This is a genomic window from Cryobacterium luteum (assembly GCF_900110125.1).
GTDB lineage: Bacteria > Actinomycetota > Actinomycetes > Actinomycetales > Microbacteriaceae > Cryobacterium > Cryobacterium luteum.
Genome location: NZ_FOCN01000008.1, coordinates 1 through 57671 on the forward strand (window position 1 = coordinate 1; position 57671 = coordinate 57671).

The following is a 57671-nucleotide window of genomic DNA, read 5'->3' on the forward strand; positions in this document are numbered from 1 at the left end:
ATCGGCCAAAGCGGCCGCCTCACGGCGGGGAGTGCCAGCCGCGCGGAGCTCACGGAACATCTCACGCCCAGGGTGCGGTTTCGGCCCTCGAATCCCAACGCTGCGCGCCCAACGGTAGCCAGTGCCGCGGTTGATGCCCAGCTCAGCCGAGGCAGAAGTCACGTCACCAAGTCGCTCCAGCAGAGCCAGAAAAGACGCCTTGTCCGCGCACGGATTCTGTTCGTCGGTCGAGGGCTCATTGGTCGGGTTTAACGTGGTCATACAAACTCCCAAGAGTCTGGGTGTTGCAACGACCAGTAGAACCCAAGGCGATACTGGCCCTATTTTCGGTCGGCGTTAACACCGTTCTGCTCCTACCCGGAATCGCTTACAGCGATCCTGCACAGCAAGAAAGTCCAGGATCATCTAGCCAGAAAGACCGCGAAAACCGACAGGCCGCGCCTCGCCCCCTCGATGGGCCATCACGTACGACGTGTATTTCTCGTTTCTACGCCCGTGGATGACTACAGAAAAAGTCCCAGAAGAGCTGGAACGACTAGAAACAGGTGCGTTGGCACCCCAGCTCACCGGCAGCAGCCGAACAGCTATACATCTCCCCGGGGCTGCGCCCCCGGAGGCATAGAAGCGCGCAACCAGGTTCGGCGCAGGCGCCAAACCTGTAGTCCCAAAAGACCCCCATCAGACAGCAAGGATCACGCTAAATTCCGAACTGCGCCAAGTCATAAAGCGCGACTTGGCTTAGTTCCCAATTTCATTTGACAGAGAACCGAACTAAACGAACGATCACAGCAAATTGCGAAAGCGACGACGCCACCGGGGACGGATCCTGGGGGCATGTTTTGTTGCGAGCTATGTTGCGAGCGTTATTACTCAGCGCACAGACGGAGAAGCTTCGCTCGCGCTGACAACTGTTGCCTGGTCTGTCACTGAGTTGTTACTGGAGCGGATGCTGGGCTGTTGCCCGAAGACTCCATCGTGAAACCACAACTGTGACGAAATAACGGTGTCGACTGTGTCTATGGAATCGAAACCGAGACACCGACCATGATGGCCGCTGCGCTGCCACTCGTGCTGCTACACGTGCGCAGCTGAAGCTGCAATGAAGCAACTGATGCGACATCAAGACGTGCCCTCAAGCTGCCACAGCTGCGCTGCGTCAGACGCTGCTGTGGAACAACAAAAGGCGCGTCCCCGCGCCTACGGCAGGGTGAAACGAGATCTGACTCAGAGCGGCCAAGCCGCCTCGACGCTGCTGCGCAGCACGCTGTTACCCTGGTGCCAAGGCCCCAGAAATGATAGCAACAGCAGAACCCTGCCTTCCCAACGGAAATGGATGCCAACGTTAACAACCCCTAGTGCTGTTGACTGCGTCAACGGGGTTGTTAACAATCTGACTGAATCATCCATTTCCGCTGATACATCAGCACAAACGCATACGATCCTCCGCTGAAGCTCCGGATGCGTGAGATAGAGAGAAAGGGCATAAGGGGGGATGGCACCAAGCGTCGTTTTTCAATCCGCTGCGCTACTTGAAAATCTAGCTTTGTGGTCGGCATAGCCGACATCGACTGCGTCCTCCGCTGCGCTCTGTCCTTGCCCTTCGTCGCTGCGCTCCTCGGGTCCTTACTGCGCCATTACCCCTCTGTTCGCTGACGCTCACCTGGGTAATGTCTTGCCCTCTCAACACCCCTGCTGGGGTGTTGTCGGGTGCCCAACTGCTGACGCCGTTCCTCCGCTTCGCTCCCCCACGGACGCAACCTGACACCACCAGTGAAACCACCGTCTTCCAGACGGTGACCCTGAAGAAGTGAAGGTACTTTTCAAGCTCAAAGTAGAAGCTAGCGGTGCGGACATGTCAACCCGCTGCCCGGCGATCTAGGGGCAGCCGAAGTACGAGACTTGGCCTCGAAAAACTCCGAAGGCCGAGCAGGCAACCATATTGCTCTGTCTCAGAGGCAAAGCACGAGCTAGCATCGTCGTTCGTCGTAAACCGCCGAAGGACCGCGTAAGGAACGGCTGAAATCTCATCAGGAAGACGGGCGAATCATTCTCTGAATGATTTGCGCAGGGTTTTGCCGCGATTGCCAGTCGGGATCATCGATGAGGACTTGTCTCAGGTCATTGGTGGAAATGTCCTGGAGCGTCACCACACCAGCGGCGCGTGCCACCCAAGCACTTCGAAAACTTAGATGAGTTTCAACGTGTCAGGCATGGTGTCCAGCCTCTAGGGTTTGAGTCAAATTCTGCTCACAAGACCGACGCGTGCCAGAACGCCTTAGCGATTCCGGAACACCGATTCGCAGGCCACGTCGAAAGAGAGGGTCCTCTGCGTAACACCCGTGAACACCTGCGCCACTGCCCTAGGCAGCCTCAGTCCCGCGGCTGGCTGGCTTTTCTCGAGAGCGGGACAACTCCTAATGCGTGTGGTTGCGGATCGGGTCGACCGTCGCGTCGCGTGACTGAGTCTCAAGTGCGGGGACGATGGTCGAAGGTCAATAAGCTGGAGCCATCCCATATCGACGGTACCTGCGCAATGCCGCTCCAAGAAAGTAGGAATCGCCTAGTGAAGCTGAACCTCAAGGCGGTCGAAGAACGCGTCGCCCCGATAGGCGGTCGAGAGTCCTACGACCGTGAGTTCATTTTCGAGTTGCTCCTCGCCTACGGCCGTTCGCAGGGCAATATCACCCGACTCCGAAACGGCTCCATAAACGTCGCCGAGGACAAGGCGCACGACGTGGCTCAGAAGAACGTGGTCTACTTCCGTGAGACCACCGGTGACCCGCTCGCTGTCATCGACAGCCTGCGGACCTCACCGACCGTGGTCCGGCACAACACTCGGTTCGTGATCGTCACCGACTACAGCGAGCTGCTTGCCGTCGACACCAAGACAGGTGAGAACCTGATGATCCCAATCCGGGACATCGGCAAGCACTTCACGTTTTTCCTCCCCTGGGCTGGCATGGAAAAGGCCCAGTACGTCGCAGAAGCTCACGCCGACGTCAAGGCTGCCGAGCGAATGGGCAAACTTTTTGACGAGCTACTCGCGGCTAACCCGGAGTTGCTGGATCTGCCGCACGGCCGGCATGCCCTGAACGTCTTCTTCATTCGGCTCCTGTTCTGCTTCTTTGCAGAGGACACCCGCATCTTCGCAGAGAACCAATTCACGAACGCCATTGCATCACACACCCAGCCCGACGGCACCGACGTCGCCGAGTTCATGACAAAGCTCTTCACTGCGCTGGACACAGAGCGGGCGAGCGACAAGCCCACCTATCTTGCCGCGTTTCCTTACGTCAACGGGCGGCTGTTCACCGTGAAGCCCACGGATGTGGTGCCTCTTTTCACCAAGAAAGCTCGAGACCTCTTGATCGAGTCCGGCACGCTCATTTGGCGGGAGATCAACCCCGATATCTTCGGCTCGATGTTCCAAGCAATCGTCACCCCGGGCAAGCGCTCCGATCTTGGGCAGCACTACACCTCGGTGCCGAACATCCTCAAAACCATCGAACCTCTTTTTCTCGACTCGTTGAAAGAGGAGTTTGACACCGCTTTCAACTCGCCGCGGAGGCTTGAAGAGCTCCTTGAGCGCATGGGGCAGATCAAAGTCTTCGATCCGGCTTGTGGATCAGGGAACTTCCTAGTTATCGCGTACAAGGAACTGCGGCGTCTCGAGCACGCAATTCTGGAACGCCTCACCGACATCGATCCCAAGCATCAGGTGCTGTTTGCCGACTCCAAGATCAACGTCGAGAACTTCTTCGGAATCGAGATCGACGACTTCGCCGTCGAGGTTGCGATCCTCTCTCTGTGGATCGCCAAGCACCAGATGAACCGTGAGTTCTTCGAAAAGTTCAAAGTCGACCTGCCCCTCATCCCACTCAGGGAGACCGGCCAGATCCACCAGGGCAACGCCATCACCGCGGACTGGTCCAATGTTTGCTCGAACGACGGCTCCGAGGAAATATACCTTCTCGGAAATCCGCCCTATTTGGGTAGTCGAAATCAATCCGCTGGGCACAAGAAGGACCTCTCGACTATCACAACGAAGTATAAGAGCCTTGACTACGTTTCCGCTTGGGTAATTAAGGGAGCGGACTATATCCGAGGCACGGCCTCTGAGATGGCTTTGGTGACCACAAATTCGATTACGCAGGGTGAACAGGTAGGTCTACTTTGGCCGAGTGTGCTAGGTCACGACTTGGAAATCGGATACGCCTACACTTCATTTACCTGGTCGAATCGGGCCCGTGGTTCGGCTGGTGTGACGTGTGTCGTTTTTTCGATCCGGGCGCGCAGCACACGTGACAAGTACATCTACACCGACGAACTTCGGCATGAGGCCGGTCGCATCAACCCGTACTTGGCAGATGCTCCGGACATCTGGCTCGGCCGCCGGAGCTCCCCCCTGAGTAAGCACCTTCCTCACCTCGGTTATGGATCGATGCCCAATGACGGCGGGAACCTAATCCTGAGTGACTCCGAAAAGCAGGTGCTCCTCGAACGCCACCCACAGGCTTCCGATTACGTGAAGGGATATTGCGGAGCAGATGAGTTGATCAAAGGGAAGACGCGATGGTGTCTGAGTATTTCGGAGGAAAGTCTTTCTGATGCACGCAAGATACCCGAAATCGAAGCTCGCCTTCAAGGTGTTCGCAATCATCGCTTGAAGAGCACCGAGAAATCCACGAAGGCCCTGGCTGAGTTTCCAAACAGATTCTACTTCTTTGCTCACAAGGACTCTGACTCGATCCTTCTTCCCAGCATTTCATCTGAGCGCAGGGAGTACCTCCCTATCGGTTATGTCGGTCCCGAAATTATCGGCTCCAATAAGGTCTTGGTAATGCACCAGACTCAGCTCTGGGCATTCGCCCTAGTCACCTCGCTAATGCATATGGCTTGGGTCAATGCCGTATCAGGACGGATGCGTTCAGACTTCCAGTACTCGAACACAATCGTCTACAACAACTTCCCGGTTCCTTCCATGGGCGATGCGACAAGGGAACGTCTCACGACTGCTGCGCTGCGAGTATTAGACGTGCGGGAATACCACTGCGAAAAAACTCTGGCTGAGCTGTACGACCCGGACCTGATGCCCTCGGATTTGCGCGCTGCTCACGCCGACGTGGACACACTGGTCGACTCCATTTATTCCAAGCGCGCGTACGAGACAGACGAGCAGCGGTTGTCTGACCTCTTCAGCCTGTACGAAAAGATGACGGCAGATGAAGCATTAAACGGGGGAAAGAAAAAGTGAGCAATTCACTCAATGTTGTGGACGTGACCTATGCCCGCACCGGCGCGTCAGTGAACACCGACGCGATGGGGATGCGGGAGATGCAGCAGCGCGTCTTCGCCAAGCGCGACGCTCAGCACCTCCTAATCAAGGCCCCGCCTGCGTCGGGCAAGTCGCGCGCGCTAATGTTCGTTGCGCTCGACAAGCTCTACAACCAAGGCCGCAAGAAGGTGATCGTGGCCGTCCCCGAACGCTCGATCGGTCCATCGTTCGCAGCGACGAATCTGACCGATCGCGGGTTCTTCGCTGATTGGGAGATCAAGCCCGAGCACAATCTCTGCACACCGGGCTCCTCCGCGGGCAAGGTCAATGCGTTCATCAAGTTCCTTGAGAGCCCGGACGCGACGCTGGTTTGCACACACGCCACGTTGCGGTTTGCCTTCGAGAGACTCGCCCCCGATGCGTTCAACGGCACCGTGCTCGCGATCGACGAATTCCACCACGTCTCTGCCGACATAGAGGCCAACCGGCTGGGAGCCCTCCTGCACGACGTCATGAGCGGCTCCGACGTGCACATCGTCGCAATGACCGGCTCCTACTTCCGCGGTGACTCGGTGCCCGTTCTGACCGCGGACGACGAGGCTCAGTTCACTCCGGTTACGTTCAACTATTACGACCAGCTCAACGGGTATGAACACCTCAAATCTTTGGGAATAGGTCACCATTTCTATCAAGGTCGCTACACCGATGCCATCGGCGAAGTCCTCGATCTCGACAAGAAGACCATCTTGCACATCCCGAACGTGAACTCGGGTGAGTCCACTAAAGACAAAATCGAAGAAGTCGGATTCATTATCGATTCGATCGGTGACGTGATCGAGACCGAAGACACGGGCATTATTCGCATCCGCCGCAAGGACACCGGTGAGGTCCTGCGGGTCGCGGACCTAGTTGACGACGCGGACCAGAAGAAGCGCGCGGAGACCCAGCATTACCTCTCAACCGTCGCTTCCAAGGAACGTGACGGAGTTGACATCATCATCGCGCTCGGCATGGCGAAGGAAGGTTTTGACTGGCCCTTCGCCGAGCACGCGCTAACCGTCGGCTACCGCGCCTCTCTGACGGAGGTAATCCAGATCATCGGCCGTGTCACCCGGGACAGCCCGGGCAAGGAGCACGCTCAGTTCACTAACCTCATCGCCCAACCCGACGCGGCAACGGATGACGTGAAGTACTCGGTCAACAACATCCTTAAAGCGATCACGGCCTCGCTTCTGATGGAACAAGTTCTGGCCCCAAACTTTACGTTCAAGACCAAGACCGGCAACGACGACGCTCCCAAACCCGGTGAGCTGCGGATCAAGGGTTTCAAGGAACCCTCGACCGACCGGGTGAAGCAGATCGTGAAGACCGACCTCAACGACCTCAAGGCCACCATCCTCCAGGACGACACCTTCGCGAAGGCCGCTGCAGGCAGCCTCGACCCCGAGGTTACCAACAAGGTCCTGATTCCGAAGATCATCCGCGACCGGTACCCGGATCTCAACGAAGCGCAGGTTGAGGAAGTGCGGCAGCAGGTCGTCGTGGACTCTGTGATTAAGAACGGCGAAATTCGCGAGGTCGGCGACAAGCGTTTCATCAAGATGGCCGAGAAGTTCGTCAACATCGACGAAATCGACATCAATCTTATTGACTCGGTAAACCCGTTCCAACGGGCCTTCGAGGTCATGAGCAAATCAGTGACCCCGAGTGTGCTGCGCATCATCTCCGACGCCATCACGGCTACTCGCATCGAGATCAGCGAAGACGAGGCGCGCGTATTGTGGCCGAAGATTCAGATCTGGGTGAAGGTGAATAGCCGCAAGCCTGACGTGCGCAGTGATAACCCGACGGAGAAACGCTACGCCGAAGCGATCCTTTTCCTTCAGAGGCTGAAGCAGCGCCATCTGGCTGCGCAACGAGCGATGTTGGTGGGTAACGAGGCATGACCGCAGCCGAGAACGGAAACAACAACAGTCAGCCACCAGTGACGGACACCAATGGGACCGATATGCAGTGGCTTATTGACTCTGACGTCGACGGACTCTTGGATGTAGAGGAGAAGCCGAAAAAGATCACGCCCAATGACCGCCTAGAGAAAGCATTCCTCGAGATAATCGAGTTCCGTCGCACCCACGACCGAGTGCCCAGGTCGACGACACGAGAGATCGCTGAACGCAAGTTAGGCGCTCGGCTGGATGGCATTCTTGCTGACGAAGCCAAATCCACCGCGCTGAAGCGCTTGGACGAGTTCGGACTCTTGGAAGTTGCTGAGACACCCGCTTCGATCGACGACCTGCTCAACAGCGACGACTTCGACTTGCTCGGGGACGATGGGTCTGGGCTTTTAGACACTTCCGGATTACCGGCACGGGCCCGCCGCGTTGCACCCGATGATGTGGCGACGAGAGTCAAGTCCGAAGATTTTAAGCAGTATGAACACCTCTTCGTTCAGAAGCACGCGGAACTTAGGGACGGCGGATCTAGGCTCGTGAGATTTGCTGTGGCCGGTGGCCAACAGGCGATCCAGCAGGGAAAGTTTTTCGTGCTTTCCGGGATCATGCTCTTCGTAGCGGAGATAACGGATCCTGAGGCAGCCCCAGGGGTGCGGACCCGATACAAGCCACGCACAAAGACGATTTTCGAGAACGGCACGGAATCGCGTCTCTTTCGGCGTTCCTTAGCCGGACAACTCCTTGAGCAGGACGGGTACGCAGTCGTGAGCGCGGGCCCAGTAGAGATCTTCCCCGATGACGAAGCCACTGGATACATCTATGTTTTGAAATCGATGAGCACCGATCCTCAGATTTCACACCGAGAGAATCTTTACAAGATCGGCTTTACCCGCGGTTCGGTCACGAAACGAATTGCAAATGCTGAAAAGGAGCCTACCTATTTGATGGCTCCGGTTGAGGTTGTCTCCACGTACCAAACGTACAATCTCAAGGTGTCTGCGCTTGAAGACCTTCTGCATCGGGTCTTTGCGAAAGTGCGGCTCGATATCAAGCAGATTGACGGAGGAGGACGCCGTATCGACCCTTCGGAATGGTTCGTCGCGCCGGTGAACGTCATTGACCAGGCAATCAACTTGATAATGTCCGGCGACATTATCGACTACGTGTACGACGCTGAGACCCAACGGCTTCTGGAGCGTGACTGATGGGTGTCGAGATGGGGCTGTGGCGCGCGGACGGCGACATGCTGACCCGCATCACTGCAACAGTCATCGGCCTCGAAGCCCAACTGGAGTCATACATTGAGTCAGACCCGTCGATGCTGGGCGAGATGCTTCTGATCGTTGGTCGACAGGTCACGACAGCACACGGCGGTTACATTGACCTGCTCGCCATCGACGAAACCGCAGCAGTACATGTAATCGAACTCAAGCGGGACAAGACACCCCGCGACGTCACCGCACAGACTCTCGACTACGGCTCGTGGGTCGCGACGCTGGGCCGCGCCGAGATCATAGGAATCTTCGCCAGCTACCGCCCCGGTGTCGCGCTGGAAGAAGCCTTCGAAGAACAGTTCGGTGGAACGCTGCCGGACATGATCAACGCGAACCAAGTCTTCACCATCGTTGCTGCTTCCGTCGATACCGCTACCGAACGCATCGTGCGGTTCCTCAACGAGGACTTCGGGATCCCGATCAACGTCGTCTTCTTCCGCCACTTCCACGACAACGGGGCTGCTTACCTCGCACGAACATGGCTCGTCGAGCATGATGCGCAGTCGGTCGCGACTCCTTCGACCACAGGCAAGACGAAGACTCGCGAGCCCTGGAACGGGCAAGACTGGTACGTCTCCTTTGGCGAGTCGCCCGCTGGCAGACACTGGGCTGATGGCATGAAGTACGGTTTCGTCTCCGGCGGTGGCGACAAGTGGTTTTCTCGGACGCTAAAGAACCTCACCGCAGGATCACGCGTCTTTGTCTGCATCCCGAAGACTGGATATGTCGGCGTCGGCACTGTCCTCGACGAGGCTAAGCGGTTTGACGAGAGTACGGTCCTGCACAACGGCAGTGCGACGGCGTTGAACGCGCTCCCTTTGGAGGGAACATATCGCCACGAGGGTGACGAGGATGATGACAACGCCGAATGGGCCGTGCCGGTCGAGTGGACCCACGCCATCCCCCGTGAGCAGGGCTTCTGGAAGCCAGGCATGTTCGCTAACCAGAACATCGCGGCGAAGCTGCGCAATCAGTTCACTATTGACCAGGTCTCCGAGGCATTCGGTCTCGATGACTGAATCACCCGTCGCGGGCGTTCTGATTCCTTGCTTACAGACGGCATATGGACTTCACCCTTAACTCAAACGGAGCTCGACGCAATGCCATCTTCGAATCGCCCGGTTCCGGCTGATATTTCTTCCATCAGTTCGTCCATTCAGGCACGCCACCTTCAGTTTCCGATGGCTCATGCGATCACAGCTGCACCGGGCGATTCTGCTAATGACGTAGGTGCATTGCTTGCAGCATGGCAGTTCGACGCGTGCCCTGTCCTGGAGGATGGCCATGTTGTCGGCATCTTCCAGCGGGAGGAGGGACCTCTCAGCACGACAGTTCAGGATTCCATGTGTAATATCACGGCCCGAAACCTTACCGCCGCGGACACGCCACTCGAATCGCTCGTGGAAGACCTCGGCACGCACGCGCTGATTTTTGTCCTTGAAGGGCGCAAGATTACGGGATTCGTCACGCCCGCTGACCTCGGCTCTGCTGCAGCGCGTACCTACTTCTACCTGAAACTCTCAGCGCTCGAAGTAGCCGCAGCCGATTACCTTCGCCAACGCTACCCTCACCAGGAGGATGCACTCTCAGCGTTGTCGAATGGGCGCAGATCAAAGGCGCAGGAACTAGTCGCCTCGTTACTGGCCGACGATGCCTTCATTGACATCGTCGCGTCGCTCAGTCTTCAAGACCTCGTTAGCGTACTCGGCAAAGACGAACCATTTCGCGCTCGCATAAGGGAATCTGGCATCGGATGGGATTCACTCAGCCATGGTCTTACTGGTTTCCGCAATGACATCATGCATCCTTCCCGGCCGTTTGGCGGCGCCACCCGAAAGGGTGCGCAAGGTCTCAGCAAGAAATTGCGCGGTCTGACTACTCTCACAGAGGCGCTCATTTCGCTGAGACAACTAAACGTGCTTCTGCCGTGACGAGCTGGCAACATTCAGCAACAGCTACGATTTCATCGCGGTTCCCTGATTAAAGCGGTTCGGTGGAGCGATGACCGCTTGGAGCGACGTAATCGGCTCTGCTCATCGAATACGGCACGAAACCTGCCGTGTAGCACGAGCCGCAATGTGTCCGTGAGCAAGAGACCGCGCGCCGGCATCGTGTCTTCGAAATCTCCGTTCACCAAACGGTCGGATGATGAACACACGCGAGGTAGTCCTGAACCCGCCTGAAAACCGCGCAATTCGTTCAGAAACCCGTTCAGCAACCGGTATGTGTAAGCCACATAAGTGAACACGATCAATGAACAGGGAGATCCAGATGGCGCTAGTGGGTCTCGCGAGAGTGAGCACGACGAATCAGTAAAATGCCCGCCAAAACGACGCACTGTATCCGATCTGCGTGAAAGTCTTCGAAGAGAAGGTCAGCGGCAAACTTGCTGTGGCCGACCGACCGGGACTGCGCGAAGCGCTCTACTACTTGCGAGTCGGAGACTTACTCACTGTGCAAGAGGTCGATCGGCTCGGACGCAATCTTCTGGAGGGCTTGGTCGTTCTCACCGAGCTTTTCAGGCGAGGCATCGCCGTCAAGGTGCTTGAAGGCATCGCTGCAGATGAGCACACCGCGCGTAGCCTCATCCGGGACTTGTCACCCGCACTGGCCGGAGATCGCCGACGCGACATTGTCCGCAAAACCAAGAATGGCTTCGTTCGTGGTCAATAGCCAAGGAATCAGGGTGTCGATGATTTGCCCGGTCCACGGTGTGCATGCTGTCATCGACCATTTCGAGGGCAACCGCTGACATCGGGCGAGATCAGGTGGTGGGTGTTTGAGCCGAAGAGGGCCATCGAATGAGACGACCCCCAAAGGCTGCGACGGAGCTCACTCTCGAACTTTGATGCGGCGACGGGGGAACGGCACGCAGCCCCCCGACCCGAGCTCGCCCGGTCTCCCGCAGAGTCCTTCGAATCAGGCCACGTAGTGAAGCGCGGTATCGTTTGACGCATGAGCACTCACAACGAAGCCACCGAGTCCAACCAGGCGACTGATTACTATGAATTTGGAGGCGGATGGGTACACGAGTCGAAGCATGGCGACGACGTGGTGAAGAAGCAGTACACCGCCGATCCCCGCATCAGCAGTAGTCACGCACGGCTCGACCACTCGACTCGCATCTTCCCAAATGGGTCATGGCAAACAACGTGGTACGACGCCGATGGCGTGGCAACAGTTGACACGATCGAATCCTAGTTTCGCAGCCTTCACGTCGTCCGCGTGCACGCTGCCGCCGTTTAGGCTGCGAGGAACGGCTGTCCAGAGGAGCGATTGAGCCGCCGCGATCATCCGTAAGTGGGAACAACGCCGCGAGAAATGCACGGCTTCGATGAGAATGGACCGAGGCTCGCCGCAGGTTACCGAACTCGAAGGAATGTCAATCGTCATCACTCGAGAATCTCGCCTTTCCAATTGTCAGATTGGTCGCGCTTGCCGTGCGGTCTTGCTCCGTCGTGCCATTTGGCCCTGTAGCGGCTAGTGACCATGGCTGATTTGTTCATTGGACTCCTGATGCCCGATGAGTGGGCGGCGCTCAGGAATTGGCTAGCAACCATCGTCGGGCGTGTCGCACTACTAATCGCGCCTAATACCTCCCGTTGCAACGTGCGAATCAAACGCGAGGAGAAAGCGAGGCCACTTTACTCGCGGATCGATGAGGGGAACCTTCACGAGGCTGGCGAGGACTTCCACATGGGCAGCGCTGGCAGCCTCCATTGCGTTGCAATATCGACGACGCGCACGCCTGGACACGGCCGGTGGTTTGCACTCTCGCCCTACATCCAAGTAGTCGGTGCTATCCACAATGGGAGCAGAGAGCTCATCGGCCCCGTCAAAGCCCAGATAGTAAACGGCAGCGATAACTCGATTCGAGATAAATATTCAATTCAGCTTGATGCGGTTGAGCCCGAGTCCAACAAATACTTCGAATTCACGTGGCGCAACGAGTTCCACCCGGGTGCCTCTGGTCTAGGGACTACGGGAGTATCCACAATGCCCGCGGGCAGTGGTAGCGCCGGCACCTAACTGAGCTGATAGAGCCGGTGCACGACGCCCCTGAGAATGCCGCGCACAGATCAGCAGAGCGGGCAAGATGGGCGCGCAATGCACGCGCGATGGGATTGGAGCCGAGCCCTGAGCCCGAGATACCTCTGCGAGTTAGGTCGCACCGATTCTGGTGAGAACGGCGGGGGAAGTATCCTCTCCCCTGTTTTCTGCCGGCTATGCCATGGCTACACCCAGGGTCACGGAGACATACAACGAGATAGTGTCGGGACCATCCCGAGGAATCTACTTCCTCGATCCGCTCCGAGATAACGGCCGCTCAGGCCAGCGAGGACTGTGCCCCCATGGGTTTTGCGAGACGGCTCATCGGCGGCCGCTACGATTCCGTCGCGGCGGCAAGTAAGCAACCTCGCGACAACCGCTCCGACAGAAAAGAACAAGCTCAAGTTCACATTTCAATGTCGATATCGACCCCCAATGATCAGCTCTTGGTCCAGCTCACAGGTACGACTACCTTTGCTAAAGGAGCAGTAGCCGCCCTGGCTCGTCGGCACGGGATAGTGGACAGCGGGTACCTCGAAACTGTTGGCAGCCTTCAGCGCGAGCCGGAGAACGTCGCAGACCCCGAAGCGGTTGTGATTCTCGTCGGCGGGGAAAGAATTGGCTACTTGCCCGGCTACATCGCTCGCACGCAGGACGCGACAGCGAAGGGCGCACGAGCCATTCGTGTCCAGGTCTTCTACGAAATGCTCCCCCGGGGCCTGCGCGCAGAGGCTTGGGCCTGGCTGGGCGAAGGTCCCCCCAGTGTCACTGGTCTGAGACCAATCGACCGCCGATGTCTTCCAAAGCCAAGGCTGCAGCACAACACGACAGTACCAGCGAGATGGTGCAGGATGCCCTCGCTGGAGGAGGGCCCCGTGCGATTTCTTTCGAGGCCGGAATGGTCAATGGCATCCACTACCTCGAACTCGTTGAGCCCATCAAACAACTCAAGCGTGACGGTCGGCTGGTCGAAGCGCTTGCCCTCTGCACCGCCGCGATCGAAGGCGCCGAGAACGGACGTGAAGGCCGTGAGCCCGCCCCTTGGTACACCGAACAGGCCGCAATCATTCACCGCAAGCTCGGGCACCGCGACGAGGAGGCTGCCGTCCTGCGCCGCTGGCTCAAGGTTTGCCCGCCGGAGCGCAGAGAAGGCAGCCAAATCAAGGCGCGACTTGACAAAATGGTTGACTGAGCGTCGGTGACCCTCGAATCATGCGCCGTTGTAGAAATCTTAAATGCTTTACACACATGACTTGATGCACCGTGGTGATCGCAAGATGTCGCCGAGGTGCCCCAATGCGTCAAGCCGATAGGTCCAGCTGGGCACACCTGCATGGGTGCTGGTCCGACTCGTGCCGGAGCTCTTCGAGACGACCTTAGTGACCAGGATTCCAATCTCGTGCCCGAGTCGCGTCCGCACACCGTCGTAAACCCGAATCCAGATACTGGCGACTATCTCACGGGGAGCGTCCAGCGGCAGTCCGGAAGGTCTCCTCCCTACTGGCCGGCCACAGAGGCTGGTGTCTCAAGGCGGTATCCGCCTCCGGAGAGTCGGTTCACGAGAACCACAAGGTCGTAGGCGAGGTCAAGAACCGGCGGATGGGCATGATCAGGCGTGTTGTCATTTTCGAGTTTGGCGAGCAGGACAGGCAGCAGCGCCTCGGCGAGTTCGACTTTGCTGACGCGCTGCTGGATGCGATCGAAGACCACTTTGATGTCGAGTTTACGATCGCGTACGTACTCAATATCCGAGGGCAATCGAATCGACCAGCTTCCCTCGTCGCGAGCGGTATCCGGGCTTGCGCGCAGCACGGAGGTGATTGCAATCTCCAGCTCGTGGTTCGTAAAATTCGCGAGTTCGTACTTGTGGTCGCCCCAGGTGTGCAGCTGCACGAGTATCTCGAGCTCGTGATCGGTGAGTGTGCCACCCTGCTCAGCGACTTCTTGACGCACGATCTCGCGGAGCTCGCGTAAACGACGATCGCGCGCGTTTTTTGTGCCCCAGATCGGCCCCTCTCCATCCATGGCGACCACCAGCGCTGTAGGTCCGGCTTCAATAAGGTGGCTGTCGCCACGGACTCGTCCTAAGCGCGGCGCGACATAGCGAGCAAGTTGTTTAGGCGTATCGCTCGACGTGCGCTGATTCACGACTCGTACCTGTCGCGGCTTACTCATACCGAGTGCATCCAGTAGAGCCGGTACGTGAACCATCTCAGTCTCACCTTCGAGCACGAGCACTACACATGGCTCCGGCGATAGCCCGACCCGCGCCAAGCTTCGGTGAATACCGTCGCTATCCCGCTGCAGACCGATGCGTTCCTGTAGCGGATGCCAGATGTGCGGATCACGCGTGTTTGGGAGGGGATCGAGCGCGCCGATGGCCGCGAGTTCTTCGTGCGCGCGCAGAAGCACCTCAGCTGCGATACGCTGCCAGATCGCCTCGAGGGCACCGCCGCGCAGACGGAACCAGCCGTTCGCATCCGAATGCCTCAGGAGATCCCACCACTGGCGCATGGGGTCGTACGTGTGCGCACGCGAAAGCAAGAACTCGGCCGCTGGACGCAGACGTTCGATTGGAAAGTCCGCCGCGACGAGCCTCGTCGCGGCGTCGAGTTCATGGCCAGCAGCAGCGAGCGTCTCTCGTTCGGCGCCGTCTCGGTAAGTGACCCGGCCGACAACATTCGGGAAGAACCGCGTCGATAGCGCGGCCAAGGCCACGTGTTCGTGCCGCTGTTGCGCTGCGAAAGCGCGGCACCACGCCTCGTCGTCCGGAACGATGCGCAGGTTCTCGCGCTGTCCGAGTGCGTCGCGTAGCCCCAACAGTTGCCATTCACTGTAGAAGAACCCATCCCACCAACCTTCCCCAGCATCATCCGGACGACGATGCGGCCAAAGCGCGGGATCCTCACTGGAGGGATCCCGAATCATACCCTCACGTGCATATCTCGCGATTCTGCTGTTATCACTGGCCTGGGGTGCCGCGAGATCTTCAACGTTCACGTCATCGTCCGCCCGATATAGGGGGACGAGTAGCCCCAGCCGGTGGAGTTCTTCAAGGTCTTCTATGGAGACGTGCTGATCCCACTTCGATCTGGCTTCGTCCCGAAACTGCCTGGACGACAGAAGTGGTACCTGCGAATATGCGAACGGTAAATCGAGCAGCGGCAACGTCGAAGGAATCACCTTAGCGTCGGTATCGCCGGTCACTTTGTGTCGACCGTTGGGATCGGTTCTATGCGCCACTGCCGTACGGGCATCCCGCTAACGAAGCGCCACTCCGGGCGGCACTTGTCGCAGCTTATCCATAAGTCGTGCTCTTGGAACCCTGGCGCGTCTTCGTGCTCTTCGACAATTCGTCCGTCGCCGCAGGGGCAGATGTACTCATAGTGTTCTGCGTCCCCGGAGCGACCGCTGAACCCCGCGACGTGGGGTTGTCCGCCATCGATCTTCTCAGTTCGAATACCAGCGGAGGTCGGCGGACCCAGCGTGACATTTGCCGCTGCGTCCGTCTCATCATCGAACGCGAGTCGATCATCACCTTTGATCTTTGAAGCCGAAAGAGGTCGTCGCGCGTCCAACGTCGTATACCGGATCCGCTTCCCGACCTTCGCCGCGACGAGCGCAACCTCCGCGGGGAGCGTCTTGAGCCGAGCGACCGCACTGGGACCATTCCGGTATTGCACGGCCAAGAACCAGCCATCGGTCGCACCATCCGACTTCAGATAGCTGGGAAGTTGGTCCTGCAGCCCGTTCCAAAATTTGCCGTTGTGGAGCTTCTTTACCTCGATCAGCAGTCTGGCGGAGGTGCCAGATGACGCCTTGAAATCAACAGGCCCTCGTCCGAGCTCGACCTCTCGGTCGAGCTCGACATCGAACTGGCGCAGATACTGCTGGGCGACACCGAGGAACAGGAGTTGAACTGCTGCTTCGGGCTTCTCCGACCCATCGTCATTCCAAAGGAGGCTCCAACCACGCTGCTCTTCGATAAAGATTCGGAAGCAGTCGATCACTTCTGCAACCAGTTCCAGTAGATCATCGTGAGTAGTCACGGAGCGCGGGGGCAGGGGGTGCTCGGCTGCGAACTGGACGGGTTCGCGATCCCACTGGACCACGCCCAGAGGATCGGCGCCGAAGTTGTAGCCAGCGAGATCCTTGCGGCTTGTTTGCGCCCGGGCCCACTCACGGACGCGCTCAGGGTAACGGCGTGCCCATGAAACGATGCTCGCCTTAGTGACAGCCTGACCAACTTTCAGGTTCAGCGAAAGACGAATGTCGTCGTTAACGTGAGCGTCGAACCAATCGTCCGCGTTAAGCGTCGGCAGGCCGTTGAGGATCATCTCGGGTACCAGGATGATCGCACGGCCGGTTAGCGGATTCGTCGGCAGTTGGACTTCCTCGTCGTGCCATCGGGCAACGTCCAGTGTGACCCGTGCGTGACGCACCTTGTGCGCTGAGAGCGGCACACCATGCCGCCTGGCAACAGCTTGTGTGTACGCAATCAGGCGCGCCTTTATGACGTTGGCCGTGGCATCCGAAATTCTGTCTGCACCGATTCCTTCGTTCAGGATTCCGATCTCTTCGATGTGCTCGGGATGGTCCAGTCCGTGAGCGAGGGCGACGGCGATACCGTCGGCCATCCGTTCGGCAAAACGATCACCAGACCCGGACCCACGCGTGCCCGAAGCGGTATAGCCGAGGCCTAGTTCGTAGGGTTCAGGAAATGTGAGCAGGCGACGTGCGGCCTTTCCCGAGACTGAGGCAGGTCCGGTCGCCTTCGCGACCAGTCCGTAGCAATGAACGAAATGTGCAACGAGTTCGTTATGGGCCTCCGCCCACTCGCCACCTGCCTCGAGTAGCAGAACTGGATCGATGAAGAGCTTCGTGTCGATCGTCAGGTGCGAATCGAACCAATCATCAGCGTCGCTTCGCACGACACCGAATGCCTCTGAGAACCTCACCCGCGCGCTCCAATTGGCACGCGCGACGCGGCGATTTCATACAAGCCAACCGGCAGCCCCGAGCCTGAAAGGAACGTCTCGTTGTCTACGCCGGCCTCGCTGAGTACTTCCTTGGCGCGAGGCAGCATTGAAGGCATCTCCAGAGATGACATGCGTCCCGGCTCGGCCCGACGCCACCCGTTCTGCGACATCCTAACCATCGCGTTCCGGTAGGACACATCGCCCATGATGCCGAGCGAGCGGGCACGATAGAGCAGCGCCGCGAGGCTGACACCCCAGTGTTCTTTGAGCTCGGCGAGCTGCGCCCACGCCTTTCCAGCGGTGGAGTTCGGCAGGAACGGCGCGATCTCGTCAGCAGGCATCAAGAATTCAGCGGCGAAACGGTTAGCTTGTTCTTCCGCGACTTTTCCACCGGGTTCGGCGTCGTGGTGCATGATCAGGTGGCCGAGCTCATGGGCCACGTCGAAGCGTTGGCGGTAGTAGTCGTCCTTCACCGGGTTCAGGATGATGATCGGCCTGGTAGACGTGTGGAGTGAGAACGCATCGATTGCTGCAACCCCAGGTTCGCTGAAGACCACAACCACACCGCGGCGTTCAACGAGGCGCACGACATGCTGGATTGGTCCCGGTGGGACTGCAAAGAAGCCACGAGCCCCCCGCGCTGCGTCCTCGGGCGTCATGCTGCGCTCGTCGGTATCTACAGGGAGATCTGGGAGTAGAACTTGCGGGAACTCCACCACGTTCTCGAGCATCCCCGCGATCTCAGCGACAAACCGTCCGTAGGCCTCAGCTTCGTCTTGCGCGATCTGCGGTGTCGATCGCAGTGACCTGAAATGCGGCTTGTTGACCTTGGGTGGCGCCCCTCCCCCGAAGAACTGCGGCTCGACCCGGAGCGCGAGCGCAAGCTTCGCGACAGTCGCACGGTTCGGCTGCTTGACGCCACTTTCCCATGCGGTTACAGAAGCGGGAGACATTTCAATAAGCCCGGCAAGGTGCGATTTCTTTAGACCAGCGAGCTGCCTCGCCATGGTGAGCCGCTCACCGTTGAAGAACGAAGCTGCGGCGGCGAGCGTCTGGGACGGGCGACGCTGATCAACCATTCGCGCTGCCAGCCCCTTCTTCCCTGCGGCGCGTCTTGATTCGCACCGGCACATCTTCGACATTGGTCGACGCTCCGTCACCCGGGAGCGCAGGCGGAACAGCCGTGCCAGTAGCGCTGATGCGAGTGCCGCCAGACAGGAGCAGATGCTTCCAATGCCAGCATGAGCCCTGCGGATACTCGGCGTTCTTGCTCTGCCCGATGTAGAGCTCGTACTGCTTGGTCATCGGATTGAACGCGTGTGCAGCGATAAGAGTCACACCGTCGAAGTCATGGTCTTCCGGGATACCCAGAATCGACTCCAGCCCGAACTCCGCGTCCACGAAAAGCGCCCCTTCGCTGGCGAAGTTCTGTGAGGCGACCCGACGTTTAACGTCGCTGCGACGCACCCACTTGATTTCATCGATCTGGCCAAATGTGTACGACTGCAACAGAACTCGGTAGCCCTTGATCGCCCAACCCGGCGACTGCTGGTAGTCGCGGCGGACGATCGCGTCGCTCTCGAGTGAGGGCATCGACCGAAACACGTCGGGCGTGATGCCGCGCTTCATGACGTCGGAACCCATGCCGTCGACCCCATCTCCCAGCACGAAACGCCCGTTCGCGGTCGCACGATCCATGAGATCCCGGAAGTGCTTGAAATTGAGATAGCCGACAACGCCCTGGTCGTGCCCAGCGTCCTCGTCGTAAATTTGGTCAGTCGCCGCAAATGCGGCCGGCGCCGCCCAGGTTAAGCCATCGAGCAGGCCGGAGTCGCGGAGGCTAGCAATGGCGTCGTCTTCTGCAGTCATACCTTCACTATACATTATGACCAGTGCATTGTGTCGTAAATTTCACTCTCAATATGTCTTGTGCGCATTATCGACACTCAGCTAAATAGCGCGCAGACTCGCGCAGAGCGGATTCAAAGACGGTTCACGCAGTGCAGGCCCGTCCGTATATATCGCTTTCGCTCCTGACTGAGATGCGGGCCACCTCGATGACCGTCGCCTCGCCCGCTCGGACGGCAGGAGCGTGCTGAAAAGTTTCCTGAACGTCTAACGTCGTATAGCGCCATACTGCATTCGCGGAATCTTGCATTATTGTCATGATCCGAAGCGCATGACCTAGGGACTGCAGTCGATGCTCGTGACTCCTAGTCACATACCCGAGACCGGTTGGACCCCGACAGACGAACAACTTGCTCGAGTTTGCTCACTCCTAATGCAACCCATCCCTGTTTGACGCAGTATCTCCGGAAACCGCCGTGAGGTGGCTGAGGGAGCTGGTCTTCATCGCGGAGTCGAGGGTGGGGCTGACCGAGCTTGTGTCGCCGATGGCCAACCCGGGAAGCAGGTCTCCCCCGTCACCGCTGAGGTTCGTCGCCGCCGTTGTAAAGCGGGCGCGAAGGTCATTGGCCCAGTGCAGCCACCATGGCGGTGGAGTGACACTGTTTGCTTCGGTGTTGGGGGCTGGGCCGGTGGCGAACAGGAGGGCCACCGTGGCATCACCGGGTTCGGTCATTCGCAGGGTACCGCGCACGGCCAGGGTGGTGCCGATCTCCGGTTCGGTGCCGTCTCCGGCTGCTTCCGCGAAGACCACGATCGGGCTCGAGACGCGGGTCGTCTCCCCGCGGCTGTCGATCTCGGTCAGCGTGGCCCGATAGCGCACCCGCCCCGAGGTGCCGCTGCCGATGAACGCTTTCGCGGCGACCGGAACCGACCATACGGTGACGGTGGCCGTGACCGTTGCGTGGGCTGCGGCGGCAGTTCGCACCTCGGGCGGCAGCCGTACCGGCGCCCAGACACCGACGGCGGTGGCTGCGAGTGCTGCGCCGGCGCAGCAGAGCACGATACTGCCGCCCAGTTTCTGCCAGCGCGCGGCGGGCGGCGCCGTCGGCCACTGCCGGCGCCGCGGCATCCGGCGTACGACCAGCAGCGCGGTACACGCTCCGGCGACCAGCCACAGGGTCACGGCAACCATACCGGCGCCCGCGGGCACTGCGATGAGCACGCCGGCGGTCAGCCAGACGGCCAGTGCCGGGAGCATTAACCGCAGGTCGAGGTTCATATGGTGATGAGGTCTTTGAGCGCCTCGAAGGTTTTGTCGCCGATGCCGGCGACGTCACGCAGTCCGTCGACGCTGGTGAACCGGCCGTTGGTCGTGCGAAAGTCGACGATGCGCTGCGCCATGGTCGGGCCGATGCGGGGCAGGGAATCCAGATCGGCCACCGTGGCGGAGTTGAGGTTGACCTTGGCAGCTGGGGCGTTCGCGCCCCCGGAACCGGAACCGGCAGCCGGGATTGCCGGTGGCACTTCACCCTGACGGGGAACATAGAATTGCTCGCCGTCACTGAGGATGCGGGCCAGGTTCACCCCCGCGGGATCGGCCTCAACGGTCAATCCTCCGGCGGCCGCAATAGCATCCATCACCCGGGCGCCGTCGCGCAACTCGAACAGTCCGGGCCGGGTGACCGCTCCCAGCACGTGCACGAAGATAATCACGCCCACGTCAGCGTCTGGCGCTGCGCCAGCCCCCGCGTCGAACGAGTCGGCCGTCGAACTGCCGGAGGGAATGGAGACGGTTGCTGAACCCACCGTGCGTTGCCCGGCCTGCTGGCCGATGGCGGATACGATGACGGCCACGACGAGGGCCAGCAGCAGCAACACGACGGCCGCGCCGACGCCGACCCGGAGGCGCGGGCGACCCCGGGCGGCGGGCGCGAGACGCTCCAAATCGAGCGGGGATCGGTCGGGCTGCATGTTCGCAGGCTAGAGCGTGCGGGGCATCCACTGGCCGGCGGCCGAACTATTTGTGCACAGCCCGGTCGGGGAAACCTTTGTGGAGGAGGTCCCCGACCCTTCCGCGCTGGGCGTTAGCCTCGGGTGACGAACGAGACGAGCTTGGGTACGCGCACGATCACCTTGATGATTTCGCGCTCACCGATCGAGCGGATGACCGCGGACGAGTCCCGCGCCAGCTTTTCGAGGTCTTCGCTGGAGATCTTGGGCGAGACGTCGAGCAGGGTGCGCATCTTGCCGTCGACCTGCACGACCGCGGTGACTGACTCCTGCACGAGCAGGGTCTGCTCGGCCTTGCGCCACGGCACGAGGGCGATGCACGGCTCGTAGCCGAGATGCTCCCACATGTCTTCGGCCGCATAGGGGGCGAAAAGGTTCAGCGCCATGGCGGTGGCCTCGGCGGCTTCGCGCACGGCGGCATCCGCTGGCCCGGCACCGGTGTCGATCACCTTGCGGGTGGCGTTGACCAGTTCCATCAGACGTGCGACGACGACGTTGAACTTGAACGATTCCACCAGGCCGGGCGCGTCAGCCAGGAAGCGGTGAGTGACGCGGCGCAGGGTGACGTCGCCGGTCTTCCACTCAACGTCGGGCGCGCTCGTGACGTCACGGGCGACCCGCCAGGCGCGGGCCAGGAATTTGGCCGAGCCAACGGGCGAGACGTCGGCCCAGTCGATGTCGTCCTCCGGAGGGCCGGCGAACGCCATCGTGAGGCGCACCGCGTCGACACCGTACTGTGCGATCTCCTCGGTGAAGTAGACCAGGTTTCCCTTGCTCTTGCTCATCTTGGCGCCGTCGAGAATGACCATGCCCTGGTTCAGCAGCGCGGTGAAGGGCTCGGTGAAGCTCACGTAGCCCTCGTCGAACAGGAACTTCGTGATGAAGCGCGCGTAAAGCAGGTGCAGGATGGCATGCTCGACACCGCCGACGTACTGGTCGACCGGCGCCCACTTCTCGGCTTCCTTCGGGTCGAAGGCCTTGGTGTCATCGTTCGGGTTGAGGAACCGCAGAAAGTACCAGGAGCTGTCGACGAAGGTGTCCAGGGTGTCAGCGTCGCGGGTCGCCGGAGTGCCGTCGATCGGGTTCGGCACGTTCACCCAGTCGGCGGCGCCGCCCAGTGGCGACGTGCCCCGGGGTTTCAGATCGAGGCCCTCGGCCGGCGGCAACAGCACCGGCAGCTGGTCTTCCGGCACCGGGATCTCGGCACCGTCGGCGCCGTGGATGATCGGGATCGGAGCACCCCAGTAGCGCTGACGGGAGACGAGCCAGTCGCGCAGGCGGTAGTTTTTCGCGGCCCGGCCGAGCCCGTCGGCGGCCAACTTCTCGATGATGCGCTTGATGGCGGTGATCTTACTCAGCCCGTTCAGCGCACCGGAGTTGATCAGGCGGCCTTCGCCAGCCAGGGCGATGCCGGTGCTCAGCGGGTCGAGCTCGGGCAGTTCTTCGGTGCCGTCGAGCATGCCCGGCGTGATCACCGGGATCATGCCGGTGGCCGGGGAGTTCGTGTCGACGACAACGCGCACGGGCAGGTCGAAGGCGCGGGCGAAGTCGAGGTCGCGCTGGTCGTGGGCCGGAACGGCCATGATCGCGCCGGTGCCGTAGTCGGCGAGCACGTAGTCGGCCGCCCAGATGGGCAGGCGTTCGCCGTTGACCGGGTTGATCGCGTAGCGCCCGAGGAACACGCCGGTCTTGGGCCGATCGGTGGCCTGACGCTCGATCTCGGTGCTGCGTTGCACCTGCACGAGGTAGTCCCCGAACGCGGCCTGAACGTCGGCGCTGGAGCCGGCGACCAGTTCGGCGGCGAGGTCGGAGTCCGGCGCGACGACCATGAACGTGGCACCGAACAGGGTGTCCGGCCGGGTCGTGAACACGGTGACGCGTTCCGTGCGACCTTCGATTTGAAAGTCGACGTCCGCTCCGATGGAGCGCCCGATCCAGTTGCGCTGCATGTTGAGCACCTTGGCCGGCCAGGTACCTTCGAGCTGGTTGAGGTCGTCGAGCAGGCGGTCGGCGTAGTCGGTGATCTTGAAATACCACTGGGTGAGTTTCTTCTTCACCACGACGGCGCCACTGCGATCGCTCGTGCCGTCGGCCAGCACCTGCTCGTTGGCGAGCACGGTCTGGTCGATCGGGTCCCAGTTCACCCAGCTGTCCTTGCGGTAGGCGAGGCCCTTCTTGTGCAACTGCAGGAACAGCCACTGGGTCCACTTGTAATATTCGGGGTCGCTCGTGTGCAGTTCGCGGTCCCAGTCGAAGCTGGTCGCGTAGAGCTTCATACTCTTCTTCTGCTGCGCAATGTTGTCGTAGGTCCAGCCGCGCGGGTCGATGCCCCGCTTGATGGCGGCGTTCTCGGCTGGCAGCCCGAAGGAGTCCCAGCCGATGGGGTGCAGCACATTGAACCCCTGGTGGCGCCAGTAGCGTGCCACGACATCGCCGAGGGCGTACACCTCGGCGTGCCCCATGTGCAGGTCGCCGGACGGGTAGGGGAACATGTCGAGCACATACTTGCGGGGGCGGGTGTCACCCTCGGCGCTGGTCTTGAACGGAGCGAGCTCGTCCCAGATGGGTTGCCACTTCGCCTGGATCGCCGAGAAGTCGTACACTTCTTCGTCGCTCTCGTCGCGCGCGTCAATGCGTACGCTTTCGTGCTCGTGTGCCACGTGACTCTCATTCATTGCGGGGATGGTTCGAGTGCACGGCGGTGCATGCGCTCGGGCGCACGCACGACAAAGCGCACGGGCACACCCCTTAGATTACTCGGACGCGGCGACACCGAGGGCCGCCAGCAGTGCGGCCGCCTTGATTCGGGTCTCTTCGATCTCTTCGGCGGCGGTGGAGAGGGCGGTGATTCCGCCGCCGGTGCCGATGCTCGCGCCGGCGGGATCGAGCACGATGCTGCGAATGACAATGGCCAGATCAATGCTGCCACCAAGCCCGATATACCCGAAGGAACCGGCATAGATGCCCCGCGGGCCCCCCTCGAGCGCGTCGAGAATAGTCATCGCGCTTCGTTTCGGAGCGCCCGTCATGGAGCCGGCCGGAAAACACGCCTCGATGGCGTCCAGCCCGGTGACCCCCGGTGACAGTTGAGCCTCGATGGTGCTGACCAGCTGGTGCACGTGCGGGTAGCTCTCCACCGCGAGCAGCGTTGACACCGCGACCGTGCCAAGCTCGGCGATGCGTCCGAGGTCGTTGCGCATAAGGTCGACGATCATCAGGTTTTCGGCGCGTTCCTTGTCGCTCGCGGCAAGTTCACGTTTAAGCCGGTCGTCTTCGCTCGGCTCGGTCGAGCGCGGGCGGGTGCCCTTGATCGGCTTGGTGCGGATGCGCCGGTCCCGCCCGACGTGAAGAAACTGTTCGGGGCTCGCGCTGAGCAGCGCCAGATCGCCGAATCGCAGCAGACCGCCGTGGTGGCTCGGACTGCCGGAGCGCAAGACGCCGTAGGTGTCGACCGGATGCCACCGCCCAGGTACCCGAATCTCGTTGGTCAGGCACAGCTGGTAGGCATCGCCGTCGCGGATGGCGGCCAGACAGGTCTCGATCAGGGCGGTATAGTCGCTGGGCTGGTGACGCCAGCGCGGAACAGCGGATGCCGCCGGCGCGGTTGCACGGGTCGGCGCGGTCGCCGCCGGAATCGTCGCCAGGGCAGCAAGCGTCTGGCCGAACCAGTCGGCGACCGCGGTTGCGCACCCGGCGTTCGGGCGGGCCACGAGGGTCACCGTGCGTTCATGATGGTCGAACCGGATGAGGCGGTCGATTTCGAGCAATGCCGCATCGGGGTAGCGCGACGGGTGCGCTGGCGTGCCGACGGTGGCTGAGCCGAGTTCGTAGCCGAGCCAGCCGACCCAGCCGAGCTCGAACCCGTCGCTCGCGCTCGGCGCGTCGTCACACCCGGCCAGATCGCGACGCAGGAACTCGAAAATTGTCTCGTGCGTGACGTCCGGCGGCGCAGCATCCGCTGGGTGGAGGTACCGGCTGGTGACCGTTCCGGCTCCGACCGACGCCGTGACGAAACGGGAACGGGGCGAGGCGGCCCCGAGGTAGCTGACGCCGGTGCGTGTTCCCGGGCCGGCATCGAGCCAGAAGGCATACCCCTCGTCGGCGTAGAGCGCCGCGAATACGGCCGCGGGGTCCCACCAGCCGGCCAGGAGCTTGCTCTGCACGGTCACCTGACCAGCCTAGCTTTGCCGCGCGGGCACGACGGCGACGGCGGTGGTCGGGCGACCTTGTCGAATCACGCCGTGCACGTAGGCTGGGAGAAATGAATGACATCCTCACTTGGATTCTGGACACCGTCTCCGGCGTCGACCCGGTCCTTCGAACGCTGCTTGCCTTTCTGGGCATGCTGCTGGAGACCTCGGTGCTCGTCGGTCTGGTCGTCCCCGGCGACACCATCGTGATCGTGGCCAGCACGGCGGTCACCGGCCCGGTCGAATTCGTCACCCTCGTCGTGGCCGTCATCGTCGGCGCCCTGGCTGGGGAGAGCATCGGTTTCGCCCTCGGGCACCACTTCGGCCCGTTCATTCGGGGCAGCAGACTCGGTCGACGCATCGGCGAACGCAACTGGATTCGGGCCGAGAACTACCTGGATCGGCGCGGCGGTGTGGCCGTCTTCATCTCCCGGTTTCTTCCTGTTTTGCACTCGCTCATTCCGGTGACCGTCGGCGCGAGTCGCATGCGGTACCGCACCTTCATGGCCTGGACGGTCCCCGCCTGCGTCCTTTGGTCGCTCACCTACGTGAGCGTCGGATCGGCGGCGGCCGGCGGCTACCGCGAGTTGAGCGGGCAGCTGCACTTCGCCGGCTACCTGTTCGTCGGCGTCATCGCCCTGTTCGTGCTGCTCGTCTATCTGATCAAGAAGTGGCTGCACCGCCTTGAATCGCGCCACATGGACTGAGCGCTGCGGCTGCTCACCCGCGGAACGGCATGGTCACGCGGCTGGTGATGAGGTCGTCGGGCACGGGGGTATGCGAGATGAGCAGCACCGCGCGGTGGGCGTCGGCCGCCGCGGTGAGGATGTCGCGCACGAGGGCATCCGCCCCTGCAGTGTCGACGTTGGCGGTGGGTTCGTCGACGATGAGCACCGGAAAGTCGGCGAGCAGCGCCCGCGCGAGCGCGATGCGCTGGGCCTGCCCCCCGGAGACGAGCGCCCCACGCTCGCCGACACGGGCGTTGAGGCCGCCGCGCTGCGCGGCCCAGTCGGCCAGTCCGACTCGGGCCAGCACCGCCAGAAGCTCGGCGTCGGTGGCGGTATCGCGGGCGAACAGCAGATTCTGACGGATGCTGTCGTCAAACAACCACGGTCGCTGCTCGCACAGTCCGACCATGCGCCGCACCTCGGTTTGGGCGAGCAGCCGTGCCTCGACCCCGCCGAGCCGATACGACCCGGTGTAGTCGAGAAACCGAACGAGGGCCTGGGCGAGAGTGGTCTTTCCGGCGCCGCTCGGCCCGGCGAGGTGCACGCGGTCACCCGGAGCCAGGCGCAGGCTCACGCCGGCCACGCCGGGTTCCGTCTGGCCTGGCCAGTGCGCGCCGACGTCGGTCAGTTCCAGCACGAACTCATCCCGGTCGTACTCAGGCAGCGCCAACGAATTTTCGATGTCGACCGGAATCTCAGCGGGCGGGGAAGCCGGCACGACATCAGCCACGCGTCGCGCGCTCACCCGCACCTGACGCCAGGCCGACGCGGCGAGGGGAATCATGCCGAAGACCTCGAACACGGCCATGGGTACCAGTACGGCCACGACCAGGGTCGGGGCGAGCAGGTTGGGGCTGAGCAGCCCGCCGCCGGTACCGAGCGCCGGGATGCCGAAGTAGAGCGCGCCGAGTGTCGCAAGACCGGCGAACAGCGAGACGACGGCGGACTGTACGCCCACCCCGACCGACCGGCGCAGAGTGGCGCGGCGCAGGCGCGCATCGGTGCGAGCGAGCTGAGCCAGGCGCGGGCTCAGGGCGTCGAAGGCGGTGAGCACGTCCAGGTTCTCGATGACCTCGAGCACTTCATCGGCGAGGGCTCCGCGCAGCGGTGCGAGCTCGCGGTCGGCCGTGGCCGCCAGTCTGCCGGAGAGGATCGTTCCGAGAACTGCGGCGAGCAGCAGGCAGACGAGCAGGGTGAGGCCGGCGGCCGGAACGATCAGCCAGATGCCGATAACGCTCAGCAGGGCGGTCAGAGCGGCCACGAGAAGCGGCTGCACGACGCGCAGCGGCAGGTCCTGCAGGTCGTCGACGTCACGCACCAGGCGGGTGAGCAGGTCGCCGCGTCCGGTGCTCGCGAGCCCGGCCGGGGCGACCGGAACGATGCGTCGAAAGATACCCAGCCGCAGTTCGGCCAGCTGCCGGAACGCCGCATCGTGGCTGGTCAACCGTTCCAGATAGCGCAACACCGACCGAAAGATGGCGAAGGCGCGCACCCCGACGACGGCCAGCCCGAGAAAGGCCAGCGACGGCATTTCGGCCGCGCGGGTGATCAGCCAGGCCGAGCAGGCCAGCAGTGCCACGGCCATGACGGCGCTCCCGATGCCCGCGATCAGTCCCGGGGTAAACCAGCGCGGGCGCGGCTGGGCGAGGCGCAACACGTCGCGGGCCGCCGCGCCCGGCATCGAGTCAGACATGAATCAGCTCCTGCAATTCGATCTCGTGGTCGGCCTCGGCCGCAACGGCCGAACGGTGACTGACGACGATCACGACGCGCCCCTGGTCGGCCAGGCGGCGGAGCCCGGCCAGCAGACCGGCTTCCGCGGCGGCGTCGAGCGCCGAGCTCGGTTCGTCCAGAATCAGCACGTGACAATCGTTCGCGAGCGCACGGTAGATTGCCCGGGCTGCTGCGACGCGTTGCGCCTGACCGCCCGACAGGCCGTCACCGTTCACCCCCAGCACCGTAGCGGGCGAAACGTCAGCGGCACCAGCCCAGAGCAGCGCCTGTGCGATCAGGACCGGGTCGGGTACCGTCCGCGATGGTGCCATCTGATCGGGCACCGTCGGGTCAGCGGATGCCGCGCGGAGCGCCACATTCTCGGCCACCGTTCCCCGAAAGAGGCCGGGCTTCTGGCCGGCCCAGGCGAGCCACGGCCGCCCGGGCCCGGCCGGTACGGCCACGCCGCCGAGACTGAGCTCGCCGGTCACCGGCACAAAACCGAGGAGGGCCGCAACCAGGGTGGATTTGCCGACGCCGCTCACGCCGCGCACGACGCTCAGCTCGCCGGGGGCAAATTCTGCGTGCAGCCGGTCGATCACGATGGTGTCGCCACGCAGTACCGAGACGCCCGCCAGGCGGAGCGCCCCCGACCCGGAACCGGGACGGGGGCCGAGCTGCTCGACCGGAGCAGCGGTGCGAGCGCCCGCGGCATCCGCTGTCGGAGGCACCGTCGAAAGCGCTGACGAAAGTGCAGTCGCTGCCGGCACGGCCTCGTCGTCGAGAATCGCGAACAGTTCTTCGGCGGCGGCGAGGCCGTCGGCCGCGGCGTGGAATTGTGCGCCCACCTGGCGCAACGGCAGAAACGCCTCCGGGGCGAGCAGCAGAACGAACAGGCCGACGCCGAGCAGCAGCGCGCCGTCGATGAGTCGCAGACCGATCGACACGGCGATGATGGCGACCGAGAGGCTCGCGGCGAGTTCAAGCACGAAGCCGCTCAGGAAGGATACCCGCAGCACCTTCATGGTGCGGGTGCGATATTCCTCGGTGATGGAACGGATGCGATCGAACTGGCGCCGTTCCCGGCCGTAGATCTTGAGGGTTCCAAGCCCGCCGACCACGTCGAGGAATCCGGTGGAGAGGCGTTGCAGCGCCTGCCATTGTTCCTGCTGCACCGACTGGGTGGCCCGGCCGATCAGAATCATGAAAACGGGAATGACCGGCAGCACGATGAGCACGGTGAGACCGCTGCCGAGGTCCTGCCAGAGCATGACCGCGATCAGGATCGGGGTCGCGATCACGGTCAGCAGCAGTTGTGGCAGATACCGGGCGAAGTAGTTGTCAAGCGCGTCGAGACCGGTCGTCACGACGGTGGAGAGGCGTGCGCTCTGCCGGGACGCGACCCAGTCGGGGCCTCGGTCTGCCAGCTTGGCCAGGACGAGGGCCCGCAACTGGCTCTTCACCTGGGCGGCGCCGCGATTGGCTGCGAGTTCGAGCAGCCAGATGAGCACCGATCGCAGCACAACGACCCCGGCCAAAGCGGCCAGGGTCGGAATGATCTCGCCGACGAACTGTCCAGCGATCGCGAGGGTGATCGCCCGGGTCAGCAGCCAGGCGAACGCGATCACGACAAGGGTTTGTGCGAAACCCAGCAGCGCACCGATCAGAAGAAACCGGCGCGCTGCCGAGGCGTAACGAAGAAGGCGAGGATCCAGGGGGCGCACTGCTTTAGTGTACGGCGACCTCGATGTGGGCCCGGCCGATGCGCTTGCGGAACACCCAGTAGGTCCAGCCCTGGTAGAGCAGGATGACGGGCATCCCGATCAGTGCGGTCCAGCTCATTACGCCGAGCGTGTACGACGACGAGGAGGCGTTGGCAATGGTGAGACTGTTCGCCGGGTCGTTGCTGGCCGGCATGACGTCGGGGAAGAGCGACGCGAACAGGGTGAGGACGGCGAAAGCGATCGTGCCGGCCATCAAGCCGAAAGCGAGCCGTTCGGCGCCGCGCAGGTTGGCCAGGAACGATGCGATCAGTGCGACAGCGGCAAGGGCGGCGAAAAGAGTGGATGCCAGGGTGCCGTAGGCGAGGGTCGTCCAGGCCAGAAAGCTGGCCGCGACGACGATCGTGACGATTCCGGCTTTGGTGGCCAGTTTGCGTGCTCGAACGCGAATGTCGCCCTCGGTCTTGAGCGAGATGAACACCACCCCGTGCACGAAGAACAGCAGCAACGTGGTGACGCCACCGAGCAGAGCGTAGGGGTTGAGCAGGTCGAAGAACGTGCCGATGTAGTCGTGGTCCGCATCGAGCTTCACGCCGCGAACGACGTTGGCGAAGGCCACACCCCAAAGCAGGGCCGGTACGGCCGAGCCGACGATGATCATGCCGTCGAACCACTTCTTCCAGGTGGATTCGGGGCGCTGGTGCCGGTATTCGAACGAGACACCGCGCAAAATCAGTGCGACCAGGATGAGCAGCAGGGCCAGGTAGAACCCGCTGAACATTGTGGCGTACCACTCCGGGAAGGCCGCGAACAGGGCCGCGCCGGCCACGATGACCCAGGTTTCGTTGAGGTCCCAGACCGGACCGATGGTGTTGATGAGAACGCGGCGATCGGTGTCATCCTTGCCGAGGAACGGCAGGGACATGCCAACCCCGAAGTCGAAGCCGTCGAGTACGAAGTACCCGATGAACAACGCGGCGATGATCCAAAACCAGAGAATTGTGAGATCCATCTTGTATTCCTGCTAACCGTTCTAGTAGACCGTGACAGCTTGCTTGGCGACGCCGGATTCAGCATCGTGAACCGGAGCATCGTCCGGGCCTTTCTGAACGGCCTTGAGGATGAGCTTGAACTCGACCACCGCGAGAATTCCGTAGAGCAGGGTGAAGACGATCAGCGAGATCAGAATTTCCAGACCGGTCACGCCGGGCGAGATGCCGTCTTCGGTGCGCATGAGTCCGAACACAATCCAGGGCTGGCGGCCCATTTCGGTGAAGGTCCAGCCGACGCTCATGGCGAGCAGCGACATCGGGAAGCTCCAGATGGCGACCTTCCACATCCACGGGCGGGCCGGCTTGGCGGCATTCTTGCGGGTGAAGAACAGGCCGGCGATAGCCACCAGCATGTGGGCGAGGCCGAGGCCGATCATCCAGCGGAAGGACCAGTAGGTGATCCAGATGGTCGGGGTGTAGTCGCCGGGGCCGTAGACGTCGACATACTGTGCCTGCAGGTTGTTGATTCCCTCGACGGTTCCGTCCATTGTGTGCGTCGACAGGAACGAGAGCAGGTATGGGATGCGCACCGAGAACAGCTCGCTCACACCGTCGGGGGTTCCGAGGGTGAAGATCGAGAACGAGGCGTTCGCACCGGTCGCGGTGACGTACATGGCCTCGGCCGAGGCCATCTTCATCGGCTGGACTTCGGTCATGATCAGGCTGAGCTGGTCGCCGGATACCGTCGTGAGAATTCCGGCGATGATCATCATCCACATGCCGAACTTAAGCGCCGGCCGCATGGTTTCGAAGTGCTGGTTGCGGGCGAGGTGCCAGGCGGCGACCGAGATAATCAGGCCGGCCGAGACCATGAAGCAGGCAAAGATCGTGTGCGGAAAGGATGCCAGCACGATCGGGTTCGTCAGGAGCTCACCGATACTGGTGAGTTCAGCGCGACCCTTTTCGGCGTTCATCTCGAACGCGACCGGGTTCTGCATGAACGCGTTCGCCGCGAGGATGAAGTAGGCCGAGGTGATCGAGCCGATCACGGTGAGCCAGATGGTCGCCAGGTGGATCTTTTTGGGCAGTTTGTCCCAGCCGAAGATCCAGAGGCCGATGAACGTGGCCTCCAGGAAGAATGCGGTGATGCCCTCGAATGCGAGCGGGGCGCCGAAGACGTCACCGACGAAGCGCGAGTAGTCCGACCAGTTCATGCCGAACTGGAACTCCTGCACGATGCCGGTCACGACGCCCATGGCGAAGTTGATCAGAAAGATTTTGCCGAAGAAGTGCGTCAGCTGCAGGTATTTGGCCTTATCGGTGCGTACCCACGCCGTTTGGAAGATGGCGACCGTGAGGGCCATTCCAATGGTGAGTGGGACGAAGAGAAAGTGGTAAATGGTCGTGAGACCGAACTGCCACCGTGAGAGGAGTAAAGGATCCAACCACTCGTTCATGTGCCCTCCAGCAAGTTTGTGTTACGCGCGCTGACTTTTCTACGCTACGTAGAACACTACTCTTCTACAACTCGTAGAAATCACAGTTTCGCAGCGTACTGTACACAACATGGGAAGTTTGGGTGTGCTCGAGAGGCTGATGATGGATGTCCTGTGGGACTCCCCGACCTCGTTGACGGCCAACGAGCTCAAAGATGCCCTGATCAACCCCCGGATCTCGGAGCGGCCGGCCAAGCCATTGGCGACGACCACCATTTTGACCGTGCTGTCCCGGCTCGAGGGCAAAGGCTTCGTAACCCGCGATCGCACTGTGCGCCCGCACGCCTACACCGCAGCCATGAGCCGGGCCGCCCACACGGCCGGCCTCATGCACGAGGTACTCGGTCAGGTGCCCGATCGCCACGCGGCCCTCGTGCGCTTCATCGGCGGTGTCACCCCGCAGGAGGCAGAAACCCTGCGCCAGTTGCTCGGCACGGCGACCGTCGACAACGACTGACCCACCCGGGCCAGCCAGCACTCCCCGTGATCACCGCCGCCGCCCTGCTCGGCGTCATCGCCCTGCTGTTGGCCTGGCCGGTCCCGCTGGCCCTGGCTCGCGCCGGCTGGCCGGCACGCTCCCCCGGCGTGGCCCTCGTGCTGTGGCAGGCCATCGCGTTGTCGGGCGGACTGTCTATGATCGGCTCGTTGCTGCTCTACGGCCTCGTTCCTTTCGGGGCCAATCTCGGCGCTGGTGTCAGCGCCCTCAGTGGCGACCTGCGGGCCGGAACCCTTCCGGTCGGCACGAGCGTCAGCCACGTGCTCGCGCTCGGAGCGGCCATTCTGCTCGGCACGCACCTGCTGCTGAACCTGTTGGCAACGTTCGTGCGGGCCGAGCGCCAGCGGCGCCGTCACCACACCCTCATCGCGCTGCTGAGCGATCCGCTGCACGGACAACCGGGCATGCGCGTCATCGACCACCCGGCCCCGGTCGCGTACTGCCTGCCCGGAGCGGGTCACTCAGCGACCGTGCTCTCCAACGGCCTGCTGCGCCTGCTCGATGCGGAACAGGTGCGCGCGGTCATCGCCCACGAGCAAGCTCACCTCGTGCAGCAGCACCATCTGGTCTTGCTCGCCTTCAAGAGCTGGCACAGCGCCCTGCCGTGGTTTCCCATCGCCAATCGCGCCGAGAATGCTGTCGCGCTGCTGGTGGAGATGCTTGCGGACGATCACGCCCGCCGCGTAGTAGACGATCACACCCTGGCCCGCGCGATCGCCCTCACCGGCTTCGCGCTGGCCGGTTTCGCCGCCCCCTCTCTCGGTGAAGCGGATGCGACGGCGCGCGCCGCCGCATCCGCTTCACTCACCGAGAAGGGCCCGGTGGCAGCGCCCGAGCATGCGGCGCAGCAGGTGATGCCGCGCGTGGCGCGGCTGGTGAACCCGGCCGTACCGCTGCGCTATTCGGCCACGGCCGGAGCACTCACCGTGTCGGTGGTGCTCTTGGCCGGGCCGGCATTCATTTTGTTCGCGGCGTAGGCCGACGTCGACTAAAGGAGCTTTTCCTGGGTCAGCCAGGTTGTTGCGATCTTGTCGGCCGACAGCTGGTCGTTCTTGCTCTGTGAGTTCAGGTCCACGAGTGTGTCGGCCGTCAGGGCCGCGCTGACCTTGTTCAAAATCGCTGCCGCACTGTCATCCACCTTCTCGGAGACGACAGGCACGACGTTGTCCGGAAAGAACAGTCCGTCGGGGTCGGCGAGGGCGACCAGATTGTTGGTCTTGATGTTCGGGTCGGCCGTGTAGATATTGGCGAGCTGGATATCACCGTCGACGAGGGCCTTAAGGGTCAGCGGTCCGCCGCTGTCTTCAACCGGAACGAAGCCGGCGATGTTGATGCCGTATTTCTCTTTCAGGGCAGTCGGCCCGTAGGGCCGGGTTTCAAGCTCAGAATTGCCACCCACGGTGATCGGTTCGGTGACCTTGGTGAGCGAGGCAATGTCGGTGAGGCCGTACTGGCTCGCAAAAGCGTCGGTGACGGTCCAGGAGTTCTGGTCGGAGGCGTCGGCTTTGTCAAGAACCCGCAGGTTGTCGGGCAGGGCGGCCTGCAGCTCGTCGTAGGTCTCGTCGCTGGTACCGCCGACTGCTTCCTTGTCGAGGGCTTGGAGGAGGCTTCCACTGTACTCGGGGAAGACGTCGATCTTGCCCGCCTCGATGTCGGGCAGGTACACCTCGCGCTGGCCGATCTGGAACTGCCGGTCGACGGTGAATCCGCCGGCTTCGAGTGCCTGGGAGTAGATCTCTGCGATGATCTCGTTGGAGTAGTACGCCTGAGATCCGACCACGATGGTGTCGGCGGCGGCGCTATTCGACGGTTCCGCCAGGGGGTCCCCCGACGCACACCCTGCAAGGGCTACGACGGCCCCAACCGCGACGGCGCCGATGAGCGTGAGCCGGCCTCTATTCATTGCGAACATGACTGTTTCCTTCCTCGATGGTGAGTTCCATCACCGGGCGGGATCGGGATGATCCGCCCGGTATGTCTGTGGGGCGCCCCGCCGTGACACCACGGGGAACGACCAATTTTTGTGCGAGGGCGAACAGGCCCTCCAAGACGATCGCGAGCAGGATCACCAAGATGGAACCGCCGAGCATTTCACCGTAATCGCGAATTCGCAGACCCTCAAAGAGGTAACGACCCAGGCCGAAATCTGCGATGTAGGCGGCGAGAGTGGCCGTGGCAACCACCTGCAGGGTCGCGGAGCGTAGGCCGCCGATCAGCAGGGGAAGCCCGAGCGGCAGCTCGACCTTGAGCACGATCTGCATCTCGGACATGCCGACCGCTCTGGCAGCATCGATAATTTTTCGATCAATGGCTTCGAAGCCGGTGTAGGCGCCGGCCAGAATGGGCGGAATAGCGAGAACGGTCAACGCCACATACGGCGCGTTCAGACCGATGCCGACCCAGAGGGCGACGAGGGTGAGCAGTCCCAGGGTGGGAATTGCGCGGAATGCGCCGGAGATGGCCACGGCCAGCCCGCGACCGCGACCGGTGTGCCCGATGAGGAAGCCGATCGGCACGGCTATCACCGCGGCCACGACAAGGGTCACCAGAGTGAACAGCAAGTGTTGAGCCAGGCGCGTGGGAATTCCACCGGCTCCGACCCAGTGCGCGGGGTCGAGCAGCCAGGCCAGCGTTTCGGTGAGAAAAGTCACGCCGCAACCTCCCTGATGACGGGGGCGGGGCGGGCAGTGACGCCGATCGCGCTGCGCCGGGTCCACGGCATCAGCAGGCGTCCGAGCAGCACAAGCGCCGCGTCCAGGGCGAGGGCGAGCAGCACGGTGGCGACGATGCCCACGATGATCTCCGCCTCAATTCCGCGCTGGAAGCCGTCGGTGAACAGGCTGCCGAGGCTCTGCGCGCCGATCACGGCACCGACGGTGGCGAGGCTCACGGTGCTGACTGCCACAACGCGCAGACCGGCCAGTAACACGGGGCCGGCCAGAGGCAACTCGACCCGCCAGAAGGAGGACCAGCCCGAGAAGCCGACGGCCGTCGCGGACTGGCGCACGTCCCGGTCGACGGAACCGAGCCCATCGGCTACCACCCGCACCATCAGGGCAACCCCATACAGGGTGAGTGCGATGATCAGGTTCAGCGGTGAGCGGATGCTGGTGCCCACGATAAAGGGCAGCACGATGAACAAGGGCAGCGACGGAATTGCATAGAGCAACCCGACCGTGGTGAGGATGACCGCGCGACTCGACCGGTAGCGATACGCCAGCCAGCCGAACGGAAGCGCGATCACGAAGCTCAGGATGATCGAGGGCACGCTGAGGATGAGGTGATCGAACGTGCGATCCCAAATGAGGTCCAGGTTCGACCAGATCCAGGTCACCGCGAATCCCCACCCTGCACCGAAGCACCCGGTCCGCGCGGACCGGCCCTTGACTCGGAACCCGATGCAGTCGCTGCCGTTGATTGTGATGCGACGAGGACCCCGGCCAGGCGCCCGGTTTCGTCGACGACAATGTTGCCATTGCCGTGGTTTTCGACGTGCAGGGAGCGTTTGCCACGCTCGGCGCCGACGAAGGTAGAGACAAAATCGTCGATCGGGTTCGCGAGAATTTGTGCCGGGGAGCCGACCTGGGCAACCTTGCCCCCGGTGCGCAGGATGACCACCTGGTCGCCGAGCAGGAAGGCTTCGTCGATGTCGTGGGTGACGAAGACCACGGTCTTGCCGAGTTCGCGTTGCAGCCGCAGCAGCTCCTGCTGAAGTTCGGCGCGCACGATCGGATCCACCGCACCGAATGGCTCGTCCATGAGCAGAATATTGGGGTTGACGGCGAGCCCGCGAGCCACGCCGACTCGTTGCTGCTGACCGCCCGATAGCTGGCTCGGATAGCGCTCAGCGAGAGATCGGTCGAGACCGACCGTGTCGAGCAGCGCGAGCGCTTGCTCGCGGGCCTTCTTCCTGGGCATTCCCCGCAGCATGGGGACGGTAGCGACGTTGTCGACGACCTTGCGGTGGGGAAGCAGCCCCGAGTTCTGCATGACGTAGCCGATGCTTCGCCGCAGCTTGACCGGCTCCAGGGTGCCGATGTCGGCCCCGTCGATGTCAATGGAGCCGCTCGTCGGGTCAACCATGCGGTTGATCATTCTCAGCAGCGTCGTCTTTCCCGACCCGGAGGTACCCACGAACACGGTGGTCTTGTGCGAGGGCACCACGAGGCTGAAGTCGTCCACGGCGATGGTGCCGTCGGGGAAACGTTTGGTCACCGAGTGGAATTCGATCATCCTGGTGGCGCGCTCCTCGGGTCGGGTCGGGTCAACACACAGCAGATGCTAACCCAATCACTATTCGCGGCGACAGGCAAAACAGATTGCGCAAAAAGATTTATCCAGCAGCGAACACAGCCCTCCACCGACGAGAAAGCCGGGCACCCCGGTGGGGCGCCCGGCGGTGAGCGATGATCAGGAGGCGGCGGCGAGAAGGCCCAGGGCGTGCGGGCTGTAGAACCCGTCGAGGTAGTTGCGCAGCACGAGACGGCACTCGGCGATGAACCGCTCCTCACCGACCGGGTCGGTGTGAAAGGCCCGGGCAAGCAGGGCGTCCGCCATTTCAACGGCGACTTCGAGGCGGAAGATCAGTTCGTCGCCGGCCGGCAGGTCGAACTCGTTCACGAGGACATCAGCGAGGCGACGCGCGAAGAAGTCGGCATCCGCTACAGCGTCGGCGCTGGGAGCGCCATCCCGGTCGTCGAAGTTGACGATGCGAAAGCCCGGTTCGGAGCGGTACAGGCCGACGAAAGCCGTCACGACACAGTCCACCGCGTCCCACCAGGAGGTGAGGGAGCTCGAGCCGAGTTCGTCGACGACGCGCTGGCGAAAGCGCACCACGGCACGCTCGTGCAGGGCGTGTAAAACGGCGACCCGGTCGGGGTAATAGCGGTACACCGTACCGATGGACGCACCGGCACGTTCCGCGATCATCGCGGTCGTGATGCGGTCAAAACCGACCTCGTCCACGACGGCGGCAGCCGCATCGAGCAGACCGGACAGACGTGCAGCGCTGCGCTGCTGAATCGGCTCGGTGCGCACCTGCTGCAGTGCTGCACCGGTCTCTTCACCCAATAGGCCACCAAGCGACATTTATCCCCCTTGAAGATACGTCACCATCCTACGGGGTAAAACCCCAATCCCACGGGGCTGATCGGGGGATGCACAGCAACGTGGCAGAATGAAGGAGTGCCAGAGTCTCCAGACGCCACGCCGCGTGCTCCCAGTCCCGAGCGAATCATGCACCGCGCGGCCCGCATCGAAGACTGGCTGCATGACCGCCGTGAGCATTCCGCCCGCCGCCGCGGATACCAGCCGACCGTCATTCCCTACACCGGCTACGGCTCGACCGCCTGGGTGCGCATCCTCTGTCGGGTACTCCTGGCCAAGCCCGAAAAGCCCTCGAAACGTCAGAAGCGGCCCCGAGCGGATGGCCGTGACGCCGGCATTCGTGGATGGCGCAGCTTCACCAGCGTTCCGGTCAACGACGTGACCGTCACCATCGAGATCGGCGGCCAGACCCATCGCGTGCAGGCGGATCGGGGCGGGGTCGTCGACACCGTCGTTTTGGTGTCACTGCCGGCCGGGTGGCACGCTGCCCAGCTGCACACCGAATCCTCAGCCGTCGTCGAAGCGCCCCTCTTCATCGTGGCACCCACGATCGGCTACGGTATCGTCTCCGACGTCGACGACACCGTGATGGTCACCACACTTCCCCGCCCGCTCCTCGCCGCCTGGAACACCTTCGTGCTCGACGAGCATGCCAGGGTACCGACGCCCGGCATGGCTGTCTTTCTGGAACGACTGGCGTCGAACACGCCGGGAGCCCCGGTGATCTACCTCTCCACCGGTGCCTGGAACGTGGCCCCGACACTGTCGCGCTTTCTCTCCCGCAACCTCTACCCGGCCGGGGCGCTGCTGCTGACCGACTGGGGCCCCACCCACGACCGCTGGTTCCGCAGCGGAAGCGCCCACAAACGGGATAACCTGCGCCGGCTCGCCGAACAATTTCCGAACATGCGCTGGATTCTCATCGGCGACGACGGCCAGCACGACGAAGCCATTTACAGCGACTTCCAGCGTGACTATCCGGGCAGCGTCGCGGCCGTGGCCATCCGCCAGCTGTCCCCGAGCGAAGCAGTGCTCGCCGGCGGGCGCTCACGCGACGCCGTGCTGATCGAGGGCGGCCCTGAGGCACCGTGGGTCTACGGTCCAGACGGATCGAGCCTCGCCAACCAACTCGCCGAGCACGGTCTGCTGTAAGCCCGGTCGCCTGTACACCAGAGACCAATCCCGGGGCTGCGTCAGCCCGCGGTGCTCTGCTCCATGCTCATGCGTCGAAGGACCAGGTTCTCGACCACCTGGGCCAGGCCGTAGAGGGCGAGGGAGACGATGGTGATCACCACGACGGATGCCCACACCTCGGAATTCTGCACCTTCGCGACAGCGGCGACGATGGAGTTTCCGAGTCCCTGGCCGGTCGTGAGCCACTCGGCCAGCAGCGCCCCGGTGATCGCCCCCGGCACCGAGATCTTCACCGCGGCGAAGAAGGATGGCAGCGAACTCGGCAGCGCGACCTTGCGCAGTGTCGTGAACGCGCTGCCGCCGTAGACGGTGATCACGTCGCCGATCTGCGGTGAACTCGAACGCAGCCCGAACGCGATGTTCACGAGTGCCGGGAACAACACGACGATAGCCCCCATCACCACGGCTGTCGTGAGGCCGCGTCCGGTGATGAGGCTGATGATCGGCACGAGGGCCACGAGCGGCACCGATCGCAGCAGCAGGGCGATGGGCATGAGGGCGTGCTCGATGCCCCGCGACAGCGTGAACAGCACGGCGAGGAGCAGGGCGCAGGTGAGACCGGCCACGAAACCGAGAAAAGCGTCGCCGAGGGTCACCACGAGGTTGCCCAGGATGAGGGCCCGATTGTCGGCGGCATCGGGGACCGTCACGAGCCAGGTCCACACGTCGAGGGGTCCCTTGGCCAGGAACGGCGAAATGTCGAGCAGCAGGAGCAGGCCCTGCCAGGCGACCAGAACCAGCACCAGGGTGATGAGTCCGGTTCGCAGGCCGCGCGCGACCGTTATGAGAGCTATCCGGGTAAAGCTCATCGATTGTTCCGTCCGGTCGTCCACGGTGTCGCGAACCGCAGCACGACGGCGAAGATCGCGTAGCCGAGCCCCGCGGTGACGCCGGCGACGAGCGCGAGGCTCCACACGCGGTCCACGTTGGCCGTTGACCCGGCCACGAGCATGGCGATGCCCAGCCCGCGGCTGACCCCGCCGAGGTACTCCCCCAGGATGGCCCCGATGAAGGCGGCCGGCGCGGCGACCTGCAGGGCGGTCAGCACACTGGGCAGCCCGGCGATGAGGCGCACCTTGCGCAGTTGGGTGAATCTGCTGCCGCCGTAGACGGTGATGAGGTCGAGGCTGGCGGCATCCGCTGCCTTGAGGCCGACGAGCGACCCGATGACCGTGGTGAAGAACACCGATATGGCGGCAAGAAAGACCGCCGTTCCGGCCGGGTCGCCCGCGCTCGGCGCCCCGATCACGATGTAGGCGATCGGGCCGATTGCCACGATCGGAATGCAATAGGTGATGACGGCGACCTGCATCGCAATCTTTTCGATGCGTGGCAGCAGCAGAACGAGCGCGGCGAGGGCCAGTGCCAACCCGTTACCCCAGGCGAAGCCGATGAGCGCTTCCAGTATGGTGACGCTGACGTGGGGCAGGTAGAACGCCGGCCCGTCGCTGACGAGCTGCACGAGCACATCGAGCGGGGTCGGTACCGCGCCGCCGGGCATCGAGCCGACGTCGGCGAACACGGTGACGGCTCCGATCCACCACAGGGCCACGACGATCGCGGCCCCGATCAGGCCGGTCGCCCAGGCGGGCAGGGCGCGCAGCTGATTGCGGATCACCGGTCGTCGCCCGAGGCGGCGGCATCGCTGAACAGCAGGTCGGAGGCGCGGTCGTGCAGGGCGTGGAATTCGGGTGACCGCATCATCTCGGGCAGCCGGGGCCGCGGGAGGTCGACGTCGATGACTTCCTTGACCCGGCCGGGGCGGGCGCTCATGACCGCGACGTGGTCGGAGAGGAAGATGGCCTCGGCGATGCCGTGGGTGACCATGAGGGTCGTGGCGGGCTTCTGCGTCCAGATACGCAGCAGCTCGAGGTTGAGCCGCTGCCTGGTCATATCGTCGAGGGCGCCGAAGGGTTCGTCGAGCAGCAGCACCGAGGGCTTGAGTACGAGTGACCTGGCAATCGACACCCGTTGCTTCATGCCGCCGGACAGCTGGGCGGGCTTGGCCTTCTCGAATCCCTGCAGGCCGACGAGGGCGATCAGTTCATCGATGTACGCCTCGTCGACGGGAACGCGGGCGACCTCGAACGGGAGGCGGATGTTGGCGCGCACACTGCGCCAGGGCAGCAGGGCGGAGTCTTGAAAGGCGATGCCGAGCTGATGTCCCTGCCGCAGTTGCTGCGGGCTCTTGCCATCGACCCGGGTGGTGCCGCTCGTAGGCGCTTCCAGGCCGGCCAGAATGCGCAGGATGGTGGATTTGCCGCAGCCGGACGGCCCGAGGAGCGACAGGAAGCTGCCCTTGTCGGTGTGCAGGTTGGCGTTGTCGAGGGCGACGACCTCTTTGCGCCCCACCGGGAACACCTTGTGCAACCCGGAGATGTGCAGACCCGTGCCACCGGTCTGGCCAGCGGTGTCCTGGTCGACCACCGCGTCGCGAACGCCGGCATCAGTACTACTCACGTGGTTCGCTCCTCAGCGCTGGCGGGTCTGCGGGAATATTTTTGGGCAGGTGACCAGTTTAGGTTCCGGCCGGGCATCCGCTGGAACGCTCGAGGCGTTCCAGCGGATGCCCGGCCAGGGTTCTGCTGCTACTTGCTGTAGGCGAGCAGGTCGGGGTTTTCGGCATAGACCTCGTCGAGCAGGGTCATGTCGAACAGCTGGCTGGCCGTGATCGTGAGGCCGGTCGCTGCGAGCGTGTCGATGCTCTGCTGCTGCAGCTCGGAGCTGATCGAGAACAGTCCGTTGGCGAGCGTGTCTGCGCTCACGACGAGATCGACGGACTGGATCTCGGCCTGGCGGGTCTCCTTCTCGATCGTGAGGTCGAAGGTGGGCCCGTAGGTGTCAACCGTGAGTTTGGCGGCGGCTTCGGGGTCGTTGATCGCGTCGGTCCACCCGCGAATCTCGGCCACCAGCAGGGCCTTGAGCTTATCCCGGTCGTTTTCGATCGCGTCGTCGGTGACCGTGAGGGTCTCGGCCACGAAGGGCAGGCCGAAGTCGGCCAGCGGCAGGTTGACCGGGTCGAGTCCGAGCAGTTCCGCGTCGATGGATTCATTGGTGAGGTAGGAGAACCAGCCGTCGACCTCCCCGTTGAACAGTGGGGTCGGGTCGTACTGCACCGGAAGGGTGGTCAGTGAGTCCTCATCGATGTCGTTGATCTCGAGGAAGGCCTCCCAGAGGCTGAGGTTGCTGGCCTGCACGCCGATGGTCTTGCCCTTCAGATCGTCGAGGGCCGCGATGTTGCCCTTATCGGCCAGCGAAAGAATGGTGAAAGGGTTCTTCTGGTAGGTCGCACCGATGATCTTCAACGGGGCACCCTCATTGGCGATGATGGTGCCGGTCGAGATTGCGTTGCCGATACCCATGTCGACGTTGCCCGAGATGACCGCAGCTTCGATCGAGGCGGGCCCTTCGATCATGTCGACGGAGTCGAAGCCGGCCTCGGTGAAGTATCCGTTCTCGTCGGCGAGGTATTCGCCCATGAACTCGGCGTTTTTGATCCAGCTGAACTGAACGCTCGCATCCCCGAATGATGCGGCTTCGTTTGCCCCGGCCTCTTCCGTGTCGCTGCCCGCGCACGCGGCCAGGGAGAGCGTCAGGACGGCTGCGATAGCGACGCCGCGCACCACCCGGGTCGCCGATCGACGACTGAACAAGCCTCTGGATGGTGTCATTGCGGGATTCCTCTCGTGCGTGCACGGCGCTGCGGGGATGCAGCTGCTGTGGGGGGTGAACCGCCGGTCTGCGGATGCTGTCGAGCCGTACGACGGGCCCGGAAGTGGCAGTTTAGGCGTGGCATGTATCGGTTCCAGTTCGACTTTGTTTCGAACGGATGTCCAGAATGGGAGGGAACCCTCCGCTGACGGCATGCGCAGCTCGGCCGGCCTGCAGCCCGGTGGCTCGTGGCCGGATTCGTCAGCGGGCGGAGCGCAGACGGTCGAGCCCGCGATTGATTTGGCGAGCCCAGAGCGGACCACGGTAGAGGAATGCCGTATAGCCCTGCACGAGGGTGGCTCCCGCCGCGAGACGTTCGGCCACCTGCTCGGCCGTGTCCACACCGCCGACAGAGATGACGCAGAATTCAGCGGGCACGACGGCGCGAATCTGCTGCAGAACGGCGAGCGACCGGGCGTGCAGCGGGGCGCCGGACAAGCCGCCGGCTCCGGCGGCGGCGATGGTGGCGGCATCCGTTTTCAGGCCGCTGCGCGAAAGAGTGGTGTTGGTGGCGATGATGCCGTCGAGGCCGAGCTCAACGGCGAGAGCCGCGATGCGTGTAACTTCCACATCCTCGAGGTCGGGGGCGATCTTCACGAGCAACGGGGTGGCGCCGGCGGCGCCCTTGACCGCGGTCAGCAGCGGTGCGAGCTGGTCGAGTTCCTGTAGTCCACGCAGGCCTGGGGTGTTGGGTGAACTCACGTTGACCACGAGGTAGTCGGCCACGGGGGCAAGGATCTGCGCGCTGCGCAGGTAGTCGGCCGTGGCGTTCTCGACGGCGGTGACGCGGCTCTTGCCGATATTGATGCCGAGCACCGGGCGTCCGGCCACGGTGCGCACCCGGGTCAGCCGGGCGACAGCGGCGTCGGCCCCGTGGTTGTTGAAGCCCATGCGATTGACGACCGCGCGGTCGGCCACGAAGCGAAACAAACGCGGGGTGGGGTTACCGGGCTGGGCCAGCGCGGTGAGCGTGCCCACCTCGACATGACCGAAACCCAACTGGCCGAGGCCGAGCACGGCCTCGCCGTCCTTGTCGAAACCGGCCGCGACGCCAAACGGCGACGAGAAATGCAGGCCGAGGGTGTTCACGCTGAGGTCGGTGCGAGGGCGGGTGAACCGGTGCACGAGACGCCCGAGTCCCAGAGTCGGCAGCAGCCGAATGACGGTGAAGGCGAGGTGGTGGGCGCGCTCCGGATCGATCCGGGTGAGCACGAGCTTGAAGAACAGCGGATACATCGGGCCCTACGCCTACGCTTTCGGGGTGCTGGTGGCGGTGGGAATGGTGCCGGCCGAAGCGGCATCCGCGGTCGTGCGGGTCTTGGAACGATTGCTGTGCTCGGTGCGCAGCTGGGTGATGGCGCTCTCGAAATCGTCGAGGGAATCGAAGCCCTGGTAGACGCTCGCGAACCGCAGGTAGGCGACCTCATCGAGGTCACGCAGCGGCGGCAGGATGGCCAGGCCGATGTCGTTGGCGTCGACCTGGGAAGCACCGGTCTGGCGGATGGTTTCCTCGACCTTCTGGGCCAGCATGGCCAGATCGGAGTCGGTGACGGGCCGCCCCTGGCAGGCCTTGCGCACGCCGGAGACGATCTTCTCGCGGCTGAACGGTTCGACCACGCCGCTGCGCTTGATGATGTTCAGGCTCGCCGTTTCGGTAGTGCTGAACCGGCGCCCGCATTCGGGGCACTGCCGACGGCGGCGAATGGACAGTCCGTCGTCGCTCGTACGCGAGTCGACGACTCGGGAATCTGGATGGCGACAGAACGGGCAGAACATGGTGCTGCCAGCCTAGCGGTCGGCGGCGAACCGGGCCGTGACGGCGTCGCCGTGCGCCGGCAGGGCCTCGGCGTTGGAGAGGGCGGCAATGTGGCCGGCGACACCCTGCAACGCCTCGCGACTGTAGCGCACGACCTGCTGCGGTCGCAGAAAGGTGTAGGCGCCGAGGCCGGAGGAGAACCGGGCCTGTCCCCCGGTGGGAAGCACGTGGTTGGAACCGGCGACATAGTCGCCGAGGCTCACCGGAGAATACGGCCCGAGGAAGATGGCCCCGGCGTTCTCGATCGTTTCGAGCACCGCGTCGGGATCGCTCGTCTGAATCTCGAGGTGCTCCGGCCCGAAGGCATTGCTGAACGCGGCCGCGACCTGCAGGTTGTCGACGAGTACGATCGCGGACTGGCGTCCGCGCAGAGCAACGCTCACCCGTTCGCTGTGGGTAGTGGATGCCGCCAGCACGATCAGTCGCGCCGCGACGGCGTCGGCGAGTTCGGGTGAATCCGTCACCAGCACGGCGGCGGCGAGTTCGTCGTGCTCGGCCTGGCTGACCAGGTCGGCGGCGATCAGCAGCGGGTCGGCGTCAGCATCCGCTATCACGAGGATGTCGGTGGGACCGGCCTCGGAATCGATGCCGGCCTGCCCTCGAATGAGTCGTTTGGCGGCGGCGACGTAGACGTTACCGGGGCCGGTGACGATCTGCACCGGCTCGAGGCCGATATCGTCGACACCGTAGGCGAGGGCGCCGATGGCTCCGGCGCCGCCCATCGCGTAGATCTCGTCGACACCGAGCAGACCGGCGACGGCGAGGATGGTGGGGTGCACGCGACCGTCAAAGTGGCTCTGCGGCGGCGAGGCGAGCGCGATCGACCGCACCCCGGAGACCTGAGCCGGCACGACGTTCATGACGACGCTCGAGGGGTAGACGGCCTTGCCGCCGGGAACGTAGAGGCCGACCCGATTCACCGGCTGCCAGCGCTGGGTGACGGTGGCCCCGGCTTCGATCGTGGTGGTCACGTGCGCGGGCACCTGCGCCGCGCTGGCCAGGCGCACCCGGCGGATGGTCTCGGTGATCGCGGTGCGCACGGCCGGGTCGAGTGCGGCGACCGCGTCGATGATGTGGCTCGCGGGTACTCGCACCTGGCCGGGGCGCACCCGGTCGAGGCGCTCGGCCTGGTCGAGCAGGGCCACTCCGCCGCGCTCACGCACGTCGGCGATGAGCTCGGCCGCGATATCGGAGGCGACGGCGACGCTGGTCAGGGCGCGCGGAACGGAAGCCAGAAGCTCGGCCGGTGTCGGCTCGCTCCCGCGAAGGTCAATAGTCTGAATCATCGTGCCCCAGCCTATCCGTGAACCCGCGTCACAATCCGCGCGCGGGAATAGGCTGATGCTGAAAGAGATTGTTGGTTGAGTATGCAAAGAAACGTTGAACCCTCCGTAACCCCCGTGCCCGCCGTCACCGCTGTGCCCGTATTGCCTGTGCCCGCCGTCGCGACCGGGCCCGCGATCGCCCTGCCCGCAGCGCCCCGGCTCGACGCCGATCCCAACGCTCCCGACGACCTGGCCGCGTTCAAGCACGCCTTTCGCCGCCATGCCGCCGGCGTCGCGGCGATAACGACCCTCGCGCCCGATGGCACCCCGGTCGGCTTCACGGCCACCTCCCTGGCGTCACTGTCCGCGGTTCCCCCCCTCGCCACGTTCAACATGGCCAGGTCGGCGAGTTCCTGGACGGCGATCGCCGCCGCCGACCGCGTGGTCATCCACATGCTCGGTGCCCACAATCGCCGCGTCGCCGAGAAACTCGCCGGCCCGCACGCCGACCGATTCGTCGGCGAGCACTGGCAGCCGGGACCCTACGGGCTCCCGGTGTTGCACGGCGTCACCAGCTGGATGATCGGCCGCATCGTGGAACGGGTGTCGGTGCACAACAACGCCGTGGTCGTCGTGCAGATCGAGGGCGGCGGCATGGGCACCGACGATGAGGCACTGCTCTACCACGAGCGCACCTACCGGGTACCGGGCTTCGCCGTCTAACTCGTCTCGGGCGCACCGAGGTGCCAACTTCGGCCCCCTGGCGGGCCGTCAAGGGGCCAAAAGTGGCAGCTCGCTGCGGTCGGCGCCCAGGGTGCGGGCCACGTTGAGCCGCGAGGCTACTTCTCCGCAGCCGACTTCGCGGCAGCCTTGCGGCGGCGACGCTCGGCTTCGGCGATCGCAGCCTGTTCGGGGGTCGGCGCGGTGCCGCCGAGGTGCGCGGGTTGCCACCACTGGCCGGCGCCCGGCACCGGGTACTCCGTCTGCACCGCGTCGACGAGGCGCTGCAGGGTGTCGTGCAGCCTCAGCGTGGCCGCAGCGACGTCGTCCACGGCGGCAGCGGCATCCGCTCGGATGGGCTCACCAAAACGGATGCTGACCGGCACGCCCATGCGCTCCCGCAGACGCGACCGGTGGTTCTTGGTCATCAGCCGGTGCCCGCCCCACACGGCGACCGGGATGATCGGTACGTTCGCGGCCTGCGCCATGCGCACCGCGCCCGACTTGAGTTCGCGCACGGTGAACGAGGCGTTGACGCCGCCCTCGGGGAACACACCGAGCAGTTCACCGCTGACCAGGGCCGTCACGGCCTGGGCGTAGGCTTCGTGACCGCTGTCCATGTCGACCGAGATGTGTTTCATGCCGCGCAGCAGGGGTCCGACCAGTGGCTGGTCGAAGGCACCCTTCTTGGCCATGAAACGGATGTGCCGCCGGTTGTGCCGCCAGGTGACCCACTCGACCAGGGCGAAGTCGAGATAGCCGAAGTGGGTGATGGCGAGCACGGCGCCGCCTGAGACCGGCAGGCGTTCGAGACCGGTCACGGCCGGGCGCACCCGGAGCACGCCGAACAGGGCGCGACCGGCCCCGATGGCGACCTGGTAGATCGGCTCTCGCTTGTGCATGCTTCCAGCCTAGGCGGGAGTCCTGTCAGTAATCTGCGGCCAGGGCTGAAGAATTAGGTGAGGCAGTTGGGGCCGAGGATGCTTTTGAGCTCGCCGAACAGGTCGGCGCTCACCTTCACCCGGTACGGCAGCTCGAATACCCGCGCCACATCGTTCTTGACCAGTTTGAGGCGCACCTCGGCCTCGCCGGCGTGGCGCTTGAGGATCTCGCCGAGCGCACTCACCGTGTCGGTGGTCGCCCTGGCCTCCCCCACCGTGATCGAGACCATGCTCTGGTCAGAGCCCTGGCCGAGCTCGGGCTGGAACACACTGAACGCATGCAGGTTCATTCCGTCGTCGCGCAGGCTGACGCGGCCGCGCACGACCACGACCGAGTCGCTGATCAGTTCCGGCGCGAACTCGAGGTAGGCCTTGCCCATGAACATGGCGGTGATCTCCCCGCCGAAGTCCTCAACCTGGATCATGCCGTATTGGTTGCCGGACTTCTTGGCGATGCGGTGCTGCACGCTCGTGATCAGGCCGGCCACGGTGACCGTGTCGCCGTCTTCGGTCGATTCCGACGCGATCAGGTCCGCGATGGTGGTGCTGGCATGCTTGGCGAGCGGAATCTCCAGCCCGGCAAGCGGATGGTCGGACACGTACAGCCCGAGCATGTCGCGTTCGTAGGCGAGTTTCTCTTTCTTGCTCCACTCCGGTCGGTCCGGCACCTGCTCGGTGTCCTGCGGTTCGTCGAACAGGCTGTCGAAGTCGAACCCGATATTGCCGTTGCTCTCTTCCCGTTTGATCTTCACGGCCGACTCGACGGCGGATTCGTGAATCTCAACCATGCCGCGCCGGGTGGCGCCGAGCGAGTCGAAGGCCCCGGCCTTGACGAGCGATTCGATGGTGCGCTTGTTGGCGACAGGCAGGGGCACCTTGCGCAGAAAGTCGTGGAAGGACTCGAAGCGCCCCTTTTCTTCGCGGGCTCCGCGAATGGCCTCGACCACGTTGAAGCCGACGTTACGCACGGCACCGAGACCGAAACGGATGTCGGTGCCCACCGCCGCGAAGAATCCGATCGACTCGTTCACGTCGGGCGCTAACACCTGGATGCCCATGCGGCGGCACTCGTTGAGGTAGAGCGCGAGCTTGTCGCGGGAGTCACCGACGCTCGTGAGCAGCGCGGCCATATACTCGGCCGGGTACACCGCTTTCAGGTAGGCGGTCCAGTAGGAGAGAACCCCGTAGGCGGCCGAGTGCGCCTTATTGAAGGCGTAGTCGGAGAACGGCAAGAGAATGTTCCAGACCGTGGTGACGGCGTCCATGGAGTAGCCGCGGTCCTGCATGCCCTTCGAGAAACCCTCGAACTGCTTGTCCAGCTCCGACTTCTTCTTCTTACCCATGGCGCGGCGCAGCAGGTCTGCTTCACCGAGCGTGAAGCCGGCGAGCACCTGAGCAATCGACATAACCTGCTCCTGGTACACGATCAGGCCGTAGGTGGTGCCGATGACGTCTTTGAGGGGCTCTTCGAGCTCCTGGTGAATGGGAATGATCTCCTGCACACCGGTCTTGCGCAGCGCATAGTTCGTGTGCGAGTTGGCACCCATGGGCCCGGGACGGTATAGGGCGATGACGGCCGAGATGTCTTCGAAGTTGTCGGGCTTCATGAGCCGCAGCAGGGCTCGCATCGGGCCGCCGTCGAGCTGGAACACGCCGAGCGTGTCGCCGCGAGCAAGCAGTTCATAGGCGGCGGGATCTTCCAGGCCGAGGTCTTCGAGTACGGGCCGGTGACCGCGGTTCACCGCAATGTTGTCGAGGGTGTCGTCGATGATGGTGAGGTTGCGCAGCCCCAAAAAGTCCATCTTGATCAGTCCGAGGGCCTCGGAGGCCGGGTAGTCGAATTGCGTGACGACCTGGCCATCCGCTTCACGCTTCATGATGGGGATGATGTCGATCAAAGGGTCGCTCGACATGATCACACCGGCGGCGTGCACGCCCCACTGACGTTTCAGGTTTTCCAGGCCGAGGGCGGTGTCGAACACGGTTCGGGCTTCGGGGTCGCTCTCGATGACGGCGCGAAAGTCGGCCGCTTCACGGTAGCGCGGGTGGTCCTTGTCGAACATGCCGGTGAGGGGCACGTCCTTTCCCATGATGGCCGGCGGCATGGCCTTGGTGAGCTTGTCGCCCATGCCGAAGGGAAAGCCGAGCACACGCGAGGCGTCTTTCAGGGCCTGCTTGGCCTTGATCGTGCCGTAGGTGACGATCTGGGCGACGCGTTCCTCGCCGTACTTCTCGGTGACGTACTTGATAACCTCACCGCGGCGACGCTCGTCGAAGTCGACGTCGAAGTCGGGCATCGAGACGCGGTCAGGGTTGAGGAACCGTTCGAAGATGAGGCCGTGCACGAGCGGGTCGAGGTCGGTGATACCCATCGCGTAGGCGACCATGGAGCCGGCGCCCGAACCACGGCCGGGACCGACGCGGATACCCTGCTGCTTCGACCACATGATGAAGTCGGCGACGACGAGGAAGTAGCCGGGGAAACCCATCTGCACGATGATGCCGATTTCGTAGTCGGCGCGCGTGCGCACATCGGCGGGGATGCCCTTCGGGTAGCGTTTGGCCAGCCCGATCTCGTTTTCCTTGATGAACCAGCTTTCCTCGTTCTCACCCTCCGGGCAAGGAAAGCGCGGCATGTAGTTGGCTTTGGTGTTGAATTCCACCTCGCAGCGCTCGGCAATGAGCAGGGTGTTGTCGCAGGATTCGGGGTGGTCGCGGAACAGGTGCCGCATCTGCGCCGCGGTCTTCAGGTAGAACTCGTTGGAGTCGAACTTGAACCGGTTCGGGTCGTCCAGGGTCGACGCCGACTGCACGCACAGCAACGCCGCATGGGCGGTGGCGTCGTGGGCGTGGGTGTAGTGCAGGTCGTTGCTGGCCAGCAGCGGAAGGTCGAGCTCCTTGGCCAGTTTCAGCAGGTCGGTCATGGTGCGGCGTTCGATGTCGATGCCGTGGTCCATGATCTCGCAGAAAAAGTTCTCCTTGCCGAAGATGTCCTGAAAGTCCCCGGCGGCCTTCTTCGCCTCGTCGTACTGGCCGAGGCGCAGCCGGGTTTGCACTTCGCCACCGACGCAGCCGGTCGTACCGATCAGGCCCTTCGAATACTGGCTGAGCAGTTCGCGGTCCATGCGCGGTTTGAAGTAGTAGCCCTCAAGGCTCGCCTTCGACGACAGCCGGAACAGGTTGTGCATGCCCGCGGTGTTCTCGGAGAGCAGCGTCATGTGGGTGTATGAGCCGGCGCCACCGACGTCGTCCCGGTTCTGCCCGCTCGTGCCCCACCGCACCCGGGTTTTGTCGCGGCGATCGGTGCCGGGGGTGATATACGCCTCCGTACCGATGATCGGCTTGATGCCGGCGTCGGTCGCACTCTTCCAGAAGTCGAAGGCGCCGAACACGTTGCCGTGGTCGGTGATCGCCACCGCCGGCATCCCCTGCTCGACGGCGGCCTTGATCAGGGGTTTCACCCGGGCGGCTCCGTCGAGCATGGAGTATTCGCTGTGCACGTGCAGGTGCACGAAATTGTCGGTGGCGGTTACCGGGTTACTCACAATGACTCCGACGAGTTGATGAAACGGTTAGGGGCGAGCCCCGGGTCAGTCTCCGCGCAGCACCGCGAGGGCGTGGGTGAGGTCGGCCGGGTAGTCGGCGTTGTAGGTCACCCATTCGTGGCTGTCCGGATGGGTGAAGGCAAGCTGCTTGGCGTGCAGCCACTGCCGCTTCAGCCCGAGCCGGGCGGTGATCGACGGATCGGCGCCGTACATGGCGTCGCCGACGCACGGATGCCGCTGGGCGGTCATGTGCACCCGGATCTGGTGGGTGCGCCCCGTCTCCAGGTGTACCTCGAGCAGGGAACCGTAGGGGAAGGCTTCCAGGGTCTCGTAGTGGGTGATCGAAGGCTTACCGTCGGCCATGACCGCGAACTTCCAATCCGACCGCGGGTGGCGGCCGATCGGCGCATCGATGGTGCCGGTGAGCGGGTCGGGGTGGCCCTGCACGACGGTGTGATAAATCTTCTCGACCTCGCGGTCGTGGAAAGCCTTCTTGAGCGCCGTATAGGCCGTCTCCGACTTGGCGACGACCATGAGGCCGCTCGTGCCCACGTCGAGCCGGTGCACGATGCCGGCACGTTCGGCTGCGCCCGAGGTCGCGATGCGAAAGCCAGCAGCCAACAGGGCGCCGGGCACGGTCGGGCCGGTCCACCCGACGCTCGCATGGGCGGCCACTCCGGCCGGTTTGTTGATGACGATGATGCTCTCGTCGTCGTGCACGACGGTGAGATCAGGGACAGCGATCGGAATGACGCGCAGCGGCTGCTTGGGCTGCCAGGTCACTTCGATCCAGCTGCCGGCTCGCAGGCGATCGGATTTGCCGACGACGGTGCCGTCGAGCACGACGCCGCCGGCCTCGGAGACCTCGGCGGCGAAGCTGCGCGAGAAGCCGAACAGTTTGGCCAGACCGGCGTCTACCCGCACGCCTTCCAAGCCGTCCGGGAGTGGCAGTGATCGCCGTTCCGGGGGGCTGGTCAGGTCGATGGGGCCGTTCATGGCAGAGCCTCAGCGCCGGGTACCTGCCGGTCGCGGGCCGTCGAATCGGGCGTGACAATCTCGCTGGTGCGCGTTTCGGGTGTCACAGCATCCGTTATGAGAGGAGGAGTTTCGAGGGGCATGGCGGTTGCCACCGGCACGGTCGCTGTGGCGGTCTTGCTGACGGCCACGACCTTGTTGCCGTCGAGGCCGATGCCGCGGATGGTCAGGATCATGAAGATGATCATGCTGGTCACGATGGCCATGTCGGCGACGTTGTAGATCGCCGGCAGCAGCCAGGGGGTCGAGATGAAGTCGACCACGTGCCCGACGCCGAAGCCGGGTTCGCGCAGCAGTCGGTCGGTCAGGTTGCCGAGCACACCGCCGAGCAGCAGGCCGAAAACGAGGCCCCAGGCCAGTGAGCGGATGCGCCGGGCGAACCAGATAATGAACACCACGACGGCGGCAGCGATGATCGAGAAGATCCAGGTGGATCCGCTCGCGAGCGAAAACGCCGCGCCCGGGTTCCGAACGAAGTGCAGTTGCAGCACGTCGTTCAGAACCCGAATCACAGAGCCCTCGGTCATCGAGGCGACGACGAGGTACTTGCTGTACTGATCGAGGGCGTAAATGCCCAGCGCGACGAGGGCTAGAACGATAAGCGCTCGCGAACGCTTCTTCGTTCCGGCCCTAGGCTCCAAAGCCCTGGAAGCTGGGCTTCGGCGCGTTGGTGTCGGCCGTGGAGCCCACCGAGCTCGCGTCGAGGTCGTGCAGCTGACCCTCGATGTAGCTCTTGAGCTTCAGGCGGTACTCGCGCTCGAACGTGCGAAGCTCGTCGATCTTGCCTTCGAGCGTGGAGCGCTCCTGGTCGAGCTTCTGCAGCTGAATGCGCTGCTGGGTCTCGGCTTCGGCGATGACGCGTGCCGCAGTGGCGTGGCCTTCGGCGATCAGGGCGTCGCGCTTCTCGGCGCCTTCCTTGACGTGCTCTTCATGCAGGCGGCGAGCCAGCTGCAGCAGGTTGGTCGTGCCGGCCGTCTCGTCGATCGGCGTGAGCGCGGCAACGGGCGCAACCGGAGCGGCGACGGGCTCGACGACGACCGGTTCGGACGGAGCTGCGGCGACCGGGGCGGAATCGGCTGCGGGAGCAGCGCCTCCACCAACCTGGGCACGCAGTTCCTCGTTCTCCTTGGTCAGGCGACGCAGTTCGACGACGACCTCGTCGAGAAAGTCATCGACCTCGTCCTGGTCGTATCCCTCACGGAACTTGGTCGACTGGAACCTTTTGTTGACTACATCTTCCGGAGTTAGCGCCATGGCTTTTCACCCTCAAAACTTGAATTTATTGTGAACATTTGACTGACTTGAGCCGATGAGTGACTCAAGTATTGAAATTGACTACGGGCTGCCGACGAGCGATTGCGGGCTCAGGGCCAACCAGTCATCCGACAAGGATACATGCCCCGGTTGGACGATTACAGTAACCCCGCCAGAGACATTCCGACGATGGTACACAGCATGGTGAGCGTGAAACCGAAATCCAGCGCGATGGGCCCGATGCGAAGCGGCGGGATCAGGCGTCGGAAGAAACGAACCGGCGGATCGGTCAGGGTGTAGACGACCTCAACCGCGACGAGCAGGACGCCCTGCGGACGCCAGGCCCGGTTGACGCCACGCACGAGGTCGATGATGAATCGACCCCACAGCACGAGGAAGTACATGAAGAACAGGAAATAGAGAAGATTTCCCAGGATCGGTATGCCAGTCACACTTAAGTCTAGCCTTGCGCGAAGAAGGAGCTGTCCTCAGCGCCCTCTTCGGTGGTGCTATCGCCGGAGACGACGACGTGGGACGGCGACAGCAGGAAGACCTTGGCGGTCACGCGCTCGATCTTGCCGTACAAGCCCTGCGACAGGCCGCTCGCGAAGTCGATGAGGCGGCGAGCATCGCCGTCGCTCATCTGCGACAGGTTGATGATGACCGGGATGCCTTCGCGGAAGGATTCGGCGATGACCTGGGCGTCCTTGTAGGCGCGCGGGTGAACCGTGAGAATTTCATTCATTTCGGACGCAGCCACATCTTGGGGGGTCGAAGTCTTGCGCAGGGGGGTCACCGGCGCACGCCCGGCATGGTTCTGGGCCGCACTGGAGTGAGCGGCACTGTCGTGTCCGCGTGCCGGGACGGCACTGACGTGATTGGCACCAGCGTGATTGGCACCAGCCTGATTGGCACCGGCGTGACTCGCGGAGCCGTTGTTGTTGGACGTACCGGCGGGCGCCTGGTACTCCAGCTCTTCGTCTGCCAGACCCAGGTAGACCATGGTTTTCTTGAGCGGGTTGGACATGTCGACCTCCGTGTTGGTTTGCTACTTCGAGATTAACCGAGCACCGGACGATTGCCGGTGATTGCGGTGCCAATTCTTAGGTGTGTCGCCCCTTCGAGCACGGCCGCCGCATAGTCCTGGCTCATGCCCATGGACAGTGCGGTGGCGGCCGGCGCCTGGGTGCGAATCTGTTCGCTGAGGTCACGCACCCGGGCGAAGGCCCGGCGCGGCTCTGCACCGATGGGAGCCACGGCCATGAGGCCGAGCAGGCGCAGCCCGGGGGTGGCGAGAACGTTGTCGACGAGGGCTGAAATCTCCAGCGGATGCACGCCACCGCGCGCGGCATCATCGGTGAGATTGACCTGGATGAAACAGTCGACGTTCGACTCGTCCGACCCCAGTGCGGTGACGAGGGACGCACGATCAACCGAGTGGATGACGTCGGCATAGGCCCGCACCTGGCGCGCCTTTTTGCCCTGCACCTGCCCAACGAAGTGCCAGACGAGGTCGAGATCGACCAAGGCAGCAGCCTTGGCCTGCGCTTCCTGATGCCGGTTCTCCCCCACGTTGCGCACGCCGAGAGCGTAGAGCTGCTCGATCAGGGACACCGGATGGAACTTGGTGACGACGATCGTGGTGATGCCGGCCGGGTCGCGATCGGCCACACGGGCGGCGTCGAGAATACCGGCGCTGACCGCGCCCAGGCGGGTGGACAGATCCCCCGGCGCTGTGCTGCTCGGTGCCGGTTCTGCGGGGTCCGCGTGCGGAAGTGCCATGCTCAAGCTGCTCTGTTCGTGAGGTCGGTTTCGGTGCAGGTGACAAAAACGCTGCATCCCAGGGCCGACAGCGATGCGCCGGCCCCGGGACTGAAACACGTCGACCTATTTGAGGAAATCAGGGATGTCCAGATCGTCAGCCTCTTCTTCAAAGGCCGGGTCGGCTACGGTCACGCCGCTGGCGGAGTCCGAGCCACCCCAAACGGAAGCCGCGAGCTCGCCATCGCTATAGCTGCCCGAGTCGGTCGACGGGGCTCCGGCAGCGCTGCCAGCGGATGCTCCGGCCGCCGCCGTTCCGGCACCGGCAGCGATGCCTGCCGCGACGAGGTCGGCGCGCCGCACCTCGACCGCCTTGGCACCGGGCTCTCCGCCGTCGAAGCCGGCGGCGATGACCGTGACCCGCACCTCGTCACCGAGGGTGTCGTCGATGACGGCACCGAAGATGATGTTGGCTTCGGGGTGCACAGCCTCTTGCACGAGGCGAGCCGCGTCGTTGATTTCGAAGATACCGAGGTTGGATCCGCCCTGGATGGACAGGAGCACTCCGTGAGCGCCGTCGATCGATGCCTCGAGCAGGGGCGACGCGACGGCGAGTTCGGCCGCCTTGATCGCCCGGTCGGCCCCGCGAGCCGAGCCGATGCCCATGAGGGCCGATCCGGCGCCCTGCATGACCGATTTGACGTCGGCGAAGTCGAGGTTGATCAGGCCGGGGGTGGTGATCAGGTCGGTGATGCCCTGCACACCGGCGAGAAGCACCTGGTCGGCGGTCGCGAAGGCTTCGAGCATGCTGATGCCGCGGTCGCTGATCTCGAGCAGACGGTCGTTGGGCACGACGATGAGGGTGTCAACCTCGTTCTTGAGCGAAGCGACACCGGTTTCGGCCTGCGCCTGGCGACGCTTGCCCTCGAAGCCGAAGGGCTTGGTGACCACACCGATGGTGAGAGCACCGATCGACTTGGCGATGCGGGCGACGACGGGGGCGCCACCGGTTCCGGTTCCACCACCCTCTCCCGCGGTAACGAAGACCATGTCAGCCCCGGCAAGGGCCTCTTCGATCTCCTCGGCGTGATCCTCGGCTGCGCGGCGACCCACTTCGGGGTCTGCGCCGGCACCGAGGCCGCGGGTGAGGTCGCGACCGACGTCGAGTTTGACGTCGGCGTCGCTCATGAGCAGAGCCTGGGCATCCGTATTGATGGCGATGAACTCGACACCGCGGAGGCCAAGTTCGATCATGCGGTTGACGGCGTTGACGCCACCACCGCCGATGCCGACAACCTTGATGACGGCTAGATAATTTTGATTGTTTGACACGTCCGGCCTCCGGGTGGAACTCTAAACCTCTAGTCGAAGTTTAAAGTTATGCTGAGTATGCAATTCCTGATTACGAAAGTATGCGGACCCGGCGCGTCGCTGGGGAGGCGCGCCCGCGTGTCGCGAAGAACTCGCCGAATCTCTGCCGCACTGATCGTGACCGCACCCAGAATGGCAGCCGCTACGCGAATCCGGTAGCGGCTGCCGAAAGCGGGCGCCATCGCAGTCGCCGCGACTAACGCAGTACGGCGCTGTCGGGTGAGGAGACGTCGTACTCATTGACGGTGCCGGCCGGGTGACCGATGAGCAGGGCCGCGAGCACGACCGCTTTGTACTCAGATTTCTCCGGGCTGCCCCAGACCACCCGTTCCCCGCCAAGCAGGCTCAGGGTGACGTCGTCCGTGGTGACGGCGGTCACCGAATCCAATTGAACACGGATGCTGTCCGGCAGCACGGCGAGCACCGCAGCGGCGGCCTTGAACCCCGCGCTGTCGATGCCGTCCGGCGCGTCGACCAGCGGGTACCCCACGGTGCGTTCCGGCGTTGTCGCGATGACAACGCCGGCGGCATCGACCAGGTCGAATCCGGTCGGGCCGGCCAGCACCCCCACGGGCACCCGCTCGATGATGCGCACCACCAGTGTGCCGGGCGGGCGGCTCTCGGTGACGTAACTCTGGATGAGCGTGAACTGCGACAGCGCACCCTTGACCACGTCGGCATCGATGAGCGGCAGCGGGGTTCCGAGTTGGTCGGCGAGGGCGGCCGAGACGTCCGTCGCCGGGATGCGGCTGGTTCCGACGACCTCGATCGTGCGCAGGGCCATCAGGGGTGAGTAGGCCGCACCGATGATGAGGCCGAAGGCGAGCACGATCGAGCTGAGACCGACGATCCACGCGGTGCGCCGCCGCCGGGCGCGCCCGGTGAACCGGCGCACCTCGGCGCGTTCGAATCGCTTACGGGTACGCTGCGCCGCCCGCAGCACCGACCGGGCCGCTCGCGCGCCCGCCGTGCCGCCGGACCGCTGTGTCGTCGGCTCCGCCTTCGTGGCCGGCTCGGCTCTCGTGGCCGGCTCGGCCCTCGCTGCCGGTACCGCAGAAGCAGTCGGCCGCAGCGTCGGCGTGGGAACAACCGTGATCGGCGAAGCGGATGCGCCTCCCCCGGTGAGCAGGATCGGTTCCGTCGTCGTGTCCGAGGGGTCGAAGGCTCTCGGCGTGCGGGCAGGGTCGGTGCCGCCGCCGCGGCGCGCGCGCTTGGGCTTCGTCGCATC

48 protein-coding genes and 1 pseudogene (1 of these 49 running past the window's edge) are annotated in these 57671 nt (G+C 63.5%); 14 read left to right on the forward strand and 35 right to left on the reverse strand.

All coding sequences use genetic code 11. The features are described from left to right. Positions 1-261: pseudogene (locus BMW72_RS18985) on the reverse strand (hypothetical protein); the annotation flags it as partial. Between the two features lie 2302 nt (positions 262-2563). Between BMW72_RS18985 and BMW72_RS09625 the strand changes: the two are divergent. From BMW72_RS09625 to BMW72_RS09665, 9 genes are all read left to right on the forward strand, one after another. After that, positions 2564-5254: a class I SAM-dependent DNA methyltransferase gene (locus BMW72_RS09625; RefSeq protein ID WP_092109985.1), complete on the forward strand. Its 2691-nt coding sequence runs from the start codon at positions 2564-2566 to the stop codon at positions 5252-5254. Positions 5255-5271: 17 nt separating this feature from the next. Next, complete coding sequence (locus tag BMW72_RS09630; RefSeq protein ID WP_241984056.1) at positions 5272-7221, forward strand: DEAD/DEAH box helicase; 1950 nt, start codon at positions 5272-5274, stop codon at positions 7219-7221. Continuing rightward, positions 7218-8432 (forward strand): GIY-YIG nuclease family protein, encoded by a 1215-nt coding sequence (locus BMW72_RS09635; RefSeq protein ID WP_174843184.1) that lies wholly within the window; start codon positions 7218-7220, stop codon positions 8430-8432. Before BMW72_RS09630 ends, BMW72_RS09635 begins: the two co-directional genes overlap by 4 nt. Beyond that, on the forward strand, positions 8432-9520 hold the full coding sequence (locus tag BMW72_RS09640; protein ID WP_092109989.1) for a PDDEXK family nuclease: 1089 nt from the start codon (positions 8432-8434) through the stop codon (positions 9518-9520). The genes BMW72_RS09635 and BMW72_RS09640 overlap by 1 nt, the downstream gene beginning before the upstream one ends. A gap of 81 nt (positions 9521-9601) precedes the next feature. Then, entirely contained in the window at positions 9602-10432 is an 831-nt protein-coding gene (locus tag BMW72_RS09645) for a hypothetical protein (protein WP_134450445.1), read from the forward strand. A gap of 421 nt (positions 10433-10853) precedes the next feature. Further along, positions 10854-11174, forward strand: a complete 321-nt coding sequence (locus BMW72_RS09650; RefSeq protein ID WP_198416359.1) for a recombinase family protein — start codon at positions 10854-10856, stop codon at positions 11172-11174. Between the two features lie 282 nt (positions 11175-11456). Further along, positions 11457-11702, forward strand: a complete 246-nt coding sequence (locus tag BMW72_RS09655; RefSeq protein WP_092109993.1) for a hypothetical protein — start codon at positions 11457-11459, stop codon at positions 11700-11702. A gap of 288 nt (positions 11703-11990) precedes the next feature. Continuing rightward, positions 11991-12530, forward strand: a complete 540-nt coding sequence (locus BMW72_RS09660) for a hypothetical protein (RefSeq protein WP_092109995.1) — start codon at positions 11991-11993, stop codon at positions 12528-12530. A gap of 814 nt (positions 12531-13344) precedes the next feature. Beyond that, positions 13345-13743 (forward strand): hypothetical protein, encoded by a 399-nt coding sequence (locus BMW72_RS09665; RefSeq protein WP_134450444.1) that lies wholly within the window; start codon positions 13345-13347, stop codon positions 13741-13743. A 305-nt stretch (positions 13744-14048) separates the two neighbouring features. Here BMW72_RS09665 and BMW72_RS09670 read toward each other — a convergent pair whose 3' ends face one another. From BMW72_RS09670 to BMW72_RS09705, 8 genes are all read right to left on the reverse strand, one after another. Then, the gene (locus BMW72_RS09670) at positions 14049-15758 is read right to left on the reverse strand and encodes a hypothetical protein (protein ID WP_134450443.1); all 1710 of its coding nucleotides are present in this window, start codon (positions 15756-15758) and stop codon (positions 14049-14051) included. Beyond that, entirely contained in the window at positions 15755-17482 is a 1728-nt protein-coding gene (locus BMW72_RS18990) for a hypothetical protein (RefSeq protein WP_174843183.1), read from the reverse strand. The genes BMW72_RS09670 and BMW72_RS18990 overlap by 4 nt, the downstream gene beginning before the upstream one ends. A 23-nt stretch (positions 17483-17505) precedes the next feature. Further along, the gene (locus tag BMW72_RS09680; protein ID WP_092110001.1) at positions 17506-18609 is read right to left on the reverse strand and encodes an XRE family transcriptional regulator; all 1104 of its coding nucleotides are present in this window, start codon (positions 18607-18609) and stop codon (positions 17506-17508) included. After that, positions 18602-19399, reverse strand: a complete 798-nt coding sequence (locus tag BMW72_RS09685; RefSeq protein WP_092110003.1) for a hypothetical protein — start codon at positions 19397-19399, stop codon at positions 18602-18604. The genes BMW72_RS09680 and BMW72_RS09685 overlap by 8 nt, the downstream gene beginning before the upstream one ends. Positions 19400-19808: 409 nt before the next feature. After that, positions 19809-20636: a hypothetical protein gene (locus BMW72_RS09690; RefSeq protein ID WP_167361063.1), complete on the reverse strand. Its 828-nt coding sequence runs from the start codon at positions 20634-20636 to the stop codon at positions 19809-19811. Positions 20637-20653: 17 nt separating this feature from the next. Beyond that, the gene (locus BMW72_RS09695) at positions 20654-21349 is read right to left on the reverse strand and encodes a helix-hairpin-helix domain-containing protein (protein ID WP_092110007.1); all 696 of its coding nucleotides are present in this window, start codon (positions 21347-21349) and stop codon (positions 20654-20656) included. A 113-nt stretch (positions 21350-21462) separates the two neighbouring features. Further along, the gene (leuS, locus tag BMW72_RS09700; protein ID WP_092110009.1) at positions 21463-24063 is read right to left on the reverse strand and encodes a leucine--tRNA ligase; all 2601 of its coding nucleotides are present in this window, start codon (positions 24061-24063) and stop codon (positions 21463-21465) included. 78 nt (positions 24064-24141) lie between these two features. Next, positions 24142-25557 (reverse strand): anthranilate synthase component I family protein, encoded by a 1416-nt coding sequence (locus BMW72_RS09705; protein ID WP_241984055.1) that lies wholly within the window; start codon positions 25555-25557, stop codon positions 24142-24144. 92 nt (positions 25558-25649) lie between these two features. Between BMW72_RS09705 and BMW72_RS09710 the strand changes: the two genes are divergently transcribed. Further along, complete coding sequence (locus BMW72_RS09710; RefSeq protein ID WP_092110011.1) at positions 25650-26285, forward strand: DedA family protein; 636 nt, start codon at positions 25650-25652, stop codon at positions 26283-26285. Between the two features lie 13 nt (positions 26286-26298). On the opposite strand, the gene cydC is transcribed toward BMW72_RS09710, so the two are convergent. From cydC to BMW72_RS09730, 4 genes are read right to left on the reverse strand one after another with little or no spacing between them, the layout of a single operon-like run. Beyond that, positions 26299-27999, reverse strand: a complete 1701-nt coding sequence (cydC, locus tag BMW72_RS09715) for a thiol reductant ABC exporter subunit CydC (RefSeq protein ID WP_241984054.1) — start codon at positions 27997-27999, stop codon at positions 26299-26301. After that, entirely contained in the window at positions 27992-29743 is a 1752-nt protein-coding gene (gene cydD / locus BMW72_RS09720) for a thiol reductant ABC exporter subunit CydD (RefSeq protein ID WP_092110013.1), read from the reverse strand. The genes cydC and cydD overlap by 8 nt, the downstream gene beginning before the upstream one ends. A gap of 4 nt (positions 29744-29747) precedes the next feature. Next, positions 29748-30752, reverse strand: coding sequence for a cytochrome d ubiquinol oxidase subunit II (gene cydB / locus BMW72_RS09725; protein WP_092110016.1), 1005 nt, complete (start codon positions 30750-30752; stop codon positions 29748-29750). A gap of 21 nt (positions 30753-30773) precedes the next feature. Next, on the reverse strand, positions 30774-32189 hold the full coding sequence (locus BMW72_RS09730; protein WP_092110018.1) for a cytochrome ubiquinol oxidase subunit I: 1416 nt from the start codon (positions 32187-32189) through the stop codon (positions 30774-30776). A gap of 109 nt (positions 32190-32298) precedes the next feature. Here BMW72_RS09730 and BMW72_RS09735 point away from each other — a divergent pair, with 109 nt between their 5' ends. Next, complete coding sequence (locus tag BMW72_RS09735) at positions 32299-32685, forward strand: BlaI/MecI/CopY family transcriptional regulator (protein ID WP_092110020.1); 387 nt, start codon at positions 32299-32301, stop codon at positions 32683-32685. A gap of 26 nt (positions 32686-32711) precedes the next feature. Further along, entirely contained in the window at positions 32712-33701 is a 990-nt protein-coding gene (locus BMW72_RS09740) for a M56 family metallopeptidase (RefSeq protein WP_092110022.1), read from the forward strand. 11 nt (positions 33702-33712) lie between these two features. Here the strand turns inward: BMW72_RS09740 and BMW72_RS09745 are convergent, their stop codons facing one another. The 5 genes from BMW72_RS09745 to BMW72_RS09765 all read right to left on the reverse strand — a co-directional run bounded on the left by BMW72_RS09745 (position 33713) and on the right by BMW72_RS09765 (position 37812). After that, positions 33713-34636: an ABC transporter substrate-binding protein gene (locus tag BMW72_RS09745; RefSeq protein ID WP_241984053.1), complete on the reverse strand. Its 924-nt coding sequence runs from the start codon at positions 34634-34636 to the stop codon at positions 33713-33715. Further along, entirely contained in the window at positions 34620-35375 is a 756-nt protein-coding gene (locus BMW72_RS09750) for an ABC transporter permease (RefSeq protein ID WP_092110024.1), read from the reverse strand. Before BMW72_RS09750 ends, BMW72_RS09745 begins: the two co-directional genes overlap by 17 nt. Continuing rightward, on the reverse strand, positions 35372-36058 hold the full coding sequence (locus tag BMW72_RS09755) for an ABC transporter permease (RefSeq protein ID WP_092110026.1): 687 nt from the start codon (positions 36056-36058) through the stop codon (positions 35372-35374). The genes BMW72_RS09750 and BMW72_RS09755 overlap by 4 nt, the downstream gene beginning before the upstream one ends. Further along, positions 36055-36957: an ABC transporter ATP-binding protein gene (locus tag BMW72_RS09760; protein ID WP_092110028.1), complete on the reverse strand. Its 903-nt coding sequence runs from the start codon at positions 36955-36957 to the stop codon at positions 36055-36057. Before BMW72_RS09760 ends, BMW72_RS09755 begins: the two co-directional genes overlap by 4 nt. Positions 36958-37134: 177 nt before the next feature. Then, the gene (locus BMW72_RS09765) at positions 37135-37812 is read right to left on the reverse strand and encodes a TetR/AcrR family transcriptional regulator (RefSeq protein ID WP_092110030.1); all 678 of its coding nucleotides are present in this window, start codon (positions 37810-37812) and stop codon (positions 37135-37137) included. 147 nt (positions 37813-37959) lie between these two features. Here BMW72_RS09765 and BMW72_RS09770 point away from each other — a divergent pair, with 147 nt between their 5' ends. Then, positions 37960-38982 carry an App1 family protein gene (locus BMW72_RS09770; RefSeq protein ID WP_092110033.1) on the forward strand — a complete coding sequence of 341 codons (1023 nt, stop codon included), beginning with the start codon at positions 37960-37962 and terminating at the stop codon, positions 38980-38982. Between the two features lie 41 nt (positions 38983-39023). On the opposite strand, the gene BMW72_RS09775 is transcribed toward BMW72_RS09770, so the two are convergent. The 7 genes from BMW72_RS09775 to hisD all read right to left on the reverse strand — a co-directional run bounded on the left by BMW72_RS09775 (position 39024) and on the right by hisD (position 45837). After that, the gene (locus tag BMW72_RS09775; RefSeq protein ID WP_092110035.1) at positions 39024-39833 is read right to left on the reverse strand and encodes an ABC transporter permease; all 810 of its coding nucleotides are present in this window, start codon (positions 39831-39833) and stop codon (positions 39024-39026) included. Next, positions 39830-40642 carry an ABC transporter permease gene (locus BMW72_RS09780; RefSeq protein WP_241984052.1) on the reverse strand — a complete coding sequence of 271 codons (813 nt, stop codon included), beginning with the start codon at positions 40640-40642 and terminating at the stop codon, positions 39830-39832. The genes BMW72_RS09775 and BMW72_RS09780 overlap by 4 nt, the downstream gene beginning before the upstream one ends. Continuing rightward, the gene (locus BMW72_RS09785) at positions 40639-41451 is read right to left on the reverse strand and encodes an ABC transporter ATP-binding protein (protein WP_092110223.1); all 813 of its coding nucleotides are present in this window, start codon (positions 41449-41451) and stop codon (positions 40639-40641) included. The genes BMW72_RS09780 and BMW72_RS09785 overlap by 4 nt, the downstream gene beginning before the upstream one ends. A 161-nt stretch (positions 41452-41612) precedes the next feature. After that, on the reverse strand, positions 41613-42695 hold the full coding sequence (locus BMW72_RS09790; RefSeq protein ID WP_092110038.1) for an ABC transporter substrate-binding protein: 1083 nt from the start codon (positions 42693-42695) through the stop codon (positions 41613-41615). A 241-nt stretch (positions 42696-42936) separates the two neighbouring features. Beyond that, positions 42937-43971: a quinone-dependent dihydroorotate dehydrogenase gene (locus tag BMW72_RS09795; RefSeq protein WP_092110040.1), complete on the reverse strand. Its 1035-nt coding sequence runs from the start codon at positions 43969-43971 to the stop codon at positions 42937-42939. A 12-nt stretch (positions 43972-43983) separates the two neighbouring features. Next, the gene (gene nrdR / locus BMW72_RS09800) at positions 43984-44511 is read right to left on the reverse strand and encodes a transcriptional regulator NrdR (RefSeq protein WP_092110042.1); all 528 of its coding nucleotides are present in this window, start codon (positions 44509-44511) and stop codon (positions 43984-43986) included. A 12-nt stretch (positions 44512-44523) separates the two neighbouring features. Continuing rightward, entirely contained in the window at positions 44524-45837 is a 1314-nt protein-coding gene (gene hisD, locus BMW72_RS09805; RefSeq protein WP_092110043.1) for a histidinol dehydrogenase, read from the reverse strand. 180 nt (positions 45838-46017) lie between these two features. Between hisD and BMW72_RS09810 the strand changes: the two genes are divergently transcribed. Then, positions 46018-46539, forward strand: coding sequence for a flavin reductase family protein (locus BMW72_RS09810; RefSeq protein WP_241984060.1), 522 nt, complete (start codon positions 46018-46020; stop codon positions 46537-46539). 116 nt (positions 46540-46655) lie between these two features. Here BMW72_RS09810 and BMW72_RS09815 read toward each other — a convergent pair whose 3' ends face one another. The 10 genes from BMW72_RS09815 to BMW72_RS09860 form a co-directional block, all read right to left on the reverse strand. Next, on the reverse strand, positions 46656-47438 hold the full coding sequence (locus tag BMW72_RS09815) for a lysophospholipid acyltransferase family protein (protein WP_092110047.1): 783 nt from the start codon (positions 47436-47438) through the stop codon (positions 46656-46658). Between the two features lie 53 nt (positions 47439-47491). Then, entirely contained in the window at positions 47492-50959 is a 3468-nt protein-coding gene (gene dnaE, locus BMW72_RS09820) for a DNA polymerase III subunit alpha (protein ID WP_092110225.1), read from the reverse strand. Between the two features lie 108 nt (positions 50960-51067). Further along, complete coding sequence (locus BMW72_RS09825; RefSeq protein WP_092110049.1) at positions 51068-52018, reverse strand: RluA family pseudouridine synthase; 951 nt, start codon at positions 52016-52018, stop codon at positions 51068-51070. After that, a complete protein-coding gene (gene lspA, locus BMW72_RS09830) occupies positions 52015-52698 on the reverse strand; it encodes a signal peptidase II (protein ID WP_092110051.1) in 684 nt (227 codons plus the stop codon). The genes BMW72_RS09825 and lspA overlap by 4 nt, the downstream gene beginning before the upstream one ends. Beyond that, the gene (locus BMW72_RS09835) at positions 52688-53311 is read right to left on the reverse strand and encodes a DivIVA domain-containing protein (protein WP_092110053.1); all 624 of its coding nucleotides are present in this window, start codon (positions 53309-53311) and stop codon (positions 52688-52690) included. Before BMW72_RS09835 ends, lspA begins: the two co-directional genes overlap by 11 nt. A gap of 158 nt (positions 53312-53469) precedes the next feature. After that, positions 53470-53763: a YggT family protein gene (locus BMW72_RS09840; RefSeq protein ID WP_174843182.1), complete on the reverse strand. Its 294-nt coding sequence runs from the start codon at positions 53761-53763 to the stop codon at positions 53470-53472. 8 nt (positions 53764-53771) lie between these two features. Beyond that, positions 53772-54338 carry a cell division protein SepF gene (locus BMW72_RS09845; RefSeq protein WP_092110055.1) on the reverse strand — a complete coding sequence of 189 codons (567 nt, stop codon included), beginning with the start codon at positions 54336-54338 and terminating at the stop codon, positions 53772-53774. 32 nt (positions 54339-54370) lie between these two features. After that, positions 54371-55093 carry a YggS family pyridoxal phosphate-dependent enzyme gene (locus BMW72_RS09850; protein ID WP_092110057.1) on the reverse strand — a complete coding sequence of 241 codons (723 nt, stop codon included), beginning with the start codon at positions 55091-55093 and terminating at the stop codon, positions 54371-54373. A gap of 105 nt (positions 55094-55198) precedes the next feature. Further along, positions 55199-56404, reverse strand: coding sequence for a cell division protein FtsZ (gene ftsZ, locus BMW72_RS09855; RefSeq protein WP_092110059.1), 1206 nt, complete (start codon positions 56402-56404; stop codon positions 55199-55201). 235 nt (positions 56405-56639) lie between these two features. Then, on the reverse strand, positions 56640-57671 hold the 3' portion of the coding sequence (locus tag BMW72_RS09860; protein WP_092110061.1) for a cell division protein FtsQ/DivIB. The gene runs 261 nt beyond the window's last position; the window shows 1032 of its 1293 coding nt (coding positions 262-1293); the start codon falls outside the window, past its right edge — the gene reads right to left on this strand; the stop codon is at positions 56640-56642.

Excerpts from the sequence above, each read along its gene's own strand:
- BMW72_RS09635 (WP_174843184.1), top strand. The coding sequence starts at position 7,218 with ATGACCGCAGCCGAGAACGGAAACAACAACAGTCAGCCACCAGTGACG.
- BMW72_RS09640 (WP_092109989.1), top strand. The coding sequence starts at position 8,432 with ATGGGTGTCGAGATGGGGCTGTGGCGCGCGGACGGCGACATGCTGACC.
- BMW72_RS09645 (WP_134450445.1), top strand. The coding sequence starts at position 9,602 with ATGCCATCTTCGAATCGCCCGGTTCCGGCTGATATTTCTTCCATCAGT.
- BMW72_RS09655 (WP_092109993.1), top strand. The coding sequence starts at position 11,457 with ATGAGCACTCACAACGAAGCCACCGAGTCCAACCAGGCGACTGATTAC.
- BMW72_RS09660 (WP_092109995.1), top strand. The coding sequence starts at position 11,991 with ATGGCTGATTTGTTCATTGGACTCCTGATGCCCGATGAGTGGGCGGCG.
- BMW72_RS09665 (WP_134450444.1), top strand. The coding sequence starts at position 13,345 with ATGTCTTCCAAAGCCAAGGCTGCAGCACAACACGACAGTACCAGCGAG.
- BMW72_RS09680 (WP_092110001.1), bottom strand. The coding sequence starts at position 18,609 with ATGGTTGATCAGCGTCGCCCGTCCCAGACGCTCGCCGCCGCAGCTTCG.
- BMW72_RS09685 (WP_092110003.1), bottom strand. The coding sequence starts at position 19,399 with ATGACTGCAGAAGACGACGCCATTGCTAGCCTCCGCGACTCCGGCCTG.
- BMW72_RS09690 (WP_167361063.1), bottom strand. The coding sequence starts at position 20,636 with ATGCTCCCGGCACTGGCCGTCTGGCTGACCGCCGGCGTGCTCATCGCA.
- BMW72_RS09695 (WP_092110007.1), bottom strand. The coding sequence starts at position 21,349 with ATGCAGCCCGACCGATCCCCGCTCGATTTGGAGCGTCTCGCGCCCGCC.
- leuS (WP_092110009.1), bottom strand. The coding sequence starts at position 24,063 with ATGAATGAGAGTCACGTGGCACACGAGCACGAAAGCGTACGCATTGAC.
- BMW72_RS09710 (WP_092110011.1), top strand. The coding sequence starts at position 25,650 with ATGAATGACATCCTCACTTGGATTCTGGACACCGTCTCCGGCGTCGAC.
- cydC (WP_241984054.1), bottom strand. The coding sequence starts at position 27,999 with ATGTCTGACTCGATGCCGGGCGCGGCGGCCCGCGACGTGTTGCGCCTC.
- cydB (WP_092110016.1), bottom strand. The coding sequence starts at position 30,752 with ATGGATCTCACAATTCTCTGGTTTTGGATCATCGCCGCGTTGTTCATC.
- BMW72_RS09730 (WP_092110018.1), bottom strand. The coding sequence starts at position 32,189 with ATGAACGAGTGGTTGGATCCTTTACTCCTCTCACGGTGGCAGTTCGGT.
- BMW72_RS09735 (WP_092110020.1), top strand. The coding sequence starts at position 32,299 with ATGGGAAGTTTGGGTGTGCTCGAGAGGCTGATGATGGATGTCCTGTGG.
- BMW72_RS09745 (WP_241984053.1), bottom strand. The coding sequence starts at position 34,636 with ATGTTCGCAATGAATAGAGGCCGGCTCACGCTCATCGGCGCCGTCGCG.
- BMW72_RS09760 (WP_092110028.1), bottom strand. The coding sequence starts at position 36,957 with ATGATCGAATTCCACTCGGTGACCAAACGTTTCCCCGACGGCACCATC.
- BMW72_RS09765 (WP_092110030.1), bottom strand. The coding sequence starts at position 37,812 with ATGTCGCTTGGTGGCCTATTGGGTGAAGAGACCGGTGCAGCACTGCAG.
- BMW72_RS09770 (WP_092110033.1), top strand. The coding sequence starts at position 37,960 with ATGCACCGCGCGGCCCGCATCGAAGACTGGCTGCATGACCGCCGTGAG.
- BMW72_RS09775 (WP_092110035.1), bottom strand. The coding sequence starts at position 39,833 with ATGAGCTTTACCCGGATAGCTCTCATAACGGTCGCGCGCGGCCTGCGA.
- BMW72_RS09790 (WP_092110038.1), bottom strand. The coding sequence starts at position 42,695 with ATGACACCATCCAGAGGCTTGTTCAGTCGTCGATCGGCGACCCGGGTG.
- BMW72_RS09795 (WP_092110040.1), bottom strand. The coding sequence starts at position 43,971 with ATGTATCCGCTGTTCTTCAAGCTCGTGCTCACCCGGATCGATCCGGAG.
- nrdR (WP_092110042.1), bottom strand. The coding sequence starts at position 44,511 with ATGTTCTGCCCGTTCTGTCGCCATCCAGATTCCCGAGTCGTCGACTCG.
- hisD (WP_092110043.1), bottom strand. The coding sequence starts at position 45,837 with ATGATTCAGACTATTGACCTTCGCGGGAGCGAGCCGACACCGGCCGAG.
- BMW72_RS09815 (WP_092110047.1), bottom strand. The coding sequence starts at position 47,438 with ATGCACAAGCGAGAGCCGATCTACCAGGTCGCCATCGGGGCCGGTCGC.
- dnaE (WP_092110225.1), bottom strand. The coding sequence starts at position 50,959 with ATGCTCGACGGAGCCGCCCGGGTGAAACCCCTGATCAAGGCCGCCGTC.
- BMW72_RS09825 (WP_092110049.1), bottom strand. The coding sequence starts at position 52,018 with ATGAACGGCCCCATCGACCTGACCAGCCCCCCGGAACGGCGATCACTG.
- BMW72_RS09835 (WP_092110053.1), bottom strand. The coding sequence starts at position 53,311 with ATGGCGCTAACTCCGGAAGATGTAGTCAACAAAAGGTTCCAGTCGACC.
- BMW72_RS09845 (WP_092110055.1), bottom strand. The coding sequence starts at position 54,338 with ATGTCCAACCCGCTCAAGAAAACCATGGTCTACCTGGGTCTGGCAGAC.
- BMW72_RS09850 (WP_092110057.1), bottom strand. The coding sequence starts at position 55,093 with ATGGCACTTCCGCACGCGGACCCCGCAGAACCGGCACCGAGCAGCACA.